The 57,671-nt window shown below is 41.8% G+C and carries 54 protein-coding genes and 1 tRNA gene (2 of these 55 cut by a window edge); 12 read left to right on the forward strand and 43 right to left on the reverse strand.

What is annotated here, in order from left to right:
- The 3 genes in view from PY091_RS11415 to PY091_RS11425 are tightly spaced (at most 9 nt apart) and all read left to right on the forward strand, a layout consistent with a single transcriptional unit that may run on beyond the window.
- Positions 1-1,767, forward strand: the 3' portion of a protein-coding gene (locus PY091_RS11415) for a VPS10 domain-containing protein (protein WP_417957159.1). 1,332 nt of this gene lie to the left of the window's left edge; 1,767 of the gene's 3,099 nt are visible here — the last part of the coding sequence; the start codon falls outside the window, past its left edge; its stop codon occupies positions 1,765-1,767.
- Positions 1,767-2,339 carry a pentapeptide repeat-containing protein gene (locus PY091_RS11420; RefSeq protein ID WP_275649784.1) on the forward strand — a complete coding sequence of 191 codons (573 nt, stop codon included), beginning with the start codon at positions 1,767-1,769 and terminating at the stop codon, positions 2,337-2,339. The genes PY091_RS11415 and PY091_RS11420 overlap by 1 nt, the downstream gene beginning before the upstream one ends.
- Before the next feature lie 9 nt (positions 2,340-2,348).
- Positions 2,349-2,702 carry a hypothetical protein gene (locus PY091_RS11425; RefSeq protein ID WP_275649785.1) on the forward strand — a complete coding sequence of 118 codons (354 nt, stop codon included), beginning with the start codon at positions 2,349-2,351 and terminating at the stop codon, positions 2,700-2,702.
- Here PY091_RS11425 and PY091_RS11430 read toward each other — a convergent pair whose 3' ends face one another.
- The gene (locus PY091_RS11430) at positions 2,703-3,173 is read right to left on the reverse strand and encodes a CBS domain-containing protein (RefSeq protein WP_275649786.1); all 471 of its coding nucleotides are present in this window, start codon (positions 3,171-3,173) and stop codon (positions 2,703-2,705) included. It lies immediately after the preceding gene.
- Between the two features lie 122 nt (positions 3,174-3,295).
- Here PY091_RS11430 and PY091_RS11435 point away from each other — a divergent pair, with 122 nt between their 5' ends.
- The 3 genes from PY091_RS11435 to PY091_RS11445 all read left to right on the forward strand — a co-directional run bounded on the left by PY091_RS11435 (position 3,296) and on the right by PY091_RS11445 (position 7,150).
- Positions 3,296-5,566: a M28 family peptidase gene (locus PY091_RS11435; protein ID WP_275649787.1), complete on the forward strand. Its 2,271-nt coding sequence runs from the start codon at positions 3,296-3,298 to the stop codon at positions 5,564-5,566.
- The gene (locus PY091_RS11440) at positions 5,559-6,368 is read left to right on the forward strand and encodes an NAD(P)-binding domain-containing protein (protein ID WP_275649788.1); all 810 of its coding nucleotides are present in this window, start codon (positions 5,559-5,561) and stop codon (positions 6,366-6,368) included. The genes PY091_RS11435 and PY091_RS11440 overlap by 8 nt, the downstream gene beginning before the upstream one ends.
- Before the next feature lie 80 nt (positions 6,369-6,448).
- Entirely contained in the window at positions 6,449-7,150 is a 702-nt protein-coding gene (locus PY091_RS11445; protein ID WP_275649789.1) for a hypothetical protein, read from the forward strand.
- A 1-nt stretch (position 7,151) separates the two neighbouring features.
- Here the strand turns inward: PY091_RS11445 and PY091_RS11450 are convergent, their stop codons facing one another.
- Both PY091_RS11450 and PY091_RS11455 read right to left on the reverse strand, forming a co-directional pair.
- Positions 7,152-7,652: a nuclear transport factor 2 family protein gene (locus PY091_RS11450; RefSeq protein ID WP_275649790.1), complete on the reverse strand. Its 501-nt coding sequence runs from the start codon at positions 7,650-7,652 to the stop codon at positions 7,152-7,154.
- The gene (locus PY091_RS11455) at positions 7,642-8,139 is read right to left on the reverse strand and encodes a hypothetical protein (RefSeq protein ID WP_275649791.1); all 498 of its coding nucleotides are present in this window, start codon (positions 8,137-8,139) and stop codon (positions 7,642-7,644) included. The genes PY091_RS11450 and PY091_RS11455 overlap by 11 nt, the downstream gene beginning before the upstream one ends.
- A gap of 64 nt (positions 8,140-8,203) precedes the next feature.
- Here PY091_RS11455 and PY091_RS11460 point away from each other — a divergent pair, with 64 nt between their 5' ends.
- On the forward strand, positions 8,204-9,145 hold the full coding sequence (locus PY091_RS11460) for an NAD-dependent epimerase/dehydratase family protein (protein ID WP_275649792.1): 942 nt from the start codon (positions 8,204-8,206) through the stop codon (positions 9,143-9,145).
- Positions 9,146-9,149: 4 nt separating this feature from the next.
- On the opposite strand, the gene PY091_RS11465 is transcribed toward PY091_RS11460, so the two are convergent.
- The 6 genes from PY091_RS11465 to PY091_RS11490 form a co-directional block, all read right to left on the reverse strand.
- A complete protein-coding gene (locus PY091_RS11465; protein WP_275649793.1) occupies positions 9,150-9,512 on the reverse strand; it encodes a hypothetical protein in 363 nt (120 codons plus the stop codon).
- 191 nt (positions 9,513-9,703) lie between these two features.
- A complete protein-coding gene (locus PY091_RS11470) occupies positions 9,704-11,428 on the reverse strand; it encodes a hypothetical protein (RefSeq protein WP_275649794.1) in 1,725 nt (574 codons plus the stop codon).
- Positions 11,429-11,438: 10 nt separating this feature from the next.
- Positions 11,439-12,605, reverse strand: coding sequence for a DUF4249 domain-containing protein (locus PY091_RS11475; RefSeq protein WP_275649795.1), 1,167 nt, complete (start codon positions 12,603-12,605; stop codon positions 11,439-11,441).
- 11 nt (positions 12,606-12,616) lie between these two features.
- Positions 12,617-15,382: a TonB-dependent receptor gene (locus tag PY091_RS11480; RefSeq protein WP_275649796.1), complete on the reverse strand. Its 2,766-nt coding sequence runs from the start codon at positions 15,380-15,382 to the stop codon at positions 12,617-12,619.
- Positions 15,379-15,990 (reverse strand): hypothetical protein, encoded by a 612-nt coding sequence (locus tag PY091_RS11485; protein WP_275649797.1) that lies wholly within the window; start codon positions 15,988-15,990, stop codon positions 15,379-15,381. Before PY091_RS11485 ends, PY091_RS11480 begins: the two co-directional genes overlap by 4 nt.
- Positions 15,991-16,316: 326 nt before the next feature.
- Positions 16,317-17,303, reverse strand: a complete 987-nt coding sequence (locus PY091_RS11490; RefSeq protein WP_275649798.1) for a helix-turn-helix transcriptional regulator — start codon at positions 17,301-17,303, stop codon at positions 16,317-16,319.
- Positions 17,304-17,426: 123 nt separating this feature from the next.
- On the opposite strand from PY091_RS11490, the gene PY091_RS11495 reads away from it, so the two are divergent.
- Positions 17,427-19,844: a TonB-dependent receptor gene (locus PY091_RS11495; protein WP_275649799.1), complete on the forward strand. Its 2,418-nt coding sequence runs from the start codon at positions 17,427-17,429 to the stop codon at positions 19,842-19,844.
- 17 nt (positions 19,845-19,861) lie between these two features.
- Positions 19,862-21,202 (forward strand): hypothetical protein, encoded by a 1,341-nt coding sequence (locus tag PY091_RS11500; RefSeq protein ID WP_275649800.1) that lies wholly within the window; start codon positions 19,862-19,864, stop codon positions 21,200-21,202.
- Between the two features lie 155 nt (positions 21,203-21,357).
- Here the strand turns inward: PY091_RS11500 and PY091_RS11505 are convergent, their stop codons facing one another.
- Genes PY091_RS11505 through PY091_RS11520 form a run of 4 tightly spaced genes read right to left on the reverse strand, consistent with a single transcriptional unit; the run spans position 21,358 to position 25,755 of the window.
- Entirely contained in the window at positions 21,358-23,718 is a 2,361-nt protein-coding gene (locus PY091_RS11505; protein ID WP_275649801.1) for a DUF2309 domain-containing protein, read from the reverse strand.
- Positions 23,715-25,172 (reverse strand): proton-conducting transporter transmembrane domain-containing protein, encoded by a 1,458-nt coding sequence (locus PY091_RS11510; protein ID WP_275649802.1) that lies wholly within the window; start codon positions 25,170-25,172, stop codon positions 23,715-23,717. Before PY091_RS11510 ends, PY091_RS11505 begins: the two co-directional genes overlap by 4 nt.
- 28 nt (positions 25,173-25,200) lie before the next feature.
- Complete coding sequence (locus PY091_RS11515) at positions 25,201-25,395, reverse strand: hypothetical protein (protein ID WP_275649803.1); 195 nt, start codon at positions 25,393-25,395, stop codon at positions 25,201-25,203.
- Positions 25,396-25,446: 51 nt separating this feature from the next.
- Positions 25,447-25,755 (reverse strand): hypothetical protein, encoded by a 309-nt coding sequence (locus PY091_RS11520; RefSeq protein WP_275649804.1) that lies wholly within the window; start codon positions 25,753-25,755, stop codon positions 25,447-25,449.
- Between the two features lie 95 nt (positions 25,756-25,850).
- Between PY091_RS11520 and PY091_RS11525 the strand changes: the two genes are divergently transcribed.
- A complete protein-coding gene (locus PY091_RS11525; RefSeq protein WP_275649805.1) occupies positions 25,851-26,783 on the forward strand; it encodes a LysR family transcriptional regulator in 933 nt (310 codons plus the stop codon).
- A gap of 138 nt (positions 26,784-26,921) precedes the next feature.
- Here PY091_RS11525 and PY091_RS11530 read toward each other — a convergent pair whose 3' ends face one another.
- The 3 genes from PY091_RS11530 to PY091_RS11540 all read right to left on the reverse strand — a co-directional run bounded on the left by PY091_RS11530 (position 26,922) and on the right by PY091_RS11540 (position 30,645).
- Entirely contained in the window at positions 26,922-27,578 is a 657-nt protein-coding gene (locus PY091_RS11530) for a response regulator (protein ID WP_275649806.1), read from the reverse strand.
- A 28-nt stretch (positions 27,579-27,606) separates the two neighbouring features.
- On the reverse strand, positions 27,607-29,565 hold the full coding sequence (locus PY091_RS11535) for a tetratricopeptide repeat-containing sensor histidine kinase (RefSeq protein ID WP_275649807.1): 1,959 nt from the start codon (positions 29,563-29,565) through the stop codon (positions 27,607-27,609).
- A 69-nt stretch (positions 29,566-29,634) separates the two neighbouring features.
- On the reverse strand, positions 29,635-30,645 hold the full coding sequence (locus tag PY091_RS11540; RefSeq protein WP_275649808.1) for a hypothetical protein: 1,011 nt from the start codon (positions 30,643-30,645) through the stop codon (positions 29,635-29,637).
- A gap of 311 nt (positions 30,646-30,956) precedes the next feature.
- Here PY091_RS11540 and PY091_RS11545 point away from each other — a divergent pair, with 311 nt between their 5' ends.
- Positions 30,957-32,579: an RluA family pseudouridine synthase gene (locus tag PY091_RS11545; RefSeq protein ID WP_275649809.1), complete on the forward strand. Its 1,623-nt coding sequence runs from the start codon at positions 30,957-30,959 to the stop codon at positions 32,577-32,579.
- 63 nt (positions 32,580-32,642) lie between these two features.
- On the opposite strand, the gene PY091_RS11550 is transcribed toward PY091_RS11545, so the two are convergent.
- The 17 genes from PY091_RS11550 to PY091_RS11630 form a co-directional block, all read right to left on the reverse strand.
- Positions 32,643-32,714 (reverse strand) — tRNA-Arg (locus PY091_RS11550).
- 96 nt (positions 32,715-32,810) lie between these two features.
- On the reverse strand, positions 32,811-33,218 hold the full coding sequence (locus tag PY091_RS11555; protein WP_275649810.1) for a response regulator: 408 nt from the start codon (positions 33,216-33,218) through the stop codon (positions 32,811-32,813).
- 102 nt (positions 33,219-33,320) lie between these two features.
- Positions 33,321-33,734 carry a YeeE/YedE family protein gene (locus PY091_RS11560; protein WP_275649811.1) on the reverse strand — a complete coding sequence of 138 codons (414 nt, stop codon included), beginning with the start codon at positions 33,732-33,734 and terminating at the stop codon, positions 33,321-33,323.
- On the reverse strand, positions 33,731-34,288 hold the full coding sequence (locus PY091_RS11565; RefSeq protein ID WP_275649812.1) for a YeeE/YedE family protein: 558 nt from the start codon (positions 34,286-34,288) through the stop codon (positions 33,731-33,733). Before PY091_RS11565 ends, PY091_RS11560 begins: the two co-directional genes overlap by 4 nt.
- A gap of 60 nt (positions 34,289-34,348) precedes the next feature.
- A complete protein-coding gene (locus PY091_RS11570) occupies positions 34,349-34,552 on the reverse strand; it encodes a YgaP family membrane protein (protein WP_275649813.1) in 204 nt (67 codons plus the stop codon).
- Positions 34,553-34,561: 9 nt separating this feature from the next.
- Positions 34,562-34,867: a hypothetical protein gene (locus tag PY091_RS11575; RefSeq protein ID WP_275649814.1), complete on the reverse strand. Its 306-nt coding sequence runs from the start codon at positions 34,865-34,867 to the stop codon at positions 34,562-34,564.
- Between the two features lies 1 nt (position 34,868).
- Positions 34,869-38,063, reverse strand: a complete 3,195-nt coding sequence (locus PY091_RS11580) for an efflux RND transporter permease subunit (RefSeq protein ID WP_275649815.1) — start codon at positions 38,061-38,063, stop codon at positions 34,869-34,871.
- 17 nt (positions 38,064-38,080) lie between these two features.
- Positions 38,081-39,169 carry an efflux RND transporter periplasmic adaptor subunit gene (locus tag PY091_RS11585; protein WP_275649816.1) on the reverse strand — a complete coding sequence of 363 codons (1,089 nt, stop codon included), beginning with the start codon at positions 39,167-39,169 and terminating at the stop codon, positions 38,081-38,083.
- A gap of 7 nt (positions 39,170-39,176) precedes the next feature.
- On the reverse strand, positions 39,177-40,481 hold the full coding sequence (locus tag PY091_RS11590; protein WP_275649817.1) for a TolC family protein: 1,305 nt from the start codon (positions 40,479-40,481) through the stop codon (positions 39,177-39,179).
- A 156-nt stretch (positions 40,482-40,637) separates the two neighbouring features.
- Positions 40,638-40,772 carry a hypothetical protein gene (locus PY091_RS11595; protein ID WP_275649818.1) on the reverse strand — a complete coding sequence of 45 codons (135 nt, stop codon included), beginning with the start codon at positions 40,770-40,772 and terminating at the stop codon, positions 40,638-40,640.
- A gap of 6 nt (positions 40,773-40,778) precedes the next feature.
- Entirely contained in the window at positions 40,779-42,236 is a 1,458-nt protein-coding gene (locus PY091_RS11600) for an NAD(P)/FAD-dependent oxidoreductase (protein ID WP_275649819.1), read from the reverse strand.
- Positions 42,237-42,306: 70 nt separating this feature from the next.
- Positions 42,307-42,981: a DUF2202 domain-containing protein gene (locus PY091_RS11605; RefSeq protein WP_275649820.1), complete on the reverse strand. Its 675-nt coding sequence runs from the start codon at positions 42,979-42,981 to the stop codon at positions 42,307-42,309.
- A 145-nt stretch (positions 42,982-43,126) separates the two neighbouring features.
- The gene (cydB, locus tag PY091_RS11610) at positions 43,127-44,164 is read right to left on the reverse strand and encodes a cytochrome d ubiquinol oxidase subunit II (RefSeq protein ID WP_275649821.1); all 1,038 of its coding nucleotides are present in this window, start codon (positions 44,162-44,164) and stop codon (positions 43,127-43,129) included.
- 4 nt (positions 44,165-44,168) lie between these two features.
- Entirely contained in the window at positions 44,169-45,542 is a 1,374-nt protein-coding gene (locus PY091_RS11615; protein WP_275649822.1) for a cytochrome ubiquinol oxidase subunit I, read from the reverse strand.
- A 132-nt stretch (positions 45,543-45,674) separates the two neighbouring features.
- Positions 45,675-45,803, reverse strand: a complete 129-nt coding sequence (locus PY091_RS11620) for a hypothetical protein (protein ID WP_275649823.1) — start codon at positions 45,801-45,803, stop codon at positions 45,675-45,677.
- Positions 45,804-45,898: 95 nt separating this feature from the next.
- Positions 45,899-47,161, reverse strand: a complete 1,263-nt coding sequence (locus PY091_RS11625) for an NAD(P)/FAD-dependent oxidoreductase (RefSeq protein ID WP_275649824.1) — start codon at positions 47,159-47,161, stop codon at positions 45,899-45,901.
- 171 nt (positions 47,162-47,332) lie between these two features.
- Positions 47,333-47,539, reverse strand: coding sequence for a YgaP family membrane protein (locus PY091_RS11630; RefSeq protein WP_275649825.1), 207 nt, complete (start codon positions 47,537-47,539; stop codon positions 47,333-47,335).
- A gap of 253 nt (positions 47,540-47,792) precedes the next feature.
- Between PY091_RS11630 and PY091_RS11635 the strand changes: the two genes are divergently transcribed.
- On the forward strand, positions 47,793-48,668 hold the full coding sequence (locus PY091_RS11635) for a sterol desaturase family protein (protein ID WP_275649826.1): 876 nt from the start codon (positions 47,793-47,795) through the stop codon (positions 48,666-48,668).
- 7 nt (positions 48,669-48,675) lie between these two features.
- On the opposite strand, the gene PY091_RS11640 is transcribed toward PY091_RS11635, so the two are convergent.
- The 10 genes from PY091_RS11640 to pbfA form a co-directional block, all read right to left on the reverse strand.
- Positions 48,676-49,677 carry a c-type heme family protein gene (locus tag PY091_RS11640; protein ID WP_275649827.1) on the reverse strand — a complete coding sequence of 334 codons (1,002 nt, stop codon included), beginning with the start codon at positions 49,675-49,677 and terminating at the stop codon, positions 48,676-48,678.
- On the reverse strand, positions 49,674-49,946 hold the full coding sequence (locus tag PY091_RS11645) for a heavy-metal-associated domain-containing protein (RefSeq protein ID WP_275649828.1): 273 nt from the start codon (positions 49,944-49,946) through the stop codon (positions 49,674-49,676). Before PY091_RS11645 ends, PY091_RS11640 begins: the two co-directional genes overlap by 4 nt.
- A gap of 17 nt (positions 49,947-49,963) precedes the next feature.
- A complete protein-coding gene (locus tag PY091_RS11650) occupies positions 49,964-50,308 on the reverse strand; it encodes a rhodanese-like domain-containing protein (protein ID WP_275649829.1) in 345 nt (114 codons plus the stop codon).
- Positions 50,309-50,399: 91 nt separating this feature from the next.
- Positions 50,400-50,780 carry a rhodanese-like domain-containing protein gene (locus PY091_RS11655; RefSeq protein WP_275649830.1) on the reverse strand — a complete coding sequence of 127 codons (381 nt, stop codon included), beginning with the start codon at positions 50,778-50,780 and terminating at the stop codon, positions 50,400-50,402.
- Positions 50,781-50,787: 7 nt separating this feature from the next.
- Complete coding sequence (locus tag PY091_RS11660) at positions 50,788-52,197, reverse strand: MBL fold metallo-hydrolase (RefSeq protein WP_275649831.1); 1,410 nt, start codon at positions 52,195-52,197, stop codon at positions 50,788-50,790.
- A gap of 57 nt (positions 52,198-52,254) precedes the next feature.
- Entirely contained in the window at positions 52,255-53,988 is a 1,734-nt protein-coding gene (locus PY091_RS11665) for a SulP family inorganic anion transporter (RefSeq protein ID WP_275649832.1), read from the reverse strand.
- Between the two features lie 63 nt (positions 53,989-54,051).
- Positions 54,052-54,684 carry a Crp/Fnr family transcriptional regulator gene (locus PY091_RS11670; RefSeq protein WP_275649833.1) on the reverse strand — a complete coding sequence of 211 codons (633 nt, stop codon included), beginning with the start codon at positions 54,682-54,684 and terminating at the stop codon, positions 54,052-54,054.
- 141 nt (positions 54,685-54,825) lie between these two features.
- On the reverse strand, positions 54,826-55,902 hold the full coding sequence (locus tag PY091_RS11675) for an alkaline phosphatase family protein (protein ID WP_275649834.1): 1,077 nt from the start codon (positions 55,900-55,902) through the stop codon (positions 54,826-54,828).
- Complete coding sequence (locus tag PY091_RS11680; protein ID WP_275649835.1) at positions 55,892-57,496, reverse strand: fibronectin type III domain-containing protein; 1,605 nt, start codon at positions 57,494-57,496, stop codon at positions 55,892-55,894. Before PY091_RS11680 ends, PY091_RS11675 begins: the two co-directional genes overlap by 11 nt.
- Positions 57,496-57,671 carry the 3' end of a (R)-1-hydroxy-2-aminoethylphosphonate ammonia-lyase gene (gene pbfA, locus PY091_RS11685; protein ID WP_275649836.1) on the reverse strand. 1,195 nt of this gene lie beyond the right edge of the window, so only the last 176 of its 1,371 coding nucleotides appear in the window; the start codon falls outside the window, past its right edge — the gene reads right to left on this strand; it ends in the stop codon at positions 57,496-57,498. The genes PY091_RS11680 and pbfA overlap by 1 nt, the downstream gene beginning before the upstream one ends.

A 57,671-nucleotide genomic window follows, 5' to 3' on the forward strand; every position in this document is an offset into this window, starting at 1 on the left:
GGATGTTACCAAGGAATCATTGAAAAATGGGTGAAAGCTTCCCGTGAGGCAAAACCAATCAAGGAATACCCTGAATTGGGTCTCGGAAACATTCCCAAAGACTTTAAATTCCGATATAATTGGAATGCTCCGATCATTAGCTCTCCTCACGACAGAAATACCATTTACCATGCAGGTAATGTAGTGTTCAGAACCAAAGATGGCGGGTACAGCTGGGATGTGATCAGTCCTGACCTTACAAGAAACGAAATTGAAAAACAAGGGCCGGGAAGTGGTCCATATACCAACGAAGCTGCCGGTGGGGAAAACTATAACACGATTATGTACTTGGTGGAATCCCCACACGAGGAAGGTGTACTTTATGCCGGTTCCGATGATGGATTGGTACATATTACCAAAAATGGAGGCGAAAGCTGGGAAAACATTACTCCTCCAAACATCAAAGAGGGCATCATCAACAGTATTGAAGTATCCCCGCATGATCAGGCCACTGCCTATATCACTTTAATGCGATACAAGTCCATGGATTTGAATACCTACATCTTCAAAACCACCGATTATGGTCAAACTTGGACCAAAATCACCAACGGAATCGATGGAGAGCATACATTTGCCCGAGTTGTTCGTGAGGATAAAAAGCAAAAAGGATTACTGTACGCCGGTACCGAGACCGGACTTTATGTTTCTTTGGATGATGGCCAGCATTGGCAATCCCTGCAATTGAACTTGCCCGTTGTGCCGATCAATGACCTTATAATTCAAGATAATGATTTGGTGGCCGCAACTGCTGGAAGGGCGTTCTGGATTTTAGACGATTTGGGTGCCATCCAAAATAGTTTGACACCTGTCAATTCTTTACAGATTGTTACACCAAAACCATCGTACAGAATTTTTAACGGTAGTACCGACCAATATGTACCTGGGTTGGGTCAAAACCCAAAATCAGGGGTAACCTTCGATTATTATCTTCCGAAAAAGTTGGATTCCACCGAACTGAAGCTTGAAGTACTTTCGGGCGGAAAAGTAATCAGAACCTATACCAACCAAGCTCCAAAAAGCTTTAAGAGCTGGCCGGGCGGTCCATCAAAACCTAAGGTTTTACCCACTGCCAAAGGGTACAACCGATTTACATGGGATTTTTACCGCGAGCCTTCCCCTGCCATCGATAACGTATTTGGTTATGATGGATATGGAAGTTCTCGAGTAGCACCGGGTACTTTTACGCTTCGTTTAACTATGGGAGATGAAACAGTGGAGACCAGTGCCGTGGTATTGGCAGACCCATTGATCGATGCAACTGCTGCCGATTATGCAGAGCAACAGTCGTATCTGACCCGAATTGACGAAACTTTGGTGGACATGCACAAAGCGGTCAACCAAATGCGCACGGCAAAAAGTCAGCTCAAAAAATATGAGGAGCTATTAAAAGACAACGAAAGTGCGAAAGAATTGTTGGAGAAAGGCGATGCACTTTTGGAGCGCATCAATACTTGGGAAGAAAACCTGATTCAACCCAAACAGAAAACCTTCCAAGATGTAGTGAACTTTAGCAGTAAACTGAATGCTGATTTTATGCATTTGAGAGGGTTTATCGATGTGGCCGAACCCAAAGTTACAGAAGGCGCCAAAGAACTATTTAGGGACAATTTGGCCCAATGGAAAACTTTTGAAGATGAGAAAAATGCCATCGTAGGAAGTGGCATGAAAGAGTACAACGATATGTTCAAAGCTTTGGACATACCAGCCATTATTTTAACAGGAGAGTAATGGCAAAGACCTTTTGGACGGATCAGGAGTTCACAAAACAGGATTATACGCATCAAAAATTGCCCAAGGGCGATTACGAAAATTGCCGTTTTGTGGACTGCCTGTTCTCCGAGGGGTATTTGGACAACCAAAATTTTGTGGAATGCACCTTTGAGGGTTGCGACCTTACCAACGCCAATATTGCCCACACTACCTTTCATGATGTAACCTTTACCGACTGCAAAATGGTAGGTGTCCAGTTTGAAACCTGCAACCACCTCTTATTGACGCTTCATTTTACGGGATGCAATCTATCGGTGGCATCTTTTCAGGGTTTGAACCTACCGAGCATCATATTCGAAGATTGCAAATTTCATCAGACCGATTTCACGGAGACGTTTCTAAAAGGAGCTAAATTCACCAACTGTGATTTAGAAAATGCCATTTTTGAAGGCACTGATTTGGAAAAGACCGACTTTAGATCTTCCATAAATTTTAATATCGACCCTTCCCTCAATCGCCTGAAGAAGACACGTTTCAAGAAAGATGGATTGATTGGTTTATTAAAAAAGTATGATATTGTGGTATCCTAATCTTATCCTATGTCCGAAAGAAAATGCTTGGTTTGCGGTGAAAAGCTACTGGGCCGAATAGACCAAAAATACTGTTCCGACCATTGCAGGAATGCCTATAACAACCTTCTCAATAGAGATAGCAAAAATTTGGTGCGCAACATTAACAACAAGCTTCGTAAGAATTATAGAATTTTGGATAGCTTTCCCCTTAGGGACGGAAAAACAAAGACCACAAAAATGCGCTTGCTGGACAAAGGGTTCGATTTTGAATATATCACCAACCTATATACCACCAAAAAAGGCAGCACGTATTATTTCGTTTACGATCTAGGGTATCTGCCCCTAGACAACGATTATTTTATGATCGTAAAAAGGGAATAACTATTTCCAACTGTGAGAAGTCAGTTTTAGTGCAGCCACAACAATATCTTTTCTACTGATCTGACCGACCAAAATATCGTTTTTCATCACAGGCAATCTGCGCCTATTATGTCTATCGAAAACACCGGCCGCATCAAAAATGGACATGTCATGAGGAATGGTCTCAACATTCTTGGTCATAAAACGCTCCACACTTTTATCCAATATGGGTTGATTAAAATATCTACTCTCTGAAATCTGTTTCATACAATCCGCCTCGGACACAATGCCCACCAAAAACCCATTATTGTCCAACACGGGCCCACCGGAAATATGGTGCTTGGCAAAAGTCTCCATCACCTCCAAAATGGATTGCTCCGGAGAAAAGGTGATTAAATTTTTGGTCATATAATCCTCTACCAAAATCGGGGCATTATATTTCTTCTTGGACTCCTCTTTGCTTCGTACGCCTTGAAAACTTTTGATTGCCATATGGTTAGATTTTAAAGTTGATTAATAAATATAGCTTTTTTTAGCGAATAACCTAATTTTAACTATCAAAATATGAGAACCTTTCATAATTTCATACATTTAAGTTTCAACAACACTGAACCATGAAATTTTCCCGAACCTTAGCCCTAATTCTGCTCGTTATTGCCACCTATTGGAGTTTCAAATCTGCAATGCCCAACTATTCGCCCAATGAGGAAGTAGCTATGGAATCCTTTTCCACGGACAGGGCACTGGCGCATGTAAAACAGTTGTCCAAAGAGCCACATGCCGTTGGTTTTTCCGGTCATGAACGTGCCAAGGATTACATTATCGCTGAATTGAACAAACTGGGATTGGAAACCATTATTCAAGAGGGATATACTGCTGGAGATTGGGGCAACCTGAGTAAAGCGACCAATATTTTGGCGAGAATAAAAGGGAGTGGCAATGGCAAAGCACTCCTTTTACTTTCGCACTATGACAGTGGGCCACACTCCTCTTACGGGGCAAGTGATGCCGGTAGTGGTGTTGCTACCATTTTAGAGGGGGCAAGAGCATATTTAAGCACCAATACAACACCCAAAAATGACATTATTATACTTATTACTGACGCCGAGGAACTTGGATTGAACGGTGCCGACCTATTTGTAAACAATCATCCGTGGGCCAAAGATGTGGGGCTTGCCCTTAATTTTGAGGCCAGAGGCAGTGGTGGCCCTAGTTATATGCTCATTGAAACCAATAGGGGCAATGGTACACTGATAAAAGAATTCACCGAGGCCCATCCAAAATATCCGGTGGCCAATTCATTGGTCTACAGCATATACAAAATGCTCCCCAATGATACCGATTTGACCGTTTTTAGGGAAGATGGTGATATAGAGGGATTCAACTTTGCGTTTATAGATGATCATTTTGATTACCATACCGCACTGGACACTTATGAAAGGCTGGACAGGAATACCCTTGCCCACCAAGGGAGTTACCTAATGCCACTGCTCAACCATTTCAGCAATGCGGATTTGGGCAATTTAAAAAGCCTGAACGACTATGTCTATTTCAATATGCCCATTTTTAAACTTATCTCCTACCCATTTGAATGGATTTGGCCGATGTTCGGTTTGGCCATATTGGCATTTATATCATTGCTTGTTTTCGGGTTTCAGAAAAGCAAACTCAACATAAAGGATATTTTAAAAGGCTTTATACCCGTTCTGATAACATTGATAATAAATGGGCTTGCAGGTTATTTTTGCTGGTCCATTATTACATGGTGGTATCCGGGATTTAAGGACATATTACACGGCTTTACGTACAACGGATACACCTACATAGCGGTATATGTGCTTTTCTCTTTGTTCGTTTGCTTCTACAGCTACAATAAATTCCGTAAAATAAGTACATCCAATTTATTGGTCGCTCCCATTATTATATGGCTGATCATTTGTGGATTAGGGGCCCAACATCTTAAGGGTGCCAGTTTTTTTACAGTACCCCTATTTGGACTTTTGGCCGGCCTACTGGTCACCATTAATCAAGAAAAACCGAATCCGTTCCTTATGGTGTTTTTGGCCTTGCCCGCCGTATTGATATACTCCCCGTTCATTAAAATGTTCCCGGTAGGCCTTGGTTTAAAAATGATGATCGCCGCCACACTTTTAACGACTCTACTCTTCTATTTGGTGTTGCCCTTTTTTGGCCAACTAAAAAACAAAGGCAGATTGGCCTATCTGTTTTTACTATTGTTTTTTGCCTTTGGAATATCGAGCCATATCCAATCTGATTTTAGCGAATCAAAACCAAAACCGAGCAGCCTACTTTACATTTATGACACCGATAAAGATTCCACATTTTGGGCAACCTATGACCATGAGCTTATAAGCTGGAACAATCAGTTTTTGGGAGAAGCAAAAAGAAAACCTTCTTCAGAAACCATTTCCAGTAAATACAGGACCAATTTAAACTACATCTCCGATGCTCCTAAAAAAGATATTCCAACACCATACATTGATACCGTTATGGACACCATTATCGGAGAAAACCGTATTGTCGAACTCTGTATAACCCCGAATAGAAATGTCAATCGGTTGGAGGTTTTCACCAATCCCATTAAGCTAAAAAAAGCCTCGGTAAACCGTATTGAACTATCCCCATACTTCTTGGAAAATAGAAGCAGTAGATTGGTCACACATTATATAACCAATAATAATTTTACGGAACTACAATTGGAATTCCCGAAAGATTCCGTTCTAGAACTAACGCTGTACGAAGCATCGAACGATTTATTGACCCATCCTGATTTTAGCATTCCTGAACGACCCAAAACCAGCATTCCCATGCCATTTGTGTTAAATGATGCTATATTGATGATAAAAACATTGCGATTTGAGTAATAAAATAGGCGTTTTGGGATGTGGATGGTTAGGTTTGCCCCTGGCCGTGAAATTAATCGAGAAAGGATACCTGGTCAAAGGAACTACCACAACGGACGACAAAGTGGAGGTCTTGAAAACCGAGGAAATTGTTCCGTACAAGGTCAAACTATCCGAAAATGGAATCCAAGGGGACATCACAGGTTTTCTTGAACAAATTGGAACCTTGATCATTGATGTGCCACCAAAACTAAGAGGCGAACATACCGAAAGCTTTGTGGAAAAGATGAAATTCCTCCTTAAAGAAATCGAAAAGAGCCAAATTTCACATATTTTATTTGTGAGCAGCACCGCAGTTTATGGCAATGCAGCGGGGAAGGTATCCGAGGATTCGCCCGTACTACCCGTAACCGAATCGGGAAAGCAATTGGTCGAGAGCGAAAAGCTTTTTAGGGAAAATAAATCTTTTAAAACAACCATTATACGGTTTGGGGGTCTAATCGGCAATGATCGCCACCCTGTTACCATGCTATCAGGAAGAAAGGATTTGAGTGGTGGAAACCACCCCATTAACCTCATTCACCGCAAGGATTGCATCCATATGATCATTACTATTTTAGAAAATGCCTATTGGGATCGGATCTTTAATGGTGTGTATCCCCATCATCCCAAAAAGCAGGTTTACTATTTTGAGGAAGCGCAAAAAAGAGGGCTCCCCGCACCTACTTACAAGACCAATCGCGAAAACGAGAATGGCAAAATTGTGCTGAGCCTAAATTTTGAACAGTTGGGACATACTTTAAATACAACCATAGTCTCCTGATATAGCCTCATTACTTATCGTATTCTTAACAACCATGTTGGGATTTATTTGTTAGATTTGGCGCACTAAATTGAACATCAATGAAAAAGACTGTACTCTTATTGCTCCTATTCGTGAGCTTTAGTGGTATTTCACAAACCAACGAGACACTATTAAAACACTATCAGGCATTTTACAACGAAATGCGCATGCAAGGCGACATAAACGGAGTAATCAGTGCCCTTACCCACTTAAACGTAATAGCACCTTCTAAAGAAAGAAGGGACACTCTAGCTTTTGTTTACATGAACAATGGTAGGCATATGCAAGCGCTCAATACCATAGGTGTTGAAAAAAACGCAGACGATTCGGACCTTGCTGTTCAGGTAAAGGCCTTTTCACTCAAGTCCTTGAACCAACCCAAAAGGGCATTGGAGCATTTTGAGGAACTTAACTCGAGGAACCCATCACCTTATTTGGCTTATGAAATGGCCGACCTTAAAATACAAACTGGGGATATGGCCGGAGCTGCTACCAATATCGAATATGGAATAGCAAATTCCACGGATGAAATGAAATACGCTTTTTATGAGCGTCAACAACCTTATGAAGTGCCTTTGAAGGCTGCCTTCTATCATTTAAAAGGGCTTGCTGACTTTAATAAGGACAGGACTAATATCGATGGGGCCATTGCTTCCATTGACGAGGCCCTTAAGATTGCCCCAAATTTCAACTTGGCCAGTTTGAGCAAACAAGCTTTGGAATCCAGAAAGAAAGAAGCTGCAGAAGGAACCGAAAATTAAACTATTGCTTCTTCTTTAGTTCCAGCAGTATTTCATTGTCCTTTTCTTCCTTGATTTGGATAAGTTCGTCAACATTTTCGTTGGGCACTGCAATTGACAATACATAATGGGCAATCTTCCATTGCCCATTTACTTTTTTCAGTACTCCGGAACCCCTGCATATCTTCATTTGAGTATCCAGCAATTCATCGAACCAAGCAAAATTTCCGGATTCACCAAGGTAAATATTGCGCTGCACAGCAGTAAAGCTCCAAGCCTTTCCTCCATCAAAATAAGGTTTTGAGAAAGCCCTAAATTCATCGTTCTGCCAGTTCTCCATTGCATCCGTTCCCAGGAACACGCCATCCTTGGTCATTTTCCCAAAATAGGATTCAAAATCCGCATTGGCCGCAGCTAAATGCCACGCATCCAACACTTCGTCTATTTTTTGCTTTTCCGTGTTTTGGGCGTTGATGGCAATTGAAACCATCAACAATACCAGGATGGTTATTTTACGTTTCATCCAATATCAATTTTTTATCCAATTGGCTGTTCATTATCACATTTAACTGCTCTCGCATATTATTATATGCTTCCAACATTTGAATCGTGGGTTCGGTTGTGGGCTGGTTTTCCATAATACTGGCCTTTACTTTGTACAAAAAGGTTCGCATTACGGTTTGCCTGCTTTTAATTTGATTTGAATCAAATGGTTCGGGATAGCCTCCTTCGGACATTCTTTTCTCTTTCTCTATAAGATCATCAACGGCCAATGCAAGATCTTCGTTGTTCGTTGCCTTGTAGAGCACATCTACACTAGCATTTAGATCCTTAAATTGCCTCCAGTTTTCCACAATTGCGGTTGCCTCCGGATTGATCTCGGCCTTTTCGGGCATTTTTTGGTAGTTGAACTCAAGATCTTCGGTATTCACCTCGACCGCAGCTTTTTCAGTTTTTTTGCACGAGGCCAAAACCGATAACAAAACAAGAATGCTTAACAATTTTCGCATAAGCGAATGTACAAATTTTAATAAACGGTATCTTTGCGATCGAACCAAATTAACTTCAATTTTAATGCACAAACCCATATTGATCATAGGCGCATGTGGCCAGATAGGAACGGAACTCACCTTTGAACTCAGGAACAAATACGGTGCGGACAATGTGATTGCCAGCGATATCAGGGAAGGTAGTGATGCCCTGATGCAGTCCGGGCCATTTGAACTTTTGGACGCCACCAATTATTCTGCCATAGAAGATGTGGTGATGCATTACGAAATAGATGAAGTTTATTTAATGGCGGCAATGCTAAGTGCTACTGCGGAAAAATTTCCGATGAGAGCTTGGAACCTTAATATGAACTCTTTGTTCAATATTCTCAATTTGGCAAAGGAAAAGAAAATATCAAAGGTGTTCTGGCCATCGAGCATTGCTGTTTTTGGCCCCAATACACCTAAAGAGAATACCCCACAGAGCACGATAATGGAACCGAGCACTGTTTATGGGATAAGTAAGCAATCCGGTGAAAGATGGTGCGAGTACTACCATAAAAAATATGGAGTGGATGTCAGAAGTGTGCGCTATCCTGGGTTGATCAGCTGGAAAACCATGCCCGGAGGCGGTACAACGGACTATGCCGTGGAAATTTATCACGAGGCGCTTAAAACGGGTTCTTACGAAAGCTTTTTGGACAAGGACACCGAATTGCCCATGATGTATATGGACGATGCCATAAGAGCTACCATTAGTTTAATGGACAGTCCATCGGAAAACATAAAAGTGCGATCTTCCTATAATTTGGCAGGCATGAATTTTACACCGGTAGATGTTGCCGAAAGCATAAAGAAGCATATTCCTGATTTTAAAATCAGTTTTGCTCCAGATTTTAGACAAGAAATTGCGGATTCGTGGCCGAGCAGCATAGATGATTCCGCAGCAAAAGAAGAATGGGGCTGGGAACCAAGGTTCGATTTGGACCAAACAACAGATGAAATGCTAAAGAATTTGAAGGAGTAGTGTTTTACTCATCCTCGTCTTCTTCATCGGTTTCAACACTATCCTCATCGTTACCATCGTCATCATCAGAGTCGGAAAAGTCATCGCTGTCTTCCGGAATCTTTTCGTAATCCTCGGAATCAAAATTGTCGTCATCCTCATCCTCGTCAAAGTCGGCCATGGTGCGCTCCAACTTGGAACTGATCTTTACTAGATACTTTGTATCCTCGGTAGATACCTCAACGGCCTCAATGTATTCCCCCTTGAGGTTCTTGAAGTTGATCACATCATCATCCCCATAACCATCCGGGTATTTCTCCACCAAAAGCTTGAGCACCTCCGATGTCAATTTTTTATAGTCTACAATTACGCGCTTGAGGTTATTCATGATGTTGATATTACTGATTGCTCCTTATTGGAACAACTGTGATTGTATGGAAAAATTATAAAAAAAATATTGGCTTGTCAAAATTGAAACGATTTTATCGTCCAAAAATGATGTTATCATCAAGAAGGGGTTAAAAAAGCATGAAGCAGGACTATCCTGAAACAGATATTTTAAGAACTCCGAAAAGGCAATTATTGAACGTTGAAACGTTTTACTACCTTGACCGGCTGCATTTGCTCAGTAAAACCTTCTACTACCACTTCAAACTCTCCCTCTAAATCTGAAGTATAGAATTCCAATGCTATTGTAGAATCTTCAAGGGCAAAGTTTGGCTGCCATAACAGCTGATGCCTAAAATCGGGTATTTCGGCAAACCTATCGCTGGAATAATCTTGCTTAAAATACTTTTTCTGAGGTTCGGGCCTCAATAGCTCTATTCCATATAGATATCCTTTTTGGTAGTTGGCCGCAAAGTCGGCATCAAAGGTTTCCACATCAAAAACGCCTTGAAAAATTTGACCACCCACTACAAATTGGTCCCTTGCAATACGTATGGCCTTGACCCTTTTGATGTCGTAATTGATTAAGTCCTCGTGTTCCTGGATTACGATTCCGTCCACAATAACCAATGGTGAGTAACCCACATCCATATTGGTGGCCTCAAAATCACGGACAAATATGTTCTGCTTACCATCATCGTTATTGGCAATCCATGCATTGTCCACGATCTCTACCAAGGTTTCCCTAAATGTTGGGAACCTAGTATACTCATCGAGCACATATTCGAAAAACCTTTTACCGTATAAAGGGATAAAGTTGTTGTTTATCAATACGGTATCCGGTTTACTGTTAAAATATGCGTTTTCAATTTGGTTATGTGTGCTTCTTTTTTCAATGACATCCTTCATCTCCCTATCTAATACGAAGTGTTTGGAGGTCTTATTGGCATATTTTATTTCCGGTACATCATCAATCGTTACGCTATAATGTTCCTTGTCCGCTCCCCAAACTTGAAAAAGTGATTCGGTGTCCAAGTTTTCGGAATCCAGTGAGAACATAAATACTCCATCGGAATCGGTAGATACCATCCGATATTCGTACGCCTCACCGGGCAAGGAGAAAACAACCTTTTTATTGGTAGTTTCCAGACCATCTTTACTCGAAATCTCCCCTTTGATGATCTCCCCTCTCAGTTCTGGCAAATGTTCTGCTCCAGTAGGATTAGGATCAATTGCCGTAAATTTCTTGGTGTAATCCCGAGGTGACGTTCTCTCACCGTAATCCAAGTCTTTATATACTTTACGAACCGATATGGAATAATTACCCTTATAATTTGATGTGGGCACCAACTCTAATTCCACCTTTTCCCTAGTTCCAAAAAGCGCCTTGTTCAAAACCAACTCCAAACTTGTATCCGTAATTGTCCCGGTACTTCCACTAGCGTTGTTCCCTGACAAAGACTTGTCTCCCCAAAAGATTTCTTGATCGTTTGTATAGGGATTCAATATGATCAGTTCGTCGGAATAAAATGTTTCGGTAGACCAATTTTTCATGTAAGCGGTATATGCTACCAAGGTATAATATCCGGAATCCAGGTTGGTGGGAATAAAAATATCACCCTGTCCCATTCCATCTATCAATTTTACCTTTTGAATAATCTTGCGTTCCCCAGATTCATCCAACAACTCCACATAAGCCATTTTGCTCGCAGTGGACAAAGACTGATTTATTTTACTGAGTGCGTACAATTTAAAATTAAGGTATTCACCCGAAAACAACAGATTGGTATTATAATGTACATAAACACCTTCGGTGCCTATTCCATTGGTTAAATTGGAATACGCCGCGTCCTTTTGGCCAAATGCAGCCACAAACAAAAAAAAGGCCGTAATGTTTAACAAATACTTTTTTGGCATTGTCTTTAAATTATTGTTCTTCCCAAAAATCTGGCACTACGTTAGTTCCAAACAGCGTACAGTCCACACATCTGGCAGGTGCTACTTGATAAACAAATGGAGGATCTTCCCCAATGTATTTATATTGACCAGTGGTAATTCTTTGAAATAATTCCGGATCGGAAAGTGAGCTGTACCGCTCAAATTCACAGTCTCCCAAATAGGGAATATCGTTTCCAAATATCTCCTGAAAGCTGAAAAAGAAACGCCTTGTGGTAAAGGAGACCACCTCGAACAGGCCAACTACCTTAACACTGTCATCACTGACATGGCGAACATTCCCGACAATAAGTCCTGGTTGTGGTTGGGAAAAAAGGTTATCACTACTGGAAAAGCTTTTCAGGGTCTGATAGAATTCGTAAGATGCGTTGGTTTGGGCATATTGCTTAACCAGTATACTGTATCGATGTGCAATCCGCCTATCCCTGCGCTCTATAAATCGAATTGGAAAATCCACGACCTTGTTCTCCGATAGGTTATTGGTTTCCGTGATCAGTATGGAATTGGAGGTTTCCGTTACATAGCAAACCCGCTCTTCTTCTTCTTTATAGACAACTTCGAGCAGTGGTGGTGATTCGGTAACGACACTTAACTCCTGCAAAGGCTTATAAAAGGATTCAAACCTATAGGTTTCTTCGTATTCGTATCTAAAATAACCTTCGTTGTCCCCTGTTGAGGTTCCATCCACATAAATTTCCACGCCATCTTCTCCATTTTCGTTTGTGATCCTTCTAGCCCTAATGTCATCCACAGTGGTTGGTGCGGTAAGTTGTACTTGGCCAGAGGTAAACTCCTCGCCATTTTCGTCAACAACCCTTAATTGATAGTCTACTCCCGGTGCTGCGGCAAACACTGTATTGGATGTATAAATTCCCGGTGAAGTCTGCTCAAAACCAATGGTACTACCACCGTTTACGAGCACTTCGACCGTAGCTCCGGACACTTGAACCTCATCTTCCCCTTCTTCATAGCTACGGGATATATAAATCTCATGTTGTTTGGCCTCTGTGGTGATACTCGCGTTTACGATCAAGATATCCTCAAAGTCCGTTGTTTCTACTTCAAAGGGCTCGGTACATGCACTTAAAGTCAGCACTACTGCTACTAACAAAAAGATGATATGGTTTTTTGTGGGCATGCTAAGAGATTTCAAAATTTAAAATTATATGTTATCGAAGGCACCGGAATCGAGAAAATTGAGCTTTTATAAGCCTTTACATCTCCGTTCTCCGTGGTATAAAATACAGAGTAGGGATTGTTCCTGCCCAGGACATTGTACACCGAAATAGTCCAGAAACTATGCCCGACTTTATTGAGCTTATGGTTCCCTTCAATATTGAAACCAAGATCTAATCGGTAAAAGTCCGGAATGCGATAACTATTACGGTCACTATAGACCGCATATTCCGCATCGTTAAAGGTAAAGTTGCCCACTGGCACGGTTACAGGCCTTCCTGTTTGATACACAAAGTTTGCGGAAAGACTGAATCTTCTTGTGAACTTATAGTTCGCGACCATGCTCAAATCGTGTGGTTTATCAAAGTTGGAAGCAAAAAAATCTCCATTGTTCACTCTTTCTTCCTCAAACTCGCTATCCAATTTCAAGAAGGACCTTGAATAGGTGTAGCCCAACCAACCATTCAGCTTGCCTCTATTCTTTCTGATCAAGAATTCAACACCATAGGACTTACCTTCGCCCTGCAGCACTTCGGTCTCTACGTTCTCGTTCATCAACAATTGCGCTCCTGTTTTAAAATCAAGTACTTTATTGCTTGTTTTATAGAACCCTTCCAGACTTATCTCATAGGCATCGGCATCCAAGTTTTTAAATATTCCGAACGAATATTGGTGGCCTTTTTGCGGTTCTATGTTGAGGTCGGAGAGTTTCCATGTATCAATGGGGGAGATCGTGGTATTATTGGTAAGAATATGGACGTATTGAATAGATCGGTTATAACCCGCTTTTAAGGAAAGGCTCGGTGTGATAAGATATCTCGCACCCGCCCTAATCTCCGGTCCACCATAGGTTTCTATTACTTCGTTGTTGCCATATTGAATAGTATCCCTAACACTTCCCTGATTCTTGGGAGCACCCTCCTCATATTCGTACTGGGTCTGTTCCCCAAGGGCCATAAAGGTTGAATATCGCATTCCCAGATCAACTGCTAATTTTTTAGTGATGTTATAATTGGCCGATAAATAAGCCGCTGCCTCCAAGGCACGTTCTTTTTCCAATGAATTGTACTCAATGGAGGACCCATCGTTCAGAGGTTCCAAAGTACCGGGCTCCACGGCATATAATTTGCCTTCTACGCCATAGTTGAACCTTAGGTCGGTACTGTGCAAGTAATCCATATTTATCCGTGCCTCCGTCTCATTGATCTTATAGCCCAGATCAAAATCGTTATTGGCACCTCGTTCATACTCGATATTAAAGGTATAGCTACTGTTGGCCAATTGCACCTCGGACAAATGTTTGTCATTGAACCTATGTTGCCACCTCAACGATACAAGTCGGTTATCGTAGATGTATAGCGAGTCGGACGAAATACTAAAGTTATCCTTGCTGTAATAGGCCGTTGCCTTTACCCTATTGTTTTCGTTTACCTGGTGTGTGTAGTTTATTATTCCATCGTAAAATGATGCACGGCTTTTGCTCAACGACTGCTCTTTCATGGATCTTAGAATCCAATTGGCATATGCCCCTCTGGCACCAAACATAAGGGATGATTTTCCTTTGACTATCGGGGTCTCCATAACCAAATTACCAGTCACCGGTCCCAAAGAGGCTTCCCCTTTAAATTCGGTATTGTCACCATCCTTAGTTTTAATATCGAACACCGATGACAATCTCCCTCCGAATTTTGCCGGTATATTTCCTTTATACACTTCCAATTGACCAATGGAAAAAGGGTTGATCGCTGAGAAAATTCCAAAAAAGTGTTGTGGGTTGTACAAGGTGGCACCATCGAAAAGCACCAAGTTTTGGTCGGCCTTTCCTCCCCTAACGTTAAATCCTGTGGCTCCTTCCCCTGCAGAGGATATCCCCGGAAGTGCGGTAGCGACCTTTAATACATCCCTTTCCCCAAGAACTAATGGGATTGTTTTGCTTTCTTCGCTATCTATTTCCTCGGTGCCACTAACGGTTTCTTCTATGTTTTTATAAATGTCCCCTTGGACCACTACCTCATCTAACTGTTCTACGCTTTCCTCAAACACAAGATCCAAGGTCCCATCATTAAATACAATTATTTCCTTTTCAGAACGCTCTATCCCCAAAGCCCTGAACTTCAATATATTGGAACCAGCAGGCAGCTCAATTCGATAAAAACCCTCAAAACTGGTAACTGCAAGCAATTGATTGTTCTCGGTAGATATCGTCATATCCGGAATAGGATCGCCCGATTCAAAATTGGTAATATTCCCAGATAGAATGTATGTATCCTTTGATCGTGTTCCTGTTTCCCTACCCACTCGTATGGTCTCCATACTTTTGGCGACCACCTTATCTTGGTTCCCATAAAAAATCGGAGCCACTTTTTGAGACGCGGTAACCTTTTCCACCTCGGTGGTATCCTTTCCGAAAAATCCTTCTGGTAGCTTACCGTAGATGGTATTGTTATTCGTGAGTATCACTTTGTCCGGTAGATACAAAAAATAGTTCACCGTGGTTCCTTCCAATAAATCGTCCAAAATGAAGCCAATATCCTTTCTAACAAAACTTTTTTGAATGAGGCTATCGGTAAACCAATCCTTTAGGTAAAAAATCTTGAAATCCGAACTCGAGTTAATTTGCTCAAATGCTTCCGCTCGTGATATATTATCAAAAGTGATGGATATTTCCTTATCACCAACCTGTGAGTGGGCTGCTTTGGATACCAAAGCAAACAGAATCAACACTAAACATTTCCTCATATTTGGACTGAGTTTACCAGTTTATTGAACAGCAGCTTAAAGAATGTATCCTTGTCTGTTCGATATGCAATTCTGTTTTCCTTAAAAAAACTGCGCAAATCTTTCTTTTTTTCTGTGAATATAGAATTCCAATTTCCTCTTGAGTTCGCGTCTTCCAGAACACCTTGGTACAATAAAATGTAATCCACTGTATCTTCATACTCGATCACTACCTGGCTTTCTTTTCTGGTCTCCACTCTTTTTTTGGTATATTTTTTTAATAGAAGGTTTTCACCTGAACTTTCCAACACTTCCACATAACCGTACTGTTCAGCACCTTCTATATTTACATCCAATTTTATAAAGCGATGGCCCTCAATTGTAAATTCCTCCACCTTGTTCTTAACCAACCTCACCAACAATCCTGTCGGCCTGTATTTTGGTGTGGCCAAAAGCTCATCCAAGTGAACATGGTATTTTACATTCTGTCCAAAATAGGGCTGACCATCAAAAACAAAATCTGCTTCGGTGAAATCACTTTGTAAAAAAAAAGGGTGTGTAGTCGAGGCTGTGGAAAGCCTTTCTCTAAATATGGGTCCATTGTACAATTCCATGTTTTGTTCACCCATGATTGAATCGAAAACAGAATACACCTGATGGTCGCTGTCAACCATTTGACCCTGAGCACAAAAAGGGTTCAGCAACATTAAAACAAGTAATGATACCCCAAGAATATAATTCACTGATAATCTAAAATGAGAGATGGTTAGAGGTTTTTGATTGGTGAATATGAAAAGAATAGTTCTATGGTAAATATAGGATTTTGATTACGATTAATTCATGCAGTATTATTTTTTTAACTTTTTGTAAACAAATTTTAAATCGAATTGAAATTTGACAAAGGATATGTTATAATTGACTTTTCCGAGTCAAATTTATATTCCTTTACACACCCTTATTTCTTTAAAATACTGGGCAAATAACCGAGGGTACGCTTAAATGCCTTGGTAAAATGCTGCGGGTTGGCATAACCGACCTCGTGTGCAGCCTGGGCAATGGTCATACTTTTATTTTTTATCAGTTTTCTTGCCATTTCCATGCGCAAACGGGTAATGTATTTGAAAATCGTATTACCGTAAACAAGCTTAAAATCCTTTTTCAATTTTGATTCGTTAAAACCTGCTATCGCTGCCAAATCGGAAATGTTAAGATTGCTGCTCAAATTGGATTTGATATAATCCTCGACCATACATAAACTGTCAAAATCGGATTTTGGCAAATTATGGTTTACCAACGACTTGCTCCTGCCATTGGCCTCGATCAGCAGATTTACCAAAAGTGTTACGAGTTTAGATTGTAAATAAGTATGTTTCAACTTGCCTTGAAATGGACAATTGGTAATTTCATCCAAAACAAGTTCCAGTTCCGGGGTAATGGAGCGAGGCTTGTTCCAAAAAACAAAAGGTTCTTCACTATTTATGGCCTCACTAACATTGGCCCAAACCTTTTCATAGTCATCCCCTGCCAATTGTTTGATTAATTCCGAGGTAAAAACCAGTTCCAAGGTCTTTCTCGAACCCTCTTTGTATTCCAAAGTACCATTGGCTCGGGGCAGGTAAAACATATTGTAATGAAAAGAAGGTATTTCCAGCAAAGGTCGAGATCCGTCCTTTGGCACATATCTAAAGTTGCCGGCAATCTCAAAATGAATCACAAATACCGAAAAATCACTGGACACCTGAAAACTATAGCCCTTGGTTGAACGGATGTCCTTCCTCACTACAAAAATCCCATCCAATTGCTGTTCATGAATTTCTCCCTCTACATCCTCCAAGTCAATCGGTATCAAATTTTCTACCAACTCCTTACCCCTAAAGTTTTTCGGATATTCCTTGAGGTAAACACTGTTTCTGAACAGATGGCTTTTTAAGATTGATTGCATTACTTCCTTTTGCGTATGTAAAACTTCCTTTTGCGGTACCTCTCCATCCAACTCCCGTTTTAGATTTGCAAATCTAATTTATTTAGATTAAATCTTAATAAAGATAATACTTTTAACACTGAAATGGGCAAACACCTCTTTACCGTACTCTTCTTGAGCATTATATCCCTACAAGCGCAAAACAACTCCGAGGGAGTTGTTTTTGGGAGAATTCAATCGGAAGACGGCCAACCATTGACCTACGCCACCATTGTTTTGGAAGGAACCGACCACGGTACACTTTCGGATGCGGATGGTAATTTTGAGATAAATGTTCCTTACGGCAAATACACCCTCTCCGTTACATTTGTGGGCTACTTTAAAGCCACAAAGGCCATTGAAACCCAACCTGATAATAGGAGGGTAAGAACTAATTTTATTTTAAAGGAAAACACCGAAATCCTTGAAGGGGTAACCGTGAACGGTAAGACCAAGGAAACCGAACTGGAGACAAAAGGTTTCGCCGTAAATGCCGTCGAGACCAAAGAGGCCGGCCTTCGGAACATACAGGCCAATGAATTATTGAACACCACTGTTGGGGTAAAAATTCGTCAAAACGGAGGTCTCGGTTCCAATGTGGAATACTCACTGAACGGGTTATCCGGTAGTGCCGTTCGAATATTCATAGACGGGATTCCCATTTCCACATATGGCTCTTCCTTTAACCTAAATAGTATTCCCCCCTCCATGATCAAACAGATCGAGGTCTACAAAGGGGTCGTACCCGGTCATTTGGCAGATGATGCGCTGGGAGGCGCCATAAATATCCAGTTACACCAAGAAGCAAGGAACAATTTTAACGCCTCGGTATCCTACGGCTCATTCAACACCTTTCAAGCCAGTGCAAATGGTGTCTATCGTTTTGATAAATCCGGATTCACCGTAAAAGCTTCTGTTTTTCACAATTACTCGGATAACGATTACGAAGTTTCCGGCAGGAGCGTCGTGGTTACTGGAATCGGAGGAGTACAAACACCAATAACCGCAAAACGTTTCAATGATGCGTATAGATCCACCGGGGGCATGGTGCAAATCGGTTACACCGATGTAAAATGGGCCGATCAATTTTTTGTTGGAATAACAGGTTCCGATGATTATAAAGAGGTACAACATGGGGCCTTTATGACCATAACTCCCTATAAGGACAGATTCATGGAATCTGACGCTTTATTGGCAAATCTAACCTATCAAAAAAGAGACCTTTTCACCAAAGGCTTGGACCTGAGCATTCATGGCCTTTATGGCAAACGTAACCGTGCGGTAAACGATACCGTCGCCTGGGCTTACAGTTGGAATGGTGAAAGAGCCATCGACTTTAGGGGCAATGAATACCAATACTCATGGGGCTCCCAACAAGAAGGCGGGCCCACCTTGGCCAAGATCAACAGAAATGTGGCTTCTATAAGAACAGGACTTTCTTATGCCATAAACAGAAACAATAAAATTTTACTCAACCATGTCTACAACGGCATTGACCGGGAGGACAGTGATGAACTAAGGTCCGTCCTTGAAAATACGTTCAGTGGAACAAGGGATTTGCGCAAAAACATCTATTCCCTGACCTACGAATTAAATGCCTTCGACAACAGGTTAAAAACCAGTTTGTTCGGGAAATATTACCAACAAAAAACCACAAGTATAGATCCGGCTATAGTTACGGATTCAGAAGGAAACAATCAAATTGTGGATGAAATAGTAAGCAGCAACAAAACCTATGAAGGGTATGGTTTTGCACTTTCGTATGCCCTGTTTCCAAACCTTACTTTGCTTTCATCTGCTGAAAAAGCGGTAAGACTGCCGAACGAAACCGAAATTTTTGGTAATGATGGTGACAACGTTGTGGCCAATTCGAGTATAGATCCAGAGCAAAGCAACAATTATAACCTCGGGTTTAGACTTGGGACCTTCTCGGTAAAGAAACATGACTTTGGTATTTCCACCAACTTTTTTGTTCGAAACATAAAGGATAGGATAGGCTTGCCCATAGAAACATCCTTAAATGTGGACGATGAGCTGATCTTATACGTGAACCAAGGCAGCGGGACTTCCATTGGATTCGACGCACAATTGGATTATACCTACAATAACAACTTGGGAGTGAATTTTAACATCTCCCGATTTGACCTGACCGTAGAAAACAGAGGTGTTGAAATTGATGTCCCCAACACCCCATTTTTCACGATGAACGGAAGCTTGCGATATGCTTTCAACAATTTGATCCAGAAGAACTCCAGACTAAACCTTTTCTATACCATGTATTTTACCGGCGAGTTCTCCTATCTGGTTCCACAAGGCTCAAATACGGTGGGGGATGATTTTTTCAAGGTTCCGGAACAACTATCCCAAGATCTTGGGTTCAGTTACACCTTTCCCTACAAAAAGTTCATACTGAGTTTCGACATCAAGAACATTTTTGATAGACCGGTATACGATAATCTTTCTGTACAAAAACCAGGTAGGGCATTCTACCTAAAATTAAACTATATAATCAATTCAATTTAACTATTAAATACTATAAAATGAGACGCAACTTATTAAATATGAAGTATTTGCCAGCTATACTGATCCTAACCACATTGTTGGTATCCTGCAGCGATGACGACAACGGCGGAACACCGCCTCCTGTAGATCCGGTCGAAGAATCCCGATGGATCACCGTTGCTGCGGCCAGAATGGGTGAAAATCCAGGGGATGGAAACGGCGGAACATTGATCTACTCTATTAGCAGTGAAGATGCAAAAGACCCGACCGTTTCCATTGAACCGTTCGATAACGGTTTTATAGTGCCATCCAACCGAACCGCAAGATTACAATCTTCCGAAGATGGATCTACCATTTTTAATATCAGTTATGCCGGGGATACCGGAGGAAACTATACCAAATATACTGTAGAGGGTGGTCAAAATTTTACCCAAACAGGTACACAGATAAGTATTGCACCATATGTGGGTTCCGCACCAAGATGGATCAAATTGTTTGATGGAGACCAGACAGGTTCAGCTGTATATGTGTCCACTGAGCATCAATTCGATGAAAATGACAACTATGTGAGAACAGAGGCCACCATGGGAGTTTTAACCCTAGATCTTGCAAATTCACAAATAAATGAATTCCAAGAGCACAGCATTGCCTTGAGTGCCGAAGAGGAAGCTCAGGGCTATTATATTTCCAGAATCGATATGCCGGTACTCAACCAAGCCGGTGACAAATTATATATCGGGGCCCGGTTAAGTAAGGTTGACCCTGAGACCGCGGAGAGGGACAATGACTACGAGATCTTGGGATCAAAAACCATTGTACTGGATTATCCTTCACTCTTGAACCCGTCGGTAATTACTTCTACTGTTGGTCATGGGAATACCAATGGTTACCGAAGCATCAATGCATTTCTATACAATAGCAGTGTGTACCAAGCCAATCAAGGCGACCCAGATGGTTCACATATTCTAAAAATAGATGCTGACAACGAATACGACAATTCATACGATTTTAATTTAGATGAAGCATTGGGCGTAGAAGATGCCTATATACTTGCCTGGAGGCCAGCATCAAATGGAAAAGCCGTCTTGGCCTACCGTCACGCCGGGTCTGCTGAGGGTGTGGCCGGTGCTCAAGGGTTTTTCGCATTGGTGGATTTGGAGGCCCAAACGGCCCAGCGTATTGACGCCATTCCTTATGACCCTGATTTTTACCTGTTCCAATATCAAGGTTTTGTAGTGGATGGGACAGAAATCTATGTGACCCAGGCCCCTGTCGGTGAAAATGGGAACATTTACATTATAGACACGGAAACTGGCGAGGTAACCCAAGGGGCCGAGCTAGTAAATGTTGAAGGAAGTCACTTTATTGGGACTTTTTAACCTGAGGATGTATCAAAATCCGAATTGCTCCGTGAGATGTGCCTCTATCTCACGGAGCTTTTTATTTAAATCAACCATTCATCGTTTCTTTAGGAATATGTATCACTTAGCAACATGAGTAATCAGCCCCAGAATTGAGATGTAAGGCTGCCCACCTATACAATTGTTAATTCACCGACTCTCAGTTCACTTTTATTCTTCAATATTGGGTCAGTCTTTGTGGTATCCAAAATTTGATTTTCTTTCCAAAATATCTCGGCTTCCTCAATGGGGTCCATTATAACTAAGTGTATCCACTCGTTTTCCAACAATAATTTTAAGTTCTTGTTCCGAGAAAGAATGGAATCCACTCTTTCTTTAGGGGCCTGAACAACTACGGAAAGTCTCAAAGGAGTGTGGCAGGGGTCATTATCATCATGGTACAACGACTCCCATGGCAGTCCCACCTTAAGGTCTCCACCATTGCCCTGTACAGCTCCGAACTGTCCTGTAATGTTATGGGTAATCTTACTTCCGGCCCCAAATTTTTCATTGTCCACCGTTGCAAAATAATAGTGGTTATTGATCCATTGTGTAACTACCATCGGACCCTGCATAATCGCTTCCAGCGCTTTGCCATCCTTGTCCATTCTCCAATCATATGAATGTAAAAAACAACGACCATCCAAGTTATGGTGCATGGTAACTTTACGTGGCGCTATCACAAAGCTTGCGTTTTTCGCCAACCCCCATTCTGGTCTCGTTTCACCCCAATTGTTAGCATTTATGTGCGCCTGGGCCACACTGTTTAGGGGAATTCCCAACCTTTCTTGGGTTGCGGAGACCTGGGCCTTTTGCAAGTCTGTTTTGATCTTGGACACCAGCTGTTGATGTGACAAGGGCACCATTGCATCGAACAATTCAATCTCATCGGTAGTTGTATTATGTTCGGCTCCCACAAAAATGGTGGTTTTTGGTATTTTTATTCCAAATTCAGTGGAAAGAACTTCCCTTACCTGATCATTGTTCGCCATTTTCGCCAACATTCGAGCGTTGTGCTTACCAGATCTAGCTGCACAGGCACCGCAATCCAGACTTGATGCGAAGGGATTGTTCGCGGAATGACTCCCGTGCCCCACAAAAACGACCACGGGAGCAAAAGATTTCCAACCCATCAGGTCGAATCCCGATTTTACGATGGCTGCTTGTTCCTGTATTGGAATATCCGAATTTGAATGGGCACTTTGTATTTCCGGCTCACAAATGGATTCATGACCAACCTTAGTATGTCTTTTGGATATTGTTGGAGCAATGGTTCTTGCGACCAGGTTCAACCCATAAAAAAGACCAGACCCCTCAACAAAACCAAAAGTGGAGGGCAGCATATTTTTCATCCGCTTTAGGAAGTAGTTCCAGAACTTGGTGCGTGCTGCATTTCGGTCATAAATATCTTTTTTGGCCTGATTATCCTTCGTCGCCATTTCCGTCACCTTATAAACTGAATCCAATATGGGAGGACAGGATTTTTGAACCACTTCGTCCGTAGTATTTTCATAATCCATGGCAATTCCAAAAAAGCCCGCATAGCCAAATGTCTCATAGTTCCCCGCAGATTCCACATGCCTACGAATCAGCTCGGATCTTGTATCAATACAAAAAACCATTTGCGCATCCGGCACAGCATCCTTTCTGTTTTCATTTTCATCTTCCTCTGGCTTATCCTTGAGCATACGGACCATTTCCAATTGCCAGCTCTTCTCCCAAGATTTCAACCAGATGTGCTGGAGCTCCAATACCTGATGGTTCATCTCTGAAAGTTCGGTATTTACCAGAAATTCCATCCCAAGATGTTTGGCAGTCCACAAACGTACAGCTAGGTACTGCTCCAAATCCACAGGATACTTGTTCTGCCAATGGGGTTGGTTTTCACCCCTGTGCTTTATATAACCCGTCCACCCTGGCAAAGCCGCCAAATGAACTCTGAAAATGTCCAATATTTGTGCATTGGAATAACCGGACAACAAATTTTCCAACGTTTCCCAAGAAGTCTTGGGGATATCTTTGGCATTTACCGAATTCAAATTGTTATCGTAGGGTACCAACATTCTCCAAGCTTTGTAAAACCCTTGTGACTTGAACGGCATTTCCCATTCTGCCAATCCTTCGTCCAAAAAAGCAGAGAGCCACTTCACCATAAGCCTGTCCAAATCGTTCTGTGGATTTGTTGTAAGTGTATCCTGCACAGACTCCATTAATTTCAAATAGTAATCAGGAGATCTTTTATATCCACTTTTTGCCAGTAAATCCTTAAGTTCAGAAATATCTATCTCTCCGTTTTCCAAAGCCCTCCGGTATAAGATTGCCTTTGGATATACCGATGTACCAAGATTTTTTTGTGCTTGTTGAACGGCATCGGCAAAAGAATATTCCTCATATCCGCTCAAGGGATTTGATGTGACAAAGGAATACAATGGCCAAGTGTTGCCAACATAATTGGAAGCCTTTTCAATGATTATTTCTAAAGAATATTGATTCATTGCATGTTTGTTTTATACATTAAGATTGTCCTTTTGTTGGGCTGAGAGATGTTCATCAATTTGATGTACAACCATGGTATCTGACGGTATACGCCCAACTTCATAAGAAAGAAACCGACCAAGAATATCAGTCCAAAACCTAATTGTAGAGGGGACACCCGACTTGGCACCGCAACTACCTCCATTCCGACCATAAAGGTCGACACCCATTTGTACATTAAGGCATATGCCCCGATTCCGGCCACGAATAGAATTGGCGGCAAAACAATCTTTTGGATTCCTGTAAATAAATGCTGTTTAACAATATTGTAGGTTGCCTGCCCAACTGCAATGGAAGCGATCAACGTTAGGAAGATGCCGCTGTCCCAATCCATTCCTTTTCCTGTAAATCTAGCAAAAAGGAAGGCGCCAAGAATACTGTACAGCAGTACAATCAATGCGTCCAATGCTTTTATGCGGATAACCGGTGGCTGTAAAGGAGTGGACTGTTTTACTCCTTCTCCAGATGACAAGAACAAATACGCTTTATAAAAACCGTGCAAGATCAAATGGGCTATGGCCGCATTAAAAAATCCCAGACCACATTGCATGATCATAAAACCCATTTGTGCTATGGTGGAGCAGGCCAAACGTTGCTTTACATTTACCTGTATCAATTTTGCAAATTGAGCTACGATTGCTGTAAGCCCCCCGATGACAAAGAGAATATTCATGGTTTGGGACTCGATAATGATAGCGGCCAAAAGTGTCAATAAAATCCCAGATCCGTTAACAAATCCCGCATGCATAAGTGCCGAAGCGGGCGTAGGAGCGGTCATGGATGAAAGCAGCCATTTATGAAATGGGAAAATAGCGGACTGTATCAATGCAGCGATTATGATGAACAATGCAGTAATAAGGACCAAAAAATAGGGCGTTTGGTCCACGGAAGCCATAAGATCGCTCAACGTGATTACATTATGATATGCGGCCAATAGCAACAATCCAAAGCTCAAAGAAACACCACTTGCCAAAAAATATTGCTGTGCTAGAAGCCTCGCTTCTCGCGCTTCGCCCCAACTGGTATCAAGACCAATCAATGAGGCCATAACAAATCCCATCATAAACCAACCCAAAAGCAATGGGACCAAATGATCGGAAATCAAAAACAACAGTACTGCCGAGGTAAAGGCGATGCACAACAACATGAACTTGGACCTTTGTCGCTCACGCTTAAAATAGGAGTTGGCGTATGTGCTAATAATGGCACAAAAAAAGGTTACAACGGTCGATATCAACAAAGTGAAACCGTTGACCCGGAACAGGCCCCAAAACTTCCATTCTGGTATTTCAGGAAAATAAGCTGCCCCAAAAACCAATTGTGAAATAAAAACAAGCCAAAATAAAACCGGGGTCAACCCGGTTGCTTTGTTTCTTTTGGAAGGCGGTATGAGTATAGTTGCTATTTGCGTCATTGTTATTTGATTGGATTTAAACAAATCGTTATTGGATCTTTTTGTCGGGCACAACCCTATTTACCCCATTTCTAAATCTGGCTAAAATGATCACCCCCAAAATGAAGCAGCATGGTAAAATACGGTCCATAAAAATGGATTCATTCATGTAAGACATCACAACCAATGCGATCATAGCCGTTATGGCCAGTATCACTTGGAAGATGTTGGATAATTTTTTCATGTGTTGGAATTTTAGATTTACTTTTAATTGCCGAAATCGATTTGATTGATGTTAGTCCACGTATTTCATCTCCAATATACCGGTGATGGCGATCTTCTTCCCTTTGGTCCGAGCTTGGTCAATGATATTTCGAGCAACTGATTTTTCTTGCTCCAATTCCCCTATGCGACTATCAAGAAATTTGGTTGTGCTCAAATGGTTGCCCTCCCAAATCTTCAACCTTTGGATCTTGTGAAAATTTATTTTTTCATCAATAAGGGCCGTGATCACATCGGACGCTTCCGTTGGGGTAAATGTTCCATCCACCAACTGGATTTTTCTCTCATCTGTTGCGACTTCCTTTAAAACTTTTGCTTCCATTGAATCTGTGGTTTATTTTTTTCCGAGTGCAAAGGTTGGGCAAACAATTCATATATTTTTATTTATATTTATAATGCTATACATTAATTATATTTATGTATTATACTTTACACCAACTTCAGATATTTTTAAAAATATCTGAATTACAAAGCATTACCAAGGCCTCAGAGGAGCTACATTTGACACAACCTGCCGTTTCAATTCAATTAAAAAATTTTCAAGAACAGTTCCCTATTCCATTGACAGAAGTGGTGGGCAGACGACTTTACGTTACAGATTTTGGAAAGGAAATAGCACAAGCGGCCAAAAAAATCATCACCCAAGTCGAGGAAATCAATTACAGGACCTTGGCCTATCAAGGAAACCTATCCGGAAAATTAAAAGTATCGGTCGTATCGACGGGAAAATATGTAATGCCCTATTTCATGTCCGATTTTATGACCGAAAACAAGGGTGTTGAACTTGTTATGGATGTTACCAACAAGTCCAAAGTATTGAGAAGCTTGGAACGTAATGAAGTCGACTTTGCGCTTGTATCCATTCTTCCAGAAAAAATGAATGTGCATACGGTAGAGTTAATGTCCAACAAACTATATTATGTCAGCAATTACAACAGGAAGCTTCCAAAATCATTTTCTCGCAAATATTTATTCGAAAAAACACCCTTGATCTACCGAGAGCCCGGTTCGGCCACCCGTAGTGCCATGGAGGGGTTTATAGAAAAACACAATTACTCGGTACATAAAAAGATGGAACTCACCTCGAACGAAGCTGTAAAGCAAGCCGTTATTTCAGGGCTGGGCTGTTCCATTATGCCATTGATAGGCAACAAGAATGCTCTCAAAAACCATGAGTTGAAAATAATACCTGTGAGAGGATTGCCCATTACCACCACTTGGAACCTGATATGGTTGAAATCGAAAAATCTATCTCCGGTGGCCGTAGCCTTTTTGGATTATTTGAAAGAAAGAAAAAATGACATTATTCAGAGAGAGTTCAGTTGGATAAACGACTTTAATAATGTTTGATTTTTTCAAGAAAGGTTAAGATTTAAAGTTTCGCAGATAAGAATCAAGCTTTATCATTTTAACCGCAGCTTTACGGATTTTCCTTTTTGATTTTGAGAATGTTCATGATTTATGAAATTTTGAATCTGCCTTGAAGCATTATATTAAACTTTGTCTTCTCGCTTTCTGTACTGCTTCCAGTTTGTTGTGGACCTGAAGCTTTTTGTAAATATTCTCGATATGCTTTCTGACCGTACTTGGGGATAAAAATAGATTTTTGGCGATTACGGTATAACTCAGTCCTTCCGCCACTTGTTCCAACACCTCCTTTTCACGGGTACTAAGTGAAATATCTGCTTCGGGTACCGACAATGATTCCCGTTTTTCAGGATACCTCAACAACTTAAGTGTCTTTACCGCGATTGACGGACTCATTGCTGCCCCACCCCCAATAGTTTCTAAAATGGCATTATGCAACCTCTCTGCTTCTATCTCCTTGAGCAAATAGCCGTCGGCACCGGCCTGAATGGCATTGAAGATATTCTCATCGTTATCAAAAACCGTAAGCATGAGTACTTTGATGTGGGGATATTTCTGTTTTACTATACGGACTGTTTCGATGCCGTCCAAAACAGGCATCTCAATATCCATGAGCACCAAATCCAGATTATGGCTTTTTTCCAGTTTAGCAAGCAGCTCGCTACCATTAAAAACCATGTACTTGATGTCCAATTCCTCAAAATCAATCAATTTCTCTTTGATGGCCCGAGCTAAGAACGTATTGTCGTCCACTATGGCCAGTTTGATTTTGCTCATGGTCGTCTATTTTTTAGTGTTAAAAGAATTATGCCCTCACCTGCAATGTTACCTTGGTACCTTTTCCGAGTTTACTTTCCTGAACGAAATCAATACCCGCTTTTTCGGCCCGGTTACGCATAATATGAAGTCCATTTCCAGTTGATTCCTTTGAGGAGTCAAATCCTTTTCCAAAATCTTCAATTACAATTTGAACGCCATCTTCACCATTGGTAAAATTAATATTGACCTGTGCTGCAGCTGAATGTTTGACGGCATTATTGATGGATTCTTGAATAATCCTGAAAAGATTCATTCCCACAAATGCATTGAGCACTTTATCGGTTGGACTCCCTTCAACTTTAACTCTCATTTCATCGTCCGTAGCTTCATGAATGGTAGCCGCCAATTGCTGGGTGCGCTCTTTGATATCCTCCAAACTGATCTCGTCCTTGTTCATGGCCCAAATGGTATCCCGAAGCTCGGAAATGGTGACAAGTGAAAATTGTTTCATTTGGGTAAGCTTTTCCATTAAAAATACCTCGCCTTTATCTATTCCACGTTTGGCAGAATCCGTTATGGAGGTCAAGTATGTGAGCTGCGAACCTATATTATCGTGCAGGTCTCGGGCAATCCGTAAACGTTGTTCCTTTAGGTTTTCTTGTGCCCGAGCCTCGGCCATAGCCTTCTCCAGAGCGGTTTCCCTTGCAAAGTTCCTCGCCTTAACCTTTTGCTCACGAAAAATCACAAAACCGACAATAAGCAGTATGGCCAAAAGAGCCCCACTTCCCATAAGCATACTGTTCCTATTTTTCAGGACTAGCTCACCCTCGACCAGTTCATTCTTTTGACGGAGTATCTCATTTTCCTTTTGTTCCGACTCGTACTTTTCCTTTAGGTTAAACATTTCCCTCGCCTTTTCTGTAAAGTATAAGCTATCTCTTGCTGCCTTATGTTTTTGGTGATAAACATAGGCCTTTTTAAAATCCGGTTTTTCTTCGTAAATCAAGGACAGGGTCTTGGAAAGTGCATCAATACCTGGAAGGTAATCTATGGAATCTGCTTCTTGATATGTGGTCAAAGCCAATTTTTCGGCACGATTCGTTTTTCCCTGATTAAGATATATATTGGCCAAGTCATTTTTTAGGGAAATCAGGGCCAAACGCTCTCCCTTTTTTTCCTGAAGGGCTATGGCCTCATTATAATAAAGTTCAGCTTCATCATATTTACCAAGTGCCCAACTTGCTAAGGCCAAATTCGTCAAAGGATATGCAAGCTCTAAAACAGCTCCTACATCTTTATTTGTGTCGTACGATTTTTTGGCATATTCAATGGCCTTGTTATACTGTTTGTTTTCTAAATAGGCCACGGCCAAACTGTTATAACACATCGCCATAAAATAGTTGTTCCCGATTCTTTCGTACAAATCCAATGCTTTGAGATAATATTCCATGGATAGACCAGGTTCTTGAATCAACTTATATCTATTCCCCAAGTTCAAATAGGATCCTGCTATCCAAAGGGTATCCTTTCCTTCCGTAAAGCTTTCCAAAGCTTTAAACTGAAAATCTACCGCCTTATCAAACTCAGATAGTGCTTCGTACGTATTGGCTAAATTGGTATAGAGACTTCCCAAAACAAAATAATCTTTGGAGTTTTCCAAAATAGGTTTAGCCTTCAAATGAAAACTCAATGCTTCTTTGGGTCTGCCCTCGTCCCAAGAGAGAATCCCGTACACAATCCATATTCTGGCCCTGTAATAATCGTCATCCAAAGCTTCTGCTTCATTAAATGCCAATTCTGTATAATATCTGGCACTGTCCATATCTATGGAACGAAACTTCATTGCGATATCTTTCAATACAAGAATCCTATCCTCACCTTCCTTGACTTCCAAGGTATCTTTCAACACATTGATGGCTTGTTGAATATCCTGCGCCTCAACAGTATGCAAAGACATTAGGCCGAAAAGGAAAATGGGGATCAGGGTCTTCTGAAAAATGGTCATTAGAGAAAAAAATGGTTGGTGCTTAAAACTAATCCAATTGATTATATAATTTAAGTTTTTGCAGAAAAATTAATTCGCTTTGTCCACCAACTTCTCGATAGTGGCATCCAAAAAAGATGTAATAGCCAGTTCTGCACCTTTCTTATACGTTTCTGGGTCACATTTAACGACTGAGACATTTATGTCTTCCTTGTCCTCTACACGCCAGACGTGAAACACCCCAGCATCCATTCCTCTCCTGTCCACATCTGCTCCTTGGGAAGCATCAAATTTTTGTTTTTCAAGAACGCCTTCAACCTCTACGCCACGATTGGAAACCATCATGCCTATATTAAACTTATTGTAACTTTTTGAATCAATCTTAAAATCGGTCTCTGCCTTTACCTGTGCATATCCGGCATGTCTGTTCAAGGCTCGTGTAGTTTCACTCAAGGCATTATCGAAAGCGAGTACGTTCAAAACCACCTTATTGAATATAAAATCAGTTTTTTGGTTGGAAACTTTCATTTCGACTTGCTCTTCATAATTGGCTATTTTCAAGGGACCTGTCTTCTTATTTTCCATGGATTGCTTGTTCACAATAAATTTTTGACCGGTAGGACGCATCACGATGGCCCCGAACTCATCTCCTTTTTCCCCACCTTGACCTGACCTTAAATCCCATCGTTTCTCACGGTTTTTTTGATAGGTGCTATGGTTCCACAACTCTTCAATGGGAGCTATCTCAAATCCTTTGGAAACAAGGTCTGCCTTATATTGTTCAAAGAGCATATCGGTTAGTTGCTGCAGCTCGTCCATATTGAGCCCATCCAATACCAAGGTCAAAGATGCCTTGGCATCGCCCTTTATTCCACCTCTCCACAGTTTTCCGCCTTTTTTCTTATCCTCTAATTGTAGCGCTGTTTGGAAATTGACTTGAAAATCGGAAATAACAATCCTTTTAGGACTCTTTCTAAAATTCAAATTAGCAGGCCCCAACATTTTGATTTTAAAATCCTTGACATTTTGCGCATTGACCTCTGGCAATACACACATTAGGATCAATAAAAAAGAAAATACAGATAAATTGATACGTTTCATACTATTGGTTTAAAGTTTTGAACAAACCTAGTCTCCCAGTATCTTGGTTTCAATAGGGCAATTGTCGTAAAATGAAGGAATGGAAAAGAATTGTTAGCATAGACGATAGCTAATTCCTGCTTTTTATGTAAAACGAGCATAGTTTGGCCATCTTCTACAACAAGGATCACAAAATTATACAAAAGGGAATTTGGAGCAATGGTCAGTTGAACAAAGAGTTCTAAATAGTAAATTTGCAGGGATAATCAAGCTTAGAAAATAAAAGGGCATTGACAACTGGCTCACCTTTAGAGGATTCCAAAATAGTTTATTTGACAACGAATGGGAAGGACCCAATACCTGATTCATTTGAATACCCCCATTTCTATACGCCAATTGCCATTGCCAAGAAGGCTGCGAATGACCTTCAAAATAGATTAGAACAAAATTTGCCGGAATTGGTGCATCAACCAACAGGACGCATGTTAGGGGTTCTTGTGGTTCAAAACAAAGAAGGCAATCTTGGATACCTTAGTGCCTATTCGGGCGAGCTTCAAACCAATCTTGAAATTATACCTTTTGTACCTCCCGTCCATCAATTGCCAAAAGGTGAGGATTTTCCAGAAATGGCAGCTATCAATGCCATTAACGAAGAAGTTAGAGCGTTGGAAGAAAGTGAAGGGTTCATCCGTGCGAAGCAACACTTAATAAAGATAACCAAAGAGACCAAAGAAAATATTCTGGTCGCTAAGAAAGCGGCAAAAAAAAGAAAATCGGAACGTGACAGATTAAGGCGAGAGTCCATTCACTTCTCTGAAAAAGAACGCCAGCAGCTTTTGGAGGATTTGGCAAAACAAGGTGCCAATGAAGGAATGGACCTTAGACGATTCACCCGTTCCGAGAACCTGCGGTTGGAAAAAGCAATAGCGGCCCATAAGGAATTTGAAAAACGAATCGAATCGCTAAAAGCACTGCGTAAAGCCAAGTCCAACGAGTTACAGGATTCTATTTTTAGATCATTCATTTTTTTGAACGGGGAAGGAGAAGGCAAATCCGCAAAAACAGTCTTTACCGATTTCGGGGTCGATGTACCACCTGCCGGAGCTGGGGAATGCGCTGCTCCTAAACTGTTTCAATACGCCTTTAAAAATGGACTGAAACCTGTGGCACTAGCAGAGTTTTGGTGGGGACCCTCTCCCAATTCGGAAATACGGGAACATGGCAATTTTTACCCGGCCTGCAAAGGTAAATGCCAACCTATTTTGGCACATATGCTCAAAGGAATCCAAGTAAAACCAAACCCCTTGTTGGAAAATTTTGGAGCAGGTAAAAAATTGGAAATATTATTTGAAGACGAACATCTGGTGGTCGTAAACAAACCTACCGGCATGTTGTCCGTCCCGGGCAGGCACATAAAAGATTCCGTTAAATCCCGCATTCTGGAAAAATACCCCAAAGCTACCGGTCCACTAATTGTACATCGGCTAGATCAAGACACCTCGGGAATAATAATCGTTACCCTCTCCAAAAAAGTAAATAAGCTATTGCAGCAACAATTTTTAGAGCGTACCATTCGCAAGACCTATTTTGCGGTTCTAGAAAAACCTATAGCTACAACCACTGGAGAGATATCGCTGCCCCTCATCTTGGATATCAACAATAGGCCGATGCAAATGGTACACTACGAACATGGCAAACCAGCTTTGACACGATTCCAGGTCATAAAAAAGACAGCTCGTCAAACTTTGATAAAATTGAACCCCATAACGGGTCGTTCGCATCAACTTCGGGTACATTGCGCCCATAAACTGGGATTGCATGCGCCAATCGTAGGGGATAATTTGTATGGCACTCCATCGGAGCGACTTTGTCTGCATGCACAGCAAATAGAATTTATGCATCCTGTTTCCAAAGAGGAAATGACGATCAGTACAGAAATACCTTTTGATATTTGACGATCAGCAGTATTCAGCAACTAAGAAAACCTAGTTGATTGATTTGGATTGATTGAAGAAAAGTAGCCCCGGCAAGAATCGAACTTGCATCTAAAGTTTAGGAAACTTCTATTCTATCCATTGAACTACGGGGCCATTTAAAAATGGAATGCAAAAATAGCGTTTTTAGCATATTTTACGCAATCCCACTATTCAATTTATATGGTTTTATTTAAGAGAGCTCTTCTAAGATCAAACATTCCTGTTCCGTTCCTCTTCCTTAAGGACTTTTTCTAAATAAGAACGTGATAAGGGCTTATCCACATAACCTGCGATAAGCTCATGTTCTTTGGCAATGCTGCGGTCCGAAGAATTGGTAAATGCAGAAAGGACATAAATACTTGGAAGTTTATGGTCTTTGAAGAGATTCTCCAAGTTTTTCAAAAAATCCCAGCCGTTCATTCCATCCATAACTAGATCCAAAAAGATAATATCGGGTAGCTTGTTGTGCATTTCAATAGCACTAAAACAGGCCTGTATACCCTCTTCACCACTGGAACAGGTAACAATATCAAAATCTCCATGGGATTGCTGAATACAATATCGGGTCGCAAATTGCGATACCAAATCATCGTCTATGATAAACGTGGTAAGTTTCATGTAGGGACTATTAAGTAAGTTTGGGACGTCCAAAGCTATACGCTAGTCCCCAACGAACCATTCATTTTCGTTGTTTTGCCCAAATATCCCGTTAAGTCACTCTTAATGTGGCAATCTGCTTCTCAAAATGCCATAAACAAAAGCCCCTAGCAATGCTCCCACCAAAACAATGATTATGGGCCAATAGCCAGCTCCTACCAAAATATAAATGGGTCCCGGACATGCACCCGCCAAAGCCCATCCCAATCCAAAGAGTGTTCCTCCAAGAATATATCTGGTAAATGATTTTTCCTTATCGGGAATTATAATGGTCTCCCCTGAAAAAGACTTTATTTTTGATTTTTTGATCAAATAGACAAGTACAACTCCCAATGCAAGTGCAGAACCAATGATTCCGTACATGTGAAATGAATCGAACTGGAACATTTCGTAGATCCTGAACCAAGATGCTGCTTCCGACTTGTAAAGGACTACACCCAAAAAAGTTCCTATGATGATATAAGCTAAATTCTTCATGATCCAAAAATTAGGGGAAACAACAAATGGACCATGATGAGTCCTCCAATAAAAAACCCGATAACAGCGATCAAAGAGGGCCGCTGTAAGTTGCTCAAACCGGAAATGGCGTGTCCAGAAGTACAACCACCGGCATAGCGTGTTCCAAAACCGACTAAAAACCCTGCAATTAAAAGTACGATCCAGACCTTGGGATCGGCAAGGGATTCCAAACTAAAAAGCTCGGTTGGCAAATAGGCCTTACCAGCACTTTCAAAACCCAATACTTGGAGTTTTTCAACGGTTTTGGGGGAGATATCCACTGCAGGATTTGGCGACAACCAATGTGCGCCCAAAAATCCACCAATGGCAGAGCCCAATACTACCAACAAATTCCAGCGTTTGGACTTGACATCGATTTTAAAGTAATCGGTAAATTTCCCTGCTCCACCCATGGAACAAAAGGTTTCCAAGTTGGAGGACATTCCAAACTTTTTGCCCATTAAGATCAATATAGCCATGATCAGGGCGATGAGAGGGCCCGATACGTACCAAGGCCAAGGTTGATAAAGCATTTTCGCGAGGTTTTTAACAAAGGTGACGAAAATGCTTTAAAAAACAAATTTAGGTTGCTCCTAACAGCAGTTCTTGTCGGAATCAGTAACCCCGAACTTTTTTAGGATATCTTCCAACAAACACCATTTGGTCAATGATGACTGCAACAGATTGGCCCCTACAAAAGCTGTAAACCAAAGCCAGTTTTGGTTGACATAAATAGCCAACAACAAACTGATCAATATAAAGGTTCCAGCAACTCCTCTTACTATTCTATTTCTCATTTTTAATATTTATACGGTTCTTTCGATTGGTATTTCTACAGCTCTAATTGGATTGGTGGTTTCGCTCTCCTCATTGAATTGTTTCAATAATTTGAACAGTACAGTGACCTTTTCTTCCTCGGTAAAGGAGAAGAACATATTGGACGCAGCCCCTCCCTTTTCACTGGGAAACCAACTACTGGTGTACATTAACGGCGCTGCGCTTTTATAACCATCTATATCGGATTCACTGAAGCTATCCACTCCAGCTTGTTTAAAGAGTTTAAAAACCTGGCTTTTATACTCTTCCACCGTGGTAACTATGATCATTTTCATGTTAGTTGTAATTTTTACGTTCAATCATGTAATAAACCAATGGCACAACCAATAGGGTCAACACTGTGGACACTATGGTTCCTCCCATGAGCGATATGGCCAACCCTTGGAAAATTGGGTCGAACAAAATCACAAAAGCTCCAATAACAACCGTTCCAGCGGTCAACAAAATAGGGGTGGTACGTACGGCACCGGCCTCTATAACGGCTTGCTTTAACGGAATGTCTTCTTTTAGCCTCAAATTGACAAAGTCAATCAGCAGTACCGAGTTCCGGACCATAATACCGGCCAAAGCTATCATACCAATAAAGGATGTAGCGGTAAAGAATGCACCAAGTAACCAGTGCCCCAAAACAATCCCGATCAGGGATAAGGGAATGGCCACCATCATCACCATAGGTGCCTTAAAGTTTTGGAACCATCCTACGATGAGCATATAAATAATTACGATTACACCCATAAATGCAATGCCCAAATCACGGAACACCTCCAAGGTTATCTGCCATTCACCATCCCATTTCACGGTATAATCGTCCTCGTATTGCGGCTGTTCCATGTACAGTTCGTTGATGGAATACCCTTCTGGGAGTTCCAGGGCGTTCAACTTGTCCGTCATCCCTAAAATTGCATAAACAGGACTTTCAAGTTCTCCGGCCATATCGGACATCACATACACGACACGCTTTTGGTTTTTTCTGTAGATACTTTTTGCCTTGGTTCCTTCTTTTACTTGAACCAAGTCCCCAACAGATATCATATTCCCTTGTTGGGAAGCAATCTTCAATTGTTTGATTTGATCCAAGCTCGATTTATCCTTTTCACTTACGGACAGTACAATTCCGATTTGATCAAATGCATCTTCTCGATAAATGTAGGATACTGGCTGCTCACGGAAGGCCATGGCCATCACTTGAACAATTTGTTGCGGGGTAACCCCGTACAGCATGGCTTTTTCCTTATCGATCACAAAATCGTATTCCACTTGATCGTCCTCGACCATCCAATCCACATCCACCACATCGGTGGTATTGTTTAAAATACCCTTTACATCGTCCGCCAATGCAATTTGTTTGTCGTAATCCGGACCATATACCTCGGCTACGATGGTAGACAGTACTGGAGGTCCAGGAGGCACCTCAACGATCTTGATGTTCGCATTGTACTTTGTGCCCAATTCTTGGATTTTAGGTCGTAACAGCTTGGCAATATCATGGCTTTGCTCACTGCGATCGTGCTTATCGACAAGGTTTACCTGAATATCCGCCATATTACTGCCACCCCTAAGATCGTAATGCCTTACCAATCCATTAAAAGTGATCGGAGCCGATGTTCCTACATAGGTTTGATAGTTCACCACTTCTGGTCTTGTGGATAGATATGCACCAATTTCCTTGGTAACAGCGGCAGTTCTTTCCAAGGTTGTTCCCTCAGGTAGATCGATCACTACTTGGAACTCGTTCTTATTGTCAAAAGGAAGCATTTTTACCGCTACCGATTTGGTGAAGAACATGGCCACGGAAGCAATCAATAAAAAGAAAGTGATTCCCAAGAACATCCATCTTTTTTTTCCGCTTTCAATAAGAGGTTTCTCGAAACGTTCGTAGGCCTTGTAAATAAATGTATCCTGAATTTCAACGGCCTCTTTCTCCTTCTTGTTCTTTTTATCCTTTTCCCTTAGGAAAATATATCCCAAATATGGGGTAATGGTCAAAGCGACAAACAGGGACAACAACATGGCAATGGACGCACCAATCGGCATGGGCGACATATAGGGGCCCATTAACCCGGATACGAACGCCATGGGCAGTACGGATGCTATTACCGTAAATGTGGCCAATATTGTAGGGTTACCCACTTCATTGATCGCGTATAGCGCAGCATCCTTGAAAGGCAACCGTTTCATTTTAAAGTGGCGGTGCATGTTCTCGGCGATAATAATGGAGTCATCCACCACGATACCCGTTACAAAAACCAAAGCAAACAAAGTGATTCGGTTCAAGGTATAATCGAGCATATAATAACTGAGCAGTGTCAATGCGAATGTAATCGGTACGGATAGGAACACCACCAATCCACCTCGCCAGCCCATGGCCAGCATAACCACAAAGGTCACTGCTATGATTGCCCCAATAAGGTGCATCAATAGTTCAGATACCTTTTGCGAAGCTGTCTGACCGTAGTTACGGGTCACCTCTACCTTTACCTCATCGGGAATAAGAGTGGTCTTTAGATGGTCTACTTTTTCCAATACCACATCGGCAATCTTCATCGCATCGGCCCCTTTGCGCTTGGCGATGGAAATGGTTACGGCCGGATATTCGGACCTAAAGGTTTCCGCCTTTTCACTGGCGGCCCCAAATCCGAGCGAAACATAGTTTTTTGGCAGCTCTGGACCGTCCAATACGGTGGCTACTTGCTTTAAATAAATGGGTTGACCCTGTTTGGTGCCTATTATCAGATTTTCCAAATCCTCTTTGGTCTCCAAAAAGTTTCCGGTGCTAATGTGGAACTCCGTATCGTTCGAAAGGAAGTTACCAGCATCCATTTGCTGGTTATTCGCTTTGATCATCTGGGCAACTGCCAACATATCCACACCTGATTCCGCCATTTTCACTTTATCCACTACCACGCGTAGCTGTGGACTTCGCCCCCCTATTTTCTTGGTAATGGAAACCCCGTTCACTTTCTCGATCTCATTGATGAGCTCGCCCGAGATCTGCCTAAGCTGAAAATCATCGTACTCATCGCTCCAAAGTGTCAATGCCAGCATAGGCACGTCATCAATGGCACGTGTCTTTACCAATGGCATGGTCACACCTTCCGGCATTTGGTCCATATGTTTGTTGATCTCGTCGTACAAACGCACCAAAGACCTTTCAATATCCTCGCCTACGTAAAACTGTACAATGGCCATTCCTTGCTCTTGCATAGAAGTGGTATACACATATTCCACGCCTTTGATGTTCGAAATTATCTTCTCCAGTGGTTTTGTGATCCTGGATTCCACCTCAGTTGGGCTGGCCCCGGGATATCCCACAAATATATCTGCCATTGGCACGTCTATCTGTGGCTCCTCTTCCCTTGGGATAAGAAAAGAACTGTATACCCCAATGACCATAAAAACGATCATCAAGAGCACCGTTAGTTTGGAGCTGATAAACCCTTTGGCTATTTTTCCTGCAAGTCCGTCTTTCATTGCTACCTGATTTTAGGTTATTGAATGGTTACTTTGGCACCATTGTACAATTTTCCTTCGGCCGATACGATATATTGATCTCCTTTGGACAAACCGGACAATACTTCCACTTCTTCTCCATAATTCTCGCCCAAGCGCAACCAGCGCAACAAAGCCACATTATCCTGCCCCAAAGTATACACTCCGGTCAACTGGCCTTTATGCACCAAGGCTTTGGACGGTACAGTGACAACTGCTTTACCATTGCCCTGATTTTCCGTCTCCAGCCTAATGGTGGTATACATACCTGACAAAATCTTGGCTTCTGTTTTGTCCAATAAAACCTTCATCACATATTGCCCTCCCGTATTTTGCGCGGAAGCACTCAACTCGGACACTTTTCCGGTAATCGTGGTATCCAAAGCCTTTACAAGTATGTGGGCCTTGGTTCCTATTTCGATCTCTGAAATATTGTTCTCCGCTACTTTGGCCTCAACTTCAAATCCACCTGGGGATTCCACCGAAACCAAAGGAACACCTGGGTTGGCCATATCACCTTCATCTATATAGGTGTTGGTGACCACACCACTAAACGGTGCACGAATATTTGCATAGGCAAACTGGGAGTTTACTTCGTTCTTCATTTGATTGGCGGCTTCCAATCTGGCCTTGGCCATTTCATAGCGCGCGGTCATATCATCCAGCTCTTTTTGTGAGGCGCTGTTTTCGTTAAAAAGGTTCCGGAACCTTTCATAATCCTTTTTGGCATTGTTAAAAGCAACGGTAGCTTCGGTGATAGAAGCCTCTACTTGTGCTTTTTTGGCGCGCAGGTCCACATTGTTTATGGAAATCAATAGATCTCCTTTATTGACCTTCTGTCCAATTTTTACAGGAATGGACTCCACATGACCCATCATTCTGGTACTTAAAGTGGCACTGTTTACAGCGGTTATTTGCCCACTTCCTGCCAAAATGGTAGAGGTATCGCCCGTATCCACATCCGCAACGGTTACAGCAACCGCCTGCGAAGTGTCCACCGATTGTTTCTCGTCACTTCCACATCCCACCAAGGTAAGTCCCATGGATACGGTCAAAAGGATGCTTTTATATATTGTAGCGTTTTTCATGTTGCAATTATTCTTTGGTTAAAAATGTTAATAGTGATTGTGCTTGATTGTATTCGAATATGGTCTGGTAATACAACAATTGTTTCTCTGCATAAGTGGCCTCGGCCATTAATAAATCGGTTGTTTTTTCTAGACCCTCCTTGAATCTATTGGTACGTATCCTCAATGATTCTTCGGATTGCTCCATAGCCAATTTTGAGGTCTGGAGCCTGCTTTTCGCATCTTCGACCATCCGCTTGGTGCGTTGAAGCTCCATAGAACTTTTGGCGACGTACTGTTCGTATTCTTGTTTTGCTTTTTCATAACTTGTTTTGCTCTTTCCTGCTTTGGCAAAGCGTTGGGAACCTTTAAAAACATCCCAGCTCAAACTTGCACCGATGATGTATCCCTTTGCATCTGCCCTAAAAATTTGGTCATCGTACATTTCGTAGCTCGCAAAGGCATTGAGCCTGGGCAAAAAGGTCATATTGTCCGCTCTCATGTTGGCCTTGTATGCTTCCGAGACCAAATCCATAGCTTTTACATCGGCTCTATTTTCCAAGGAACTTTCCATAGTAACATCAACATTATCCGGCATCAATTCTTCTGATGGTTCGTAAATGACATCCCCTTGTTCGTTCATTAGAAATGCCAAGTAATCCGATGCATTTTGAACATTGCTCTTGGCCGTTTTCAATTGATCGGAAACTTCGGTTACACGAACTTTTACTTCCAACAGGTCTGCTTTTTGAAGCAACCCTTGATCAAAACTGTTCTGTGCCATGTTCAAATTTGCCATAGCTGCCTCATTGGCCTTTTCAAGAACTGTTACGGCACGATGTGCCAATTGCAGTTGTCCATAGGCCTTTTGGGCTTCAAAATCTAGATAGTCTCTAGTTCGCATGGCCTGTAGTTCCTTGGCCTCCATTGTGGTCTTGGCCGCTTTGCGCTGATAAAACCCATCCAGATTGATCAAGGGCTGTTCTACCGAAACCTTGGTGGCATAATTCTCAATCTGATCGGGATCGTTCAAAAGGGCCGGATTAAAATCCGCCTGCGTTAAAATCTCCTGATTAAGTTTGGATCCAAAAGCCATCAAAGGGTTTGTAGTTGCCATTCCTGTATGGGAAACAGAAATCTGAGGCAAGAAGATGGAATTGGAAAACCTATAATCGTATTTGGCCATTTTGGCCTCCTGTTCCGATACTTTTATACTGGCATTAGATTCTTGCACCCTTAAAAGAACATCCCCCAAGGAAATCTTCACATGATCTTGGGCAAAAAGTTGTGCCTGTGCATAAAAGAATATAATTAAAACAAATAGTCGTTTCATATACCTAATTAATTTGTGCCAAAAATAGATGTGTTAAAAAACCCGCACAGTAACTTGTGTTACTGAGAAAACAGCATAAAAAGAAAACCCCGATTCAGAGAAATTCCTACAAAGGAAGCCTGTATCGGGGTCTTTAACAATGATGAAAATCAGGACTTAGACATTGCGGGTACCACCATGTCCGCCTGCAACCACAATCAATACTTTAATGCTCAAATAAATGAACTTGAAAAACTGAACAATCGGGTTCATCATCATGAATCGTTTGTATTTGGATATTCTTTGCGTCATAATTTTCTATTCAGGAATTAACCACCAAAATGGTTTCATTTTTGCTTTATAAATAAATGCGTAGTGCAATGCCAGTTTTAGCCAGTGCCCAGCAAGCCCAATGGTCCCAAAGGTCTTCCCTAATTTTCTGCCTTGGGTATCCGGATATTTTTTATAGTCGGGAACAATAGGATAGGTGGTGATACTTACACCACTGCCCTTGGTCATCCCATAGCCCGCAGAAGCGATACAAGCGGCCCCCATATTGCCCATGGAACCCTTGTGGTGGAGTTCACTGTTCGAATGTTTGATCATTTCGATAATGTTATCGGCGACCAATTTCGCCGTTATTCCTGACGGCATTCCTGTTCTGGGTGGTGCGGGTGTTATATCTGTCCCGTTCTTACTTTTTCGAGGTTTGGAAATACTATGCGGTGGTGCGAAGGCAATTCCGGGCGCAAAAATATTGGCGTAGGATGGGTTTTGATAAGTCTCCGGCCAATCCTGAACGCTCCATTGATCATACGGTTTGGGGGTATAATCAGCGTCCACGATCATAAATCCCTTAAAAAGTTTATCCGTTATATCCTTCCCAATTTTGTCATAGGCCTTAAAACCATGCCCCGAGAAGGATGGGATCAGCATGGCAAAGTCATAACTCTCCTCTTTGTATTCACCGTCCAAAGTCTCATAATGCGCTTTGCCATCTTTGATCTTATTCACAGCCGCTCCCAAAATCCATGAAATTCCCCGGTCCTCGAATATCATTTCCACCATCTCATTGGATTTCATGATATTGCTTCCATAGCTCATTAACATGCCGTCCATTCCAAAGTCCCCGAGCCTGTATTCATTGGAGATCCAAGTGATTTCGGCCATATCCCTTACCTTATGTCTTCTCAGCTCTTGTTCTACATTTAAAATGTATTCAAATGCAGCGCCTTGACAGGTTGATTTGGCATGACCTGTACCAATCAAAATTTTGATTTTTTTGCCCTGCTTCATCTCTTTGATGAGCCCTTCCAGCTCAATCCATGCTTCTTGGGCATGGGTATAGGTGCAAACAGAGTGAGTCTTGTTTTTTCCCGGGAAAAGTCCTTCGGTGGCTTCAAAATTGAGTTTGGGCCCTGTTGCATTGATCAAATAATCATAAGTGACTTTTTCTCTTTTCCCTTTATCATCCCCTACAACATACTCAGACAATACGTAGGGTTTTGCTTCTTCCTTATCACCTTCTGGATGAAAACTTACAGCCTTTGCCTGTTTATAATCGATATGCTTTTTTGCGTACAAAGGTGCCAACGGAAATAAGATATCCCTCGGTTTCATCCTACCTGTTCCCACCCAAATGTTTGAAGGTATCCATTGATAATTTCCATTGGGCGACACAACCACCACTTCATGCTCTTTGGAGAGCTTTCTTCTGAGATGGGAAGCAGCTACATGACCTGAAACTCCCGCACCCAGAACAACAATTTTTGCCATTTTAGTTATCTAAGTTTAGTTAAAAATTACACGCACCTTTTCCTTTTGATGCGTTCACATCCTTTTGGATTTAATTGCACTGTTCGCGCGAACCTTCCAAAATTGTTTCATATTCTTCTTGGGCAAGAAATTGTGGAGTATAGGTCTCCCCAAGGTTTTCAATACTTTGCACAAAGCTTCTTAAATGGTTTCTGGACCCACATTGCAAACTTAAAAATACATCAGCAATGTCCGAATTGGTTGTTGCTTGTATATGTTCCTCCAGGTCAACAATATCCAAATCTTCGATGGTGGCACCTACATTTAGCGCCGCTACCTCATCTACTATTCCATCCTGTACAAACTGATCGTACCATGCCTGAAGGGCTTCATTGTTGAAGACGCCATCTTCCAGTATTTCATATTCTATATCGTAAGCATCCAACAAGGTTTCCACGGCATTCATATGGGACTGTTCACTTTGCATTATATTCGCAAATTGAACCATTCCCCAGTAATCGTTCAAGAATTTATAGGTATCCCTTGCCAGTTTTTCCTCTTCCAACATGAACAACAATGCATCTTGATCTTCTTCCGTAATAGTGGAAACATCGTCGCCTACATCATCGATGGTATCATCATCAATACTATTTTCAATCTGAGGGTCAGAAGGGTCGTCATTAGAATCCGAACAACTAATGATCGTTGCGGACGCAAACAACATCAACATAAAAACATACCCGGTTTTTTCAATTCGTACTTTCATAGCTTTTTCCTATAAAAGTCACGATTAGCCCTAATAAACTCTGTAACAATGGTTACCCTAGCTATAATTTTCAACAAAACATTAACAAAAAAAGACCCTGCAAAAGCAGGGCCTCTATGTTTGAGTTAGTTTAAAAGTTCCAATACTAATAACTGGTCTCGTCCAACTTTACCTTGCCCCAGAAAGTTTTGTAGACAAAAATGGTGTAAAAGAGGACCAAAGGTGTACCGATAGCCACAATAACCATCATTATCTTCAGGGATTTTGTAGAAGATGCAGCGTTATATATATCTATATTGTACATAGGGTCTATGGTAGAGCGCAACAATACCGGATACAATTCCACCGCCACCAAAACCAATAAAAATGCAATGGTCAATGAGGAAAATAGAAATGCCCATTTGTATTTGCGCTTTTCGGCCAAACGTGGCACATTGGCGATACTGAGAAATGTGAGCAATGGAATTATAAAAAGTGCAGGATTACTTTTGAAATCATCGGAAAGGTGTGGGATATAGATCAAGGTATACAATGTGGTCACGGCAAAACTCACCATAAAAAATATCATTCCTCTTTTTAACAACAAGGTCAACTTGGCAAATAACCTTCCTTCAGTTTTCAATAGAAGGAAAATAGCACCGTGCGCCATAAATAGGGACAATGTTGTAAAGCCGGTCATTAGCGCATAAGGGTTCAAAAACTCAAAAAGTACACCTCCTTGGTATTGATAATTTTCCCCAATGGCTATTCCCTGTAGGACATTGCCCAGTACCACCCCTAACAAAAAAGCCAACATAATACTGGAGATGCTATAACAGACATCCCAAAGTTTCCTCCACCACAGCATGGGTTCCTTGCCCCTGAACTCTATGGAGATGGCCCTGAATATTATGAACAACAAGAACAACATAAACGGCACGTACAAGGAGGAGAACATGGTAGCGTACATTACGGGGAAACCTGCAAAAAGGGCCCCACCACCGATTACCAACCACACCTCATTGCCATCCCAAACCGGACCTACTGCATTAAGGGCAATTCTGCGGCTGTTCTCTTTTTTCAGAAAGAGATGCCATGCCCCAGCACCAAAATCAAATCCATCCAAGATGGCATAACCGGAAAAAAGTCCACCTACAACCAAAAACCACCAAGTGGGATAATCCAATCCTAAAAAAGTTTCCATAAGCTTAGTTGATCATATGAGTTAGTGTTCCACCAAAAGGGGTTTCGTCAGATTCTGATTCTTCGTAAGGTCCATGTTTGATTTTTTTATGCAAGAGATAAATGAACAACGTGAACAAAAGAGCATATACCAAAAAGAACAAAATCAATGAGAACAAAATCTGATTATCTGAAACGGCCTGGGAAAAGGCTTGATCTGTCCGTAAAAGACCGTAAACCACCCATGGCTGTCTTCCCATCTCCGCAGCAAACCAGCCCACTTGATTAGCAATTTGAGGAAGGAAAACGGCAAAAACAAATACCCACAACAGCCATTTTTTATCGAACAACTTGCCTCTCCACCACATAAAGCTGGCCAATAGGGTCAAAAAAATCAATGCCATTCCAATGGCGACCATAATATGATAAAATTGGAAAACTGCATTGATCTGTGAAGGGCGCTCATCTTCTGGAAAAGCATTAAGACCTGTTACAGGTGCCGAAACATCATAATCCAATAATAAGGATAATCCACCGGGTATCTTAATACCGTTGACTTCCTGTTTTTCTTTATCCACCCAGCCCATTATATACATATCGGCAGGTGCGGATGCATCAAAATGTCCCTCTAGGGCAGCAAGTTTTGCAGGCTGGTTCTCCGCCACTCCATCCGCAGATTGATGGCCAGTAAACAGTTGACCCAAAGAAAAAATTGTAGCAACTACCAAGGCTATCTTAAATGCCTTTTTGGAAATTTCTACATACTTGCCTTTGATCAAATAATAGGCATGTACGCTCAGCACCAAGAAAGCCCCGGCCAAAAAGGCTCCCAACCACACGTGGGTGAGTCTGTCCACACTGGACGGATTGAACACCATGGCCCAAAAATCGGTTATCTCAGCACGGGCATCCATTCCCTCCCCGACAATATGAAAACCTGCGGGGGTCTGTTGCCAACTATTGGCTACAACGATCCAAATAGCAGAGAACATGGAACCCAAGAACACACCAATGGTTGAAACCAAGTGCACCCATGGTTTAACCCTGTTCCAACCAAACAACAATATGCCCAAAAATCCACTTTCCAGTGCAAAGGCAAATATACCTTCGGCGGCAAGTGCACTACCAAAGACATCCCCAACATAGCGGGAATAAACGGCCCAGTTGGTACCAAACTCAAATTCCATAACTATACCGGTAACTACACCGATACCAAAGGTGAGGGCGAAAATTTTAGTCCAAAAACGGGCGAGCTTATGATAGATTTCATTTTTGGTACGAATGTAAGTGCCTTCGAAAATGACCAAAAGCAATCCAATCCCGATACTCAGGGGAGGATAGATGTAATGAAAGGCTACAGTAAAGGCAAATTGAATCCGGGCGAGAATTTCGGTTTCCATGGATAGTATTTTGTCCTTCAAAAATACACCGCCCTACTGTTCTTAAAGGTGACACATGTTACAAAAAAATGGATTTAACATAAAAACAAAATATCCTTATGCTAAATCCATCCTTAAATATGTGGTTAGTGTTTATTTTTTACCACTGTTCATCATGTCCAAAACTGCAACTATCAAAATAATGACCACAAGGGCAAACAGTCCTATCATCCAGATACCGTTCTCCCATACTACAAGAGGAATATGATTCAGTACTTTCACAATGTATTGGTTTTAATTTTGAATCAAATTTAATGGGTATGCCTCCTTTAAAATATGATATTGCTCATAAACACTATACTAAAATCAAATGTCGATTAAACGTTTTTCCCTTTCATCATTTTGTTCCAATACAAATGGGGCAATCCGTATTTTTTAAGCATCCACAGCCTCCAATGTTCTTTGGCACTGTTAAAGACCAACATGCGTTTTAATTTTGGATCGGGGATAAAGTTGTTGTTATAATCAAACTCGGCCAAGGTCATTTTTCCATAACCTGTTACCAATGGACATGAGGAATAGCCATTATAGGAATGGTTCTCGGCTTTTTTACCATTGATCAAACTCATTACGTTCTCAACGACTATCGGAACTTGCTTACGAACCGCAGCTCCGGTTTTTGCCGTAGGTAATGCTGCCACATCTCCGAGACCAAAAATATTCGGGAATTTATTGTGCTGCATGGAGAAATGGTCCACATCCAACCAACCTGTTTGGTTGGCCAATACGGATTCCCTCACAAATTTAGGTGCCGCTTGCGGAGGTGCAATGTGCAACATATCAAATGGTACTTGAATATCCACATCACCGATCATTTTTTCACCAAGTTCGTTGTCCTCATTAATTACACATCGGTTTTCCTCCGGTGCAGAGTGGTTAAAGTGCACGATCTTGTTCTCTACATCTATTTCCTTTGGTGCGTAGAACGGTTTAAAATGGATTCCATAACGATCGATCACCTTGTTTAAGGTCTCTCGAATCTCCTTAACACCGAAGATTACGGAACCTGGCGTTGCAAAAATTACATGAGTGTTATCCTTTAGTCCCTGTTTTCTGAAGTAGTCGGCCGCCAGATAAGCAATTTTCTGGGGGGCACCACCACATTTGATCGGCGTAGTGGGCTGAGTGAACAGTGCATTTCCCTTTTTAAAGTTCCTTATTGTTTCCCATGTAAACTCGGGGTCGATATAGTTACTACATGCCACTCCTTTTTCGAAGGCCTCTGGGAGTCCTTTGATCATACTTGGTTCCATGACGAGGCCTGTGGCCACTACCAAATAATCATAGGTAATATCCCCACTACTTTCCGTGACCACTGTATTTTTTTCCGGAATAAACCCAGATGCCCTTTCCTTGATCCAGTCCACTCCACTGGGCATAACCTCGGACATAGGCTTGGCCGTTTTATCAAACTCATAGGCCCCGGCCCCTACCAATGTCCATGCAGGTTGGTAATAGTGTGTCTCCGAGGGCTCCAGTATACCAATATCCAGCTTGTTGTTTTTTCTCAATAATTGGCCTGCTGTCATTATACCAGCAGTTCCTCCACCAATTATTAAAACTTGATAATGTGATTTCATGTTTGTTTAGTTAAATTCAATTCTTGGTAAAATATTGAGGAATATCATAATTTATTGTAACCAATGTTACATAATTGACAATTTGAAATCGGTTTTATATGAATTTTATCATTGTTTATAAAAAAAGCCGCTCCTTTCAGAGCGGCTTCCTTTATCAACCAACCAAAAAACCTAATTCTTGACCTTGCATGTATTGATCCCAAAGAGGGTGTACAAAGGACAAAAACTAACAAAGCTTGTTAAGACAAAAATGACCGCTAAAGCCAGCAGTACATATGCCAGTGTTCCTGTAATCACATTAAAATAATACAGTGCCCCTACACCAAGCGCCAAGATGATTCGAATTGTACGGTCTGCACCGCCCATGTTTTTTTTCATAATTGATAGTTTACGGTTCGCAACATACAAGTTACCAAAAAGAAACTGATCGTCAGCATATTATCAGTCATGGCTACTTAAAGAGCACAATTCAAAAGTAGGTTTTGAATCTGAGCTCTAGCGTAACCTTGGTTACAATGCCCCTGTATTTTTTAAAGTATATTTATTTTTGGTGTATTCCAGTACTTTGGAGAAAGTCATGATAACCCTACGTAAGTCCAAACTGGGATGCACGACCTAAGATTTAGTGATTATGACTGAATATTTTGATGCTCTGGCCAATGGTTTTTTGGGAACGGTACGATGGACATGGAAATCCATTTTGTTCGAAGTTCCCTGGTATTCCAATTATTTTTGGGGCCTAATTTTAATATCCTTGGTCGTATGGGGACTGGAAATTCTTTTTCCCTGGCGGAAAGAGCAATCCATATTTAGGAAGGACTTTTGGTTGGATGCATTTTACATGTTCTTCAACTTTTTCATTTTCGCCATTGTGATCAGTGGTGTTTACAAATTGCTCGGTGTGCTTTTTAAGGATTTGGGCATCACCGCAACTACGTTGACCATTGTGGATATTGCCCATTGGCCGCAATGGGTTCAATTGCTCGTGTTTTTTGTGATTCTCGATTTTGTCCAATGGTTTACCCATGTGCTTTTGCACAAATACCCCATGTTATGGCAGTTTCATAAAGTGCACCACAGTGTAAAGGAAATGGGCTTTGCAGCGCACCTAAGGTTCCATTGGATGGAGAACATCCTCTACAAACCTCTAAAATCTTTGGGGGTAATGGTTTTGGGGGGATTTGAACCTGAGCAGGCCTATATAGTTCACTTTGCAGCTATTGCCATTGGCCATTTTAACCATGCCAATATTAAAATTACCTACGGTCCCTTGAAATATATCTTGAACAATCCGGTAATGCACCTGTACCATCATGCCTACACCATACCAGAAGGTTCGTATGGGGTCAATTTTGGAATAAGTTTAAGTATTTGGGATTATATCTTCAAGACCAACTACATTCCAGAAAGTGGTGGAAAAATAAAATTGGGGTTCCCTGGGGACGAAAAATTACCAAAGGGATTCTGGGGGCAGTTGGTATATGGTTTTAAAAAGCCGAAAAACTGAAAAGGGATTATTTCCCGCTATTTGAAGCATCAAAAACAATACTCCAAATACCCCTGACCTCATCCGGCCCGTAACCTATGGCCTCATCATCTGGATATAAACGGGACAAATGGGACAAGACTTCCGGTGCAATATTCGTTTCCGGTTTACCATGGCAATTCAGGCACATGGTATTGGTAACAATGGGATAGTAGAAATACACCTCTCCATTTTCTTCCTTTAAAATAGGCTCCACAGATTCTCCTGCAGCCACTTTATTTTTAAAAGTTTCGATATGTGTCAATTCTACGGCGTTTGCTCTATTATTTGGGTTTCTGGGCTTATCCGAAACTCTTTTAATGCGAGCATTGAAGTTTGTGGACATGCTGTCCGTTAAAGGATAGGCTCTTTCGTTGCAAAACAGAACAGCTTCTTCCACACCTTGGTTTTGGATGGTCCCCATTAAATTTTGTCCCAAGAGCTTTTTGGTTTCCAGAGCATACTTCATCCCTAGTTCTTTGGGACCTTGCTCCGAAGATGATTTACTGGGTTTTTTACCCTTATTGTACAGGGAATCACCTCTACGTTCCATCCAATGCTCCTTGAACCAATCGGGCTCCTCAATTTGATAGTCGAACATATACTCGGCTATCTTACGGATTTCCTCTTCTGGAAATTGTTGTGCGGGCATTAGACCAAATCGTCGGACCGCACCTCGCATTTGGGTGTTATCTTCCGATGGGGCGTTTACAAACCCCATAACCGCCTTTACAAATGCTTCCTTATCCTTGTAAGCATCAAGGTAATGTGCTTTAACGGCCACCATGGGCGGTCCAATGCGCTGACCATTTTCGGGAACCGATGGATTATGGCAGAGATAACATTTGCTCTCCATTAACTTTTTCCCCTCTTCCGGAGAAGTAGTGGACACTTGAGCCACTGGTTCAGGGTCTCCGTCAGAAGTTTTGGGACCCTGTTTGCAGGAAAGCATCAATAAAAAAAGTACTATGGAAATGGAAAATGGCTTCATTCCCTTGCCATTTTTCCGCTGGCACAGCTAACAAAGGATTTTGCTTTTTCCACTAGGCCATTTTGTTCGTCGATGGTAGGATAACCCAATTTTCTGAGGGTTTCTTTAACTAAGGAAGCATCATCGGCGCTTTGATGATCAAAGCTAACCGATGAGCTATCCTTCTCCACAATCACATCTTTAATATCTTTTATTTCCGAGAGTTTATTGGAAATTGTTTTCGCACATCCACCACATTTAAGGTTTTGTACTTGCAATGTTGTTTTCATTCAGCCTTGATTCCAGGTTAATAACTCCACGTCCTATAGCCTCCCCGAAGGTCGTACACTTCGGTAAAACCCATTTTTACCAGTTTACGAGCTGCACGTTGGCTCCTATTGCCGGATTGGCAATACAGGTATACGGGCTTTTCCTTATTTATTTTTGAAAATGCATTGTCAAATGCCGAACCTTGAAAAAAATCTATGTTCTTGGCCCCCTTTATGTGACCCGACATAAACTCTCCTTTGGTTCTTACATCGACCAGCTGTACCTTTCCTTTGGAAATGGCCTTTTTATATTCTTCCCTATCCAAAATTTGGATTTCATCCGGAAGTGACTGCCCTTTGAACAAAAAGCTTAATAACGACATATGCTATTTTAAAATTTACAGGACCAAAATACCTACGATTAAATGACTGGTCAGTAACGCTGGTTACACAAGCAATCGAAATCACTACATTTTAGTCTCTGACCCAATCGGCATAACCGCCGGAGTAATCGAATATTTTTGTAAAACCCTGCTCTTCCAAAACTTTGGCCGCATAATCACTTCGGGACCCTACCAGGCAATAGAGGTAAACAGGCCTATCCTTGTCCAGCTCCTCCAACTGTTTCAAAAAATTACTTGGCTTGCTCAGGTCAAAATTAACAGCTCCCTCGATGTGTCCCGCTTTATATTCGCCCGGTGTCCTTACATCGAGCAATTGCACATCCTTACCTATAACATCTTCCTTTAAGGTCTGTTTGTCGATGCGCTTTATGGCGTTCCCTTGTTGTGATTGACAGGAAACAACCCCCATAAAAAACAACAGGTAGAGGGCCAACTTTGGTACTACACGCATTTCCCGCTTATTTTAGGGTTGATGGGCATACATAATTGGTCACCGGAACGCCTGCATTTTTTATCTCCGCAAAACCTCCGGAAACATCCACTAAGTTGTGGATTCCCCTACTCTTTAAGATGGAAGAGGCTATCATGCTCCTGTACCCTCCGGCACAATGGATATAGAATTTATCCTTTTCCGGAAATTCCGCCAAATGATCGTTCAGGTATTCCAAGGGTGTCAAATGAGCGTCCACTACATGTTCCGCTTTATATTCGGATTCTTTTCTTACATCGAAAACAGGGACTCCCTTATCCACCATTTCCTTGAATTCCTTGGCATTTACATTTTCTACAGTATCGAATTCCTTGCCAGCTGCCTTCCAGGCCTCGATTCCTCCTTTTAAATACCCCAATGTATGGTCAAAACCTACCCGAGACAAACGGGTCACGGTCTCCTCTTCCTTACCTTCTGGCACAACTAAAAGGATGGGTTGCTCCACATCGGCGATCAGGGCACCTACCCATGGCGCAAAGCTTCCGTTCAATCCAATAAAAATAGATCTTGGAACATGTCCCTTGGCAAAATCGTCCTGATGACGTACATCCAATACAATGGCACCGGTCTCATTGGCCGCGACTTCGAACGCGTCGGGACTCATTGCATGTGTACCACGTTTTAGAACGGTATCGATATCTTCGTATCCCTCCTTGTTCATTTTTACGTTGAGAGGGAAATATTGTGGTGGTGGCAAAAGACCTTCGGTGACCTCGTCGATAAACTCTTCCCTGGTCATATCCGCTCTTAGGGCATAGTTCATTTTCTTCTGATTGCCCAAAGTATCGACTGTTTCCTTCATCATGTTTTTACCACAGGCAGAACCAGCTCCATGCGCAGGATAAACGATAACGTCGTCCGCCAAGGGCATTATTTTCTCGCGAAGACTGTCGAATAAGGTGCCGGCAAGTTCCTCTTGGGTCATATGTGCCGCTTTTTGAGCTAAATCTGGACGTCCCACATCACCCAAAAACAAGGTGTCCCCACTAAAGATAGCATGGTCCTTTCCATTCTCGTCCTTCAACAGAAAAGTGGAACTTTCCATTGTATGACCTGGGGTGTGAAGCACTTTTATAGTCAATTTGCCCAATTTGAATTCTTGACCGTCCTCTGCTATTGTCGCATCGAAAGAAGGCTTTGCGGTAGGACCGTAAACAATCTCGGCGCCAGTTTCTTTGGCCAGTGTAACGTGTCCGCTCACAAAATCGGCATGGAAATGGGTCTCGAAAATGTACTTGATCTTTGCTCCATCCTCTTCGGCTGTCTTTATATAGGGCTTTACTTCCCTTAATGGATCCACTATGGCAGCTTCTCCTTCGCTTTCTATGTAATACGCCCCTTGGGCCAAGCATCCTGTGTATATCTGTTCGATCTTCATGTGATAATGGTTTTTACCAAATATAGTCTTGTGATTCATATTGTTCTGTGACCAAAGTTACAAAGTCCTGGCTTTGTACTGTTGGGACACCTTTTTCTGTATATTGCTCAAAGTCTTTGGGTTATTGCAACATTCAACTGCGTCGTAAGTTTGGGCAAAAAGGTTCTCTTCGCCCAATACATCCATAATTCCACTGGTGTACAATATATCCCTAGTGGGGCCTATGGCGCCCGCTATCAAAAATTGTATGCCCTTTTCCCGTTGTTCCAAAATGATTCGTTCCAACATTACGGAAGCACTGCTATCTATATAATTAATGGCCTCTGCATTGAGCACTATAAATTTTAGTTTGGGGCCTTTCTTTTCAATTTGATGGTACAGTTGTTTTTTAAAGTAATCCTTGTTCCCAAAATATAGCTGTGCATCGAAACGTAATATCAACTTGTCCTCCTCTACCTCAACATCTTCTGAAAACCGGTTGACGTTTTTAAAATAATTGGTCCCCTTGATTTTCCCCAAAATAGCTATATGTGGATTGGAAATCCGATATACGAGCAATAACAGTGAAAGTAATACTCCTAAAAGTATGCCTTCTATCAAACCAATGGACAACGTCATAATAAAGGTGGCCACCAATAAGATGAACTCGTCCTTCCTATTTTTCCATAGCAACAGTGGATATTTTACATCTATAAGACCAAATACGGACACCATGATTATTGCTCCAAGAACAACGGTTGGTAAATTGTAGAAGAGCGGGGTTAAAAACAAAAGTACACAGGCCACGAGCAGGGCACTGAAAATTAATGCCATTCCGGTACGAGCCCCTGAATGATCGTTGATCGCCGTTCTTGAAAAGCTGCCAGACACGGAAAACGACTGGAAAAACGATCCAAAAATATTGGCCATTCCCAAGGCACGTAATTCTTGATTGGGATCTAAATCGTATTCAGGGTGTTTCTCTTCCACTGTCTTTGCAATGGATATGGATTCCATAAAACCAAACAAGGCCACCGTGAGTGCTATGGGCAAAAACTCACCTAATTTATCCCATTGCATCCCGGGTATTTGAAAACTGGGCAGACCCTTGGGTATTTCGCCGACTACCTTTATACCCTTGGCCTCCAACCCCAACAATACGACTGACAAAATTCCCAAAACAACCACCAATAACGGAATGGGCAATTTTTTATTTATTTTTTGTAGGCCTATGATAATGAGAACTACCAATACACCTATTCCAAAAGTGAGTAGGTTGATTTGTGGCAGACTGTTAAAAATGCTTCCTAAAAGCACATAAATTTTACCAGATTGCGGTAATTCGACCCCTAAAATATGTTTTAACTGACCCAGCCCGATTAAAATTGCGGCAGCTGAAGTAAATCCGCTAATAACAGGCTTGGATAAAAAATTAACGAAAAAGCCCATTTTTAAAATACCCAACAATAATTGGAGCAGTCCAATGAGCAATGTCAAGAAGATAACGGCGGCAATATATTCTTGGGGACCCGCTAGTTGCATGGCTCCGATTCCTGCTGCCACCAATAAGGAATCCATGGCGACTGGACCCACGGCCAATTGTCTGGATGTTCCTGTGACCGCATACACCAATTGTGGGACCAAAGCTGCGTACAGCCCATAAATAGGGGGCATACCCGCTATCATAGCATATGCCATCCCCTGCGGGATCAACATAATCCCCACGGTAAATCCTGCAACTAAGTCGCCATAGAATGTTGAACGATTATAGTTGGATATCCATGTTAAAAAAGGGAAAATCCTTTTGAGCATGCGATCGGTTTTGTGCAAAAATAATATGCCTACATGCAACCCTCAGTAACAAAGGGCACAGACTTACAGGTCGATTACATGGATGTAATTTCTGTGCAAGACCAGTTTTTTCATTTTTTCCAGTTTTTTCAGCAATCTGGAAACCACCACCCTTGAGGTGTGCAGATCATAGGCAATCTCTTGATGCGTACTTCGTATACGGTTGTCCTTGGTCACCTCAACCTTCTTTTTGAGATAATCCATAAGTCGTTGATCTAAATTTTTGAATGCGATACTGTCCACCGTTTGTAAGAGCTCGTTCAATCGGTTTTGATAGCTGTCAAAAACGTAGTTTCTCCACCCTTTGTACTTGGCCATCCATTCTTCCATTTTCTGAACCGGGACCATCACTATTTTGGCATCGGTTTCCGTAATGGCCCTTATCTCACTTTTAGTATGCCCCATACAACAGGCCATGGTCACAGAACAAGTTTCTCCCTGTTCAAGATAGTACAGTAGCAATTCGTCTCCTTCATCATCTTCGCGAAGAACTTTAATGGCCCCGGACAACAATAAGGGCATACTCCTGATATATTGCCCAATGTCCATAATGGTCTCTCCCGCGGGGACTTCTATTATCTTTCCTTCCTGAACAATCTCATCTATAAGGGGTTGCTCAAAATAGTTGCTGAATATTCCTAAAAGTTCTTCTTCCATAAAGTTTAAATACATCCCCTAAGGTAACCATTTTGAAAAAAACGATGGCCCATAGGGGACCCTTTAAAAGAAAGACCCGAACCATGGGCCCGGGTCTTCATCATTAACGCAAACTAATAAACTGAATCAAACGTACTTAAACTATAATTTTATGGGTTTTCCCTTGATGTCGTCCTCGATGGGCATTCCCAATATTTTTAGGATCGTTGGGGCAATCTGATTGGAATACAATTGCTCGTCCTGTTTAACCTCACCCAAATTCTCAACACCCTGGCCAAATGTTACGAACCAAACTTGTCCTGCGCCTTTTACATCGGCACCATGGCTTCTCCAGGTATCCAGCGGCTGCGTTCCCCTACCATGGTCCGTAGTGATCAAAAACACCGTTTGATCCTTGTAGAAATCATCCTGTTGGGTAAATTCCCAAATATCCTTGATCAGGGCATCGGTATTGTATGCCGATTTTAAATAAGCCTGATAATCCCCATCATGGGCAAAATCATCGGTTTCACCATATGAAATATAGACCAGCCTCGGATGTTCCTTTTTCATATGTTCCAAGGCATAATGATGGGTAAATGCATCCAATCGAACACTGCCCCATGGACTTGGAATTTGACCTTGCAATTCGTTCAAGAACTTCTCTTTTTCCGTCAAATCCACTGTTGCCTCCTCGAAACCAGCGTTTACCGGCACCCCAGAACGCTCCTCGTTCACAATGAACGGGAAAACGTCCCAACTACCAAAGGCGGCAACTTTTCCTTTCCCTTCGGAGGTATTGTTGTACCGTTCCAAAATGGTGGTGTTGGGGTTTTGCATTTTATCATTGCTCCTGATATGCACATCGTCCGCAGAACCTGTCAAGATTTCGTTGTAGCCAGGATAGGAAAACCACATGCTATTGGTCAGATCGACTTTGCTCCCCTTGTTCCTGTTCCCGTGAATTTGACCCGTTTTTTCTACTTGGCTCCAGAAAAAAGGCATCAAAACCGATCTTCGGTCTTCTGGGGTTTCTTTCCAAAAAGCCTCGGTCAACATATCAGCATCATGGACGTAATCCTTGTTCCCGATCAATAATGAATCGGCACCAGTGAACAGTTCCTGCCAACGAAAACCGTCCAAGGTGATCAGTATTACTTTGGTATCCTTTGTGCTTTGCGCATGGATGTTAAAGCTTGCTGCGAAGGCAGCCATCAAAAGCAAAATCCTATTTTTCATTTTCTTCCTTTGTTTTAAATGATGCTATTTCGGACCAATCACTCCAATTCAGGTTTTGATCACGGTAACGAACCCTCCAGTAATAGGTTCTGCCGGGTTTCAATCGTTTTGTTTTTTCATCGGTCAGATCGTCGTCCTTTTGACGGTCTTCTTTGTAATACCAGTTTTCGAACTGTTTCCAGCTATCCAAGGCCAACTTTTCAAAATCTTGTGATTCAGAAACCTGCCAGTGTGCCGCAGCATGGAATGCTCCGCTCAACGAACTTGAAAATTCGTTAGCTTTTAAAGTGGCAAAATCATCGGCAACGATTATATCGTTGATGGGTGAGACAACCTTTGGCGCATCAGGCTTCTTCTCCAATCGCCAAATGGTTATGCTATCCCTAAGCTCATTTTGTCTTGATTTTATATTGTTGCCCTGACTGATTCTTTTAATGGTGAACTTGGGGTCGTTTCTGTTTCCGTCCACTTCTACCATCACAAAACCGTATTCGTCTTGGGTAACGGTAAACTCATCGTAATCCCTGCCCTCAAACTCGCCCCAATTGTCTATGGCGCCACCCGCAGAGGCCACATTGATCCATAAGTGTTTATGGTCTCGTGATTGTCCTCTTGAATATCCATGGGTATGTCCAAAAAAGTGGATGCTAGGTTTTCCTGTTTTGGTCGAAAATGCTTCCAACATTTTCACGACTCTTCCTGTTGATTCTTCTTCACCGGGAATCCAAAGTTCCGATTTGTGCGGGTGGTGCAATTGAGCGAACACAAAATCGATGTTGTCGTCCTTCTCGGTATCGGCCAATACTTTTTCCAGCCATTGATATTGTTCCCCCAGATCACGATACCCATCATTGGAATTCAAGCCAATAATTCGAGTGTTGCCGTAATCTTTGTACCACCAATGCTCAGCGTAGGCGGGTGTTCCGTTTTTGGGTAAGCTGAAATATTTGAAGTAAAAAACAGAATTGCGTTCGTGATTGCCCAAAACGGGATATACGGGCACCTCTGCAAACAACTTTTGTGCTGGATCAAAAAAATGCTCCTTCCATTGATAATATTTACTGCCCCTCTCTACCAAATCCCCCGGTATCATCACCATGGCAAGGTTATCGGGCAACTTGCCGCCATGTTCTTTTTCCAAATACTGAAGCACTCCTTGGTTCACGATTTCGGAAAACTTGTTGGGATGCTGACTATCGTATTGCATATCGCTCATGGCAACGATGTTGAAGCTCTCCTGATCGGTTGCGAACGGTGGGGTCTTAAACTGAAAAATATCGGACGTAGCCTTGCCGGTCCTTACCCGGTAATAATATTCCGTGAATCGTTTTAGACCTTCCAGTTTAACCGTATGCACTCTGGATTCGGAAAAATTGATGTCCTCAGCTTTTCCAGAAGTCCGTTTACCCAATTTTTCAGTGGCTCCCCATTCCACGATACTTTCTTCGCCGCTTGTGGTTTCCCACATGATCACGATGGAATTTGGTTCCGCATCCTGTAAATAGGGCTGCACTAAAATTTGGGGTTGAGACTGGGCGGTGAGTTGCATCACACCCACAAAAAATACAATGAGTAGTTGGTTGATTTTTTTCATTAGGCTATAGCATTGGTTTTTAAAAAGGCACAATTCAATATTTCGATTGCCTTTTCCAGTTCTTCTCTTGTTATGGTCAATGGTGGGGACAGTTGCAGTACATTTCCTTTGGAAACCTTAAAACTCAATCCCTGTTTTAAACACTCGTACATAATTTCTTCGGCTTCGGCAGTCG

The sequence above is a fragment of the Flagellimonas okinawensis genome, assembly GCF_029194005.1.
Taxonomy (GTDB): Bacteria; Bacteroidota; Bacteroidia; order Flavobacteriales; family Flavobacteriaceae; genus Flagellimonas; species Flagellimonas okinawensis.

Excerpts from the sequence above, each read along its gene's own strand:
- PY091_RS11510 (WP_275649802.1), bottom strand. The coding sequence starts at position 25,172 with ATGACGCAAATAGCAACTATACTCATACCGCCTTCCAAAAGAAACAAA.
- PY091_RS11460 (WP_275649792.1), top strand. The coding sequence starts at position 8,204 with ATGCACAAACCCATATTGATCATAGGCGCATGTGGCCAGATAGGAACG.
- PY091_RS11665 (WP_275649832.1), bottom strand. The coding sequence starts at position 53,988 with ATGCTCAAAAGGATTTTCCCTTTTTTAACATGGATATCCAACTATAAT.
- PY091_RS11675 (WP_275649834.1), bottom strand. The coding sequence starts at position 55,902 with ATGAAAAATAGGATTTTGCTTTTGATGGCTGCCTTCGCAGCAAGCTTT.
- PY091_RS11465 (WP_275649793.1), bottom strand. The coding sequence starts at position 9,512 with ATGAATAACCTCAAGCGCGTAATTGTAGACTATAAAAAATTGACATCG.
- PY091_RS11645 (WP_275649828.1), bottom strand. The coding sequence starts at position 49,946 with ATGAAAACAACATTGCAAGTACAAAACCTTAAATGTGGTGGATGTGCG.
- PY091_RS11650 (WP_275649829.1), bottom strand. The coding sequence starts at position 50,308 with ATGTCGTTATTAAGCTTTTTGTTCAAAGGGCAGTCACTTCCGGATGAA.
- PY091_RS11615 (WP_275649822.1), bottom strand. The coding sequence starts at position 45,542 with ATGGAAACCGAAATTCTCGCCCGGATTCAATTTGCCTTTACTGTAGCC.
- PY091_RS11660 (WP_275649831.1), bottom strand. The coding sequence starts at position 52,197 with ATGAAGATCGAACAGATATACACAGGATGCTTGGCCCAAGGGGCGTAT.
- PY091_RS11635 (WP_275649826.1), top strand. The coding sequence starts at position 47,793 with ATGACTGAATATTTTGATGCTCTGGCCAATGGTTTTTTGGGAACGGTA.
- PY091_RS11430 (WP_275649786.1), bottom strand. The coding sequence starts at position 3,173 with ATGGCAATCAAAAGTTTTCAAGGCGTACGAAGCAAAGAGGAGTCCAAG.
- PY091_RS11520 (WP_275649804.1), bottom strand. The coding sequence starts at position 25,755 with ATGGAAGCAAAAGTTTTAAAGGAAGTCGCAACAGATGAGAGAAAAATC.
- PY091_RS11580 (WP_275649815.1), bottom strand. The coding sequence starts at position 38,063 with ATGAAAGACGGACTTGCAGGAAAAATAGCCAAAGGGTTTATCAGCTCC.
- PY091_RS11505 (WP_275649801.1), bottom strand. The coding sequence starts at position 23,718 with ATGAATCAATATTCTTTAGAAATAATCATTGAAAAGGCTTCCAATTAT.
- PY091_RS11490 (WP_275649798.1), bottom strand. The coding sequence starts at position 17,303 with ATGCAATCAATCTTAAAAAGCCATCTGTTCAGAAACAGTGTTTACCTC.
- PY091_RS11575 (WP_275649814.1), bottom strand. The coding sequence starts at position 34,867 with ATGAAAATGATCATAGTTACCACGGTGGAAGAGTATAAAAGCCAGGTT.
- PY091_RS11455 (WP_275649791.1), bottom strand. The coding sequence starts at position 8,139 with ATGCGAAAATTGTTAAGCATTCTTGTTTTGTTATCGGTTTTGGCCTCG.
- PY091_RS11670 (WP_275649833.1), bottom strand. The coding sequence starts at position 54,684 with ATGGAAGAAGAACTTTTAGGAATATTCAGCAACTATTTTGAGCAACCC.
- PY091_RS11485 (WP_275649797.1), bottom strand. The coding sequence starts at position 15,990 with ATGGGTGAACAAAACATGGAATTGTACAATGGACCCATATTTAGAGAA.
- PY091_RS11630 (WP_275649825.1), bottom strand. The coding sequence starts at position 47,539 with ATGAAAAAAAACATGGGCGGTGCAGACCGTACAATTCGAATCATCTTG.
- PY091_RS11450 (WP_275649790.1), bottom strand. The coding sequence starts at position 7,652 with ATGAAACGTAAAATAACCATCCTGGTATTGTTGATGGTTTCAATTGCC.
- PY091_RS11570 (WP_275649813.1), bottom strand. The coding sequence starts at position 34,552 with ATGAGAAATAGAATAGTAAGAGGAGTTGCTGGAACCTTTATATTGATC.
- PY091_RS11565 (WP_275649812.1), bottom strand. The coding sequence starts at position 34,288 with ATGCTTTATCAACCTTGGCCTTGGTACGTATCGGGCCCTCTCATCGCC.
- PY091_RS11480 (WP_275649796.1), bottom strand. The coding sequence starts at position 15,382 with ATGAGGAAATGTTTAGTGTTGATTCTGTTTGCTTTGGTATCCAAAGCA.
- PY091_RS11640 (WP_275649827.1), bottom strand. The coding sequence starts at position 49,677 with ATGAAGCCATTTTCCATTTCCATAGTACTTTTTTTATTGATGCTTTCC.
- PY091_RS11515 (WP_275649803.1), bottom strand. The coding sequence starts at position 25,395 with ATGAAAAAATTATCCAACATCTTCCAAGTGATACTGGCCATAACGGCT.
- PY091_RS11500 (WP_275649800.1), top strand. The coding sequence starts at position 19,862 with ATGAGACGCAACTTATTAAATATGAAGTATTTGCCAGCTATACTGATC.
- PY091_RS11560 (WP_275649811.1), bottom strand. The coding sequence starts at position 33,734 with ATGAAGAATTTAGCTTATATCATCATAGGAACTTTTTTGGGTGTAGTC.
- PY091_RS11625 (WP_275649824.1), bottom strand. The coding sequence starts at position 47,161 with ATGAAATCACATTATCAAGTTTTAATAATTGGTGGAGGAACTGCTGGT.
- cydB (WP_275649821.1), bottom strand. The coding sequence starts at position 44,164 with ATGGAAACTTTTTTAGGATTGGATTATCCCACTTGGTGGTTTTTGGTT.
- PY091_RS11555 (WP_275649810.1), bottom strand. The coding sequence starts at position 33,218 with ATGAAACTTACCACGTTTATCATAGACGATGATTTGGTATCGCAATTT.
- PY091_RS11425 (WP_275649785.1), top strand. The coding sequence starts at position 2,349 with ATGTCCGAAAGAAAATGCTTGGTTTGCGGTGAAAAGCTACTGGGCCGA.
- PY091_RS11540 (WP_275649808.1), bottom strand. The coding sequence starts at position 30,645 with ATGAAACGTATCAATTTATCTGTATTTTCTTTTTTATTGATCCTAATG.
- PY091_RS11590 (WP_275649817.1), bottom strand. The coding sequence starts at position 40,481 with ATGAAACGACTATTTGTTTTAATTATATTCTTTTATGCACAGGCACAA.
- PY091_RS11585 (WP_275649816.1), bottom strand. The coding sequence starts at position 39,169 with ATGAAAAACGCTACAATATATAAAAGCATCCTTTTGACCGTATCCATG.
- PY091_RS11595 (WP_275649818.1), bottom strand. The coding sequence starts at position 40,772 with ATGACGCAAAGAATATCCAAATACAAACGATTCATGATGATGAACCCG.
- PY091_RS11535 (WP_275649807.1), bottom strand. The coding sequence starts at position 29,565 with ATGACCATTTTTCAGAAGACCCTGATCCCCATTTTCCTTTTCGGCCTA.
- PY091_RS11445 (WP_275649789.1), top strand. The coding sequence starts at position 6,449 with ATGAAAAAGACTGTACTCTTATTGCTCCTATTCGTGAGCTTTAGTGGT.
- PY091_RS11420 (WP_275649784.1), top strand. The coding sequence starts at position 1,767 with ATGGCAAAGACCTTTTGGACGGATCAGGAGTTCACAAAACAGGATTAT.
- PY091_RS11525 (WP_275649805.1), top strand. The coding sequence starts at position 25,851 with ATGTATTATACTTTACACCAACTTCAGATATTTTTAAAAATATCTGAA.
- PY091_RS11435 (WP_275649787.1), top strand. The coding sequence starts at position 3,296 with ATGAAATTTTCCCGAACCTTAGCCCTAATTCTGCTCGTTATTGCCACC.
- PY091_RS11530 (WP_275649806.1), bottom strand. The coding sequence starts at position 27,578 with ATGAGCAAAATCAAACTGGCCATAGTGGACGACAATACGTTCTTAGCT.
- PY091_RS11655 (WP_275649830.1), bottom strand. The coding sequence starts at position 50,780 with ATGCGTGTAGTACCAAAGTTGGCCCTCTACCTGTTGTTTTTTATGGGG.
- PY091_RS11605 (WP_275649820.1), bottom strand. The coding sequence starts at position 42,981 with ATGAAAGTACGAATTGAAAAAACCGGGTATGTTTTTATGTTGATGTTG.
- PY091_RS11495 (WP_275649799.1), top strand. The coding sequence starts at position 17,427 with ATGGGCAAACACCTCTTTACCGTACTCTTCTTGAGCATTATATCCCTA.
- PY091_RS11680 (WP_275649835.1), bottom strand. The coding sequence starts at position 57,496 with ATGAAAAAAATCAACCAACTACTCATTGTATTTTTTGTGGGTGTGATG.
- PY091_RS11600 (WP_275649819.1), bottom strand. The coding sequence starts at position 42,236 with ATGGCAAAAATTGTTGTTCTGGGTGCGGGAGTTTCAGGTCATGTAGCT.
- PY091_RS11470 (WP_275649794.1), bottom strand. The coding sequence starts at position 11,428 with ATGCCAAAAAAGTATTTGTTAAACATTACGGCCTTTTTTTTGTTTGTG.
- PY091_RS11475 (WP_275649795.1), bottom strand. The coding sequence starts at position 12,605 with ATGCCCACAAAAAACCATATCATCTTTTTGTTAGTAGCAGTAGTGCTG.